This is a genomic window from Roseibium polysiphoniae (genome assembly GCF_014842925.1).
Lineage (GTDB): Bacteria > Pseudomonadota > Alphaproteobacteria > Rhizobiales > Stappiaceae > Roseibium > Roseibium polysiphoniae.
In genome coordinates this window covers 1-56788 of sequence record NZ_JACYXJ010000007.1, presented here as the reverse complement: position 1 = coordinate 56788, position 56788 = coordinate 1, and the positions used below count along the sequence as shown (strand labels likewise).

At 56.9% G+C, this 56788-nt stretch carries 53 protein-coding genes and 1 tRNA gene; 36 read left to right on the top strand and 18 right to left on the bottom strand.

Features of this window, described 5'->3' with window-relative positions; translation table 11 throughout:
• Positions 1–150 precede the first annotated feature (150 nt).
• Genes yidC through rpmH form a run of 3 tightly spaced genes read right to left on the bottom strand, consistent with a single transcriptional unit; the run spans position 151 to position 2579 of the window.
• Positions 151–1968 carry a membrane protein insertase YidC gene (gene yidC, locus IG617_RS18485; protein ID WP_192110731.1) on the bottom strand — a complete coding sequence of 606 codons (1818 nt, stop codon included), beginning with the start codon at positions 1966–1968 and terminating at the stop codon, positions 151–153.
• Between the two features lie 6 nt (positions 1969–1974).
• Positions 1975–2415 carry a ribonuclease P protein component gene (gene rnpA, locus IG617_RS18480; RefSeq protein WP_209008605.1) on the bottom strand — a complete coding sequence of 147 codons (441 nt, stop codon included), beginning with the start codon at positions 2413–2415 and terminating at the stop codon, positions 1975–1977.
• 29 nt (positions 2416–2444) lie between these two features.
• Positions 2445–2579 carry a 50S ribosomal protein L34 gene (gene rpmH, locus IG617_RS18475; protein WP_153770627.1) on the bottom strand — a complete coding sequence of 45 codons (135 nt, stop codon included), beginning with the start codon at positions 2577–2579 and terminating at the stop codon, positions 2445–2447.
• Positions 2580–2970: 391 nt separating this feature from the next.
• Here rpmH and IG617_RS18470 point away from each other — a divergent pair, with 391 nt between their 5' ends.
• The 4 genes from IG617_RS18470 to IG617_RS18455 all read left to right on the top strand — a co-directional run bounded on the left by IG617_RS18470 (position 2971) and on the right by IG617_RS18455 (position 7169).
• The gene (locus IG617_RS18470) at positions 2971–3765 is read left to right on the top strand and encodes a TVP38/TMEM64 family protein (RefSeq protein ID WP_192110730.1); all 795 of its coding nucleotides are present in this window, start codon (positions 2971–2973) and stop codon (positions 3763–3765) included.
• A gap of 54 nt (positions 3766–3819) precedes the next feature.
• Positions 3820–5247 carry a dihydrolipoyl dehydrogenase family protein gene (locus tag IG617_RS18465; protein ID WP_192110729.1) on the top strand — a complete coding sequence of 476 codons (1428 nt, stop codon included), beginning with the start codon at positions 3820–3822 and terminating at the stop codon, positions 5245–5247.
• A 75-nt stretch (positions 5248–5322) separates the two neighbouring features.
• Positions 5323–6804 (top strand): sensor histidine kinase, encoded by a 1482-nt coding sequence (locus IG617_RS18460; RefSeq protein ID WP_192110728.1) that lies wholly within the window; start codon positions 5323–5325, stop codon positions 6802–6804.
• Positions 6805–7092: 288 nt separating this feature from the next.
• Positions 7093–7169: transfer RNA gene (locus IG617_RS18455), tRNA-Arg, on the top strand.
• 106 nt (positions 7170–7275) lie between these two features.
• Here IG617_RS18455 and IG617_RS18450 read toward each other — a convergent pair.
• Positions 7276–8175 (bottom strand): LysR family transcriptional regulator, encoded by a 900-nt coding sequence (locus IG617_RS18450; protein WP_192110727.1) that lies wholly within the window; start codon positions 8173–8175, stop codon positions 7276–7278.
• A 217-nt stretch (positions 8176–8392) separates the two neighbouring features.
• Here IG617_RS18450 and IG617_RS18445 point away from each other — a divergent pair, with 217 nt between their 5' ends.
• The 17 genes from IG617_RS18445 (at position 8393) to IG617_RS18365 (ending at position 26601) form a co-directional block, all read left to right on the top strand.
• On the top strand, positions 8393–9175 hold the full coding sequence (locus tag IG617_RS18445; protein WP_192110726.1) for an HAD-IIA family hydrolase: 783 nt from the start codon (positions 8393–8395) through the stop codon (positions 9173–9175).
• The gene (locus tag IG617_RS18440; RefSeq protein ID WP_192110725.1) at positions 9172–10101 is read left to right on the top strand and encodes an ABC transporter permease; all 930 of its coding nucleotides are present in this window, start codon (positions 9172–9174) and stop codon (positions 10099–10101) included. Before IG617_RS18445 ends, IG617_RS18440 begins: the two co-directional genes overlap by 4 nt.
• The gene (locus IG617_RS18435; RefSeq protein ID WP_192110724.1) at positions 10102–10995 is read left to right on the top strand and encodes an ABC transporter permease; all 894 of its coding nucleotides are present in this window, start codon (positions 10102–10104) and stop codon (positions 10993–10995) included. It begins immediately after the preceding gene.
• 65 nt (positions 10996–11060) lie between these two features.
• The gene (locus IG617_RS18430) at positions 11061–12608 is read left to right on the top strand and encodes an ABC transporter substrate-binding protein (RefSeq protein ID WP_192110723.1); all 1548 of its coding nucleotides are present in this window, start codon (positions 11061–11063) and stop codon (positions 12606–12608) included.
• Positions 12609–12676: 68 nt separating this feature from the next.
• Positions 12677–13549, top strand: coding sequence for a metallophosphoesterase (locus tag IG617_RS18425; RefSeq protein ID WP_192110722.1), 873 nt, complete (start codon positions 12677–12679; stop codon positions 13547–13549).
• Complete coding sequence (locus IG617_RS18420; protein ID WP_192110721.1) at positions 13546–15207, top strand: ABC transporter ATP-binding protein; 1662 nt, start codon at positions 13546–13548, stop codon at positions 15205–15207. Before IG617_RS18425 ends, IG617_RS18420 begins: the two co-directional genes overlap by 4 nt.
• A gap of 205 nt (positions 15208–15412) precedes the next feature.
• Positions 15413–15925 (top strand): permease, encoded by a 513-nt coding sequence (locus IG617_RS18415; protein WP_192110720.1) that lies wholly within the window; start codon positions 15413–15415, stop codon positions 15923–15925.
• Entirely contained in the window at positions 15916–16410 is a 495-nt protein-coding gene (locus IG617_RS18410) for a hypothetical protein (protein ID WP_192110719.1), read from the top strand. The genes IG617_RS18415 and IG617_RS18410 overlap by 10 nt, the downstream gene beginning before the upstream one ends.
• 118 nt (positions 16411–16528) lie before the next feature.
• On the top strand, positions 16529–18094 hold the full coding sequence (locus IG617_RS18405; RefSeq protein WP_192110718.1) for an ABC transporter substrate-binding protein: 1566 nt from the start codon (positions 16529–16531) through the stop codon (positions 18092–18094).
• Between the two features lie 145 nt (positions 18095–18239).
• Entirely contained in the window at positions 18240–19223 is a 984-nt protein-coding gene (locus IG617_RS18400; protein ID WP_192110717.1) for an ABC transporter ATP-binding protein, read from the top strand.
• Entirely contained in the window at positions 19220–20242 is a 1023-nt protein-coding gene (locus IG617_RS18395) for an ABC transporter ATP-binding protein (RefSeq protein WP_192110716.1), read from the top strand. The genes IG617_RS18400 and IG617_RS18395 overlap by 4 nt, the downstream gene beginning before the upstream one ends.
• Positions 20239–21180: an ABC transporter permease gene (locus IG617_RS18390; RefSeq protein ID WP_192110715.1), complete on the top strand. Its 942-nt coding sequence runs from the start codon at positions 20239–20241 to the stop codon at positions 21178–21180. Before IG617_RS18395 ends, IG617_RS18390 begins: the two co-directional genes overlap by 4 nt.
• Before the next feature lie 92 nt (positions 21181–21272).
• The gene (locus IG617_RS18385) at positions 21273–22076 is read left to right on the top strand and encodes an ABC transporter permease (protein WP_254170625.1); all 804 of its coding nucleotides are present in this window, start codon (positions 21273–21275) and stop codon (positions 22074–22076) included.
• Between the two features lie 3 nt (positions 22077–22079).
• Positions 22080–23042 (top strand): sugar phosphate isomerase/epimerase family protein, encoded by a 963-nt coding sequence (locus tag IG617_RS18380; protein ID WP_192110713.1) that lies wholly within the window; start codon positions 22080–22082, stop codon positions 23040–23042.
• Positions 23042–23971, top strand: a complete 930-nt coding sequence (locus IG617_RS18375; protein ID WP_192110712.1) for a sugar phosphate isomerase/epimerase family protein — start codon at positions 23042–23044, stop codon at positions 23969–23971. The genes IG617_RS18380 and IG617_RS18375 overlap by 1 nt, the downstream gene beginning before the upstream one ends.
• A gap of 303 nt (positions 23972–24274) precedes the next feature.
• A complete protein-coding gene (locus tag IG617_RS18370) occupies positions 24275–24682 on the top strand; it encodes a hypothetical protein (RefSeq protein WP_192110711.1) in 408 nt (135 codons plus the stop codon).
• 128 nt (positions 24683–24810) lie between these two features.
• Complete coding sequence (locus IG617_RS18365; protein ID WP_192110710.1) at positions 24811–26601, top strand: vWA domain-containing protein; 1791 nt, start codon at positions 24811–24813, stop codon at positions 26599–26601.
• Between the two features lie 71 nt (positions 26602–26672).
• On the opposite strand, the gene IG617_RS18360 is transcribed toward IG617_RS18365, so the two are convergent.
• The 4 genes from IG617_RS18360 to IG617_RS21905 all read right to left on the bottom strand — a co-directional run bounded on the left by IG617_RS18360 (position 26673) and on the right by IG617_RS21905 (position 29572).
• A complete protein-coding gene (locus tag IG617_RS18360) occupies positions 26673–27197 on the bottom strand; it encodes a hypothetical protein (protein WP_192110709.1) in 525 nt (174 codons plus the stop codon).
• A gap of 101 nt (positions 27198–27298) precedes the next feature.
• A complete protein-coding gene (locus tag IG617_RS18355; protein ID WP_192110708.1) occupies positions 27299–28003 on the bottom strand; it encodes a hypothetical protein in 705 nt (234 codons plus the stop codon).
• Positions 28004–28123: 120 nt separating this feature from the next.
• Positions 28124–28807, bottom strand: coding sequence for an SH3 domain-containing protein (locus IG617_RS18350; RefSeq protein ID WP_192110707.1), 684 nt, complete (start codon positions 28805–28807; stop codon positions 28124–28126).
• Between the two features lie 111 nt (positions 28808–28918).
• A complete protein-coding gene (locus tag IG617_RS21905) occupies positions 28919–29572 on the bottom strand; it encodes a response regulator (protein ID WP_192110706.1) in 654 nt (217 codons plus the stop codon).
• 83 nt (positions 29573–29655) lie between these two features.
• Between IG617_RS21905 and IG617_RS18340 the strand changes: the two genes are divergently transcribed.
• Together IG617_RS18340 and IG617_RS18335 are read left to right on the top strand one after the other, a co-directional pair.
• Positions 29656–31650 carry an ATP-binding protein gene (locus tag IG617_RS18340; protein ID WP_192110705.1) on the top strand — a complete coding sequence of 665 codons (1995 nt, stop codon included), beginning with the start codon at positions 29656–29658 and terminating at the stop codon, positions 31648–31650.
• 103 nt (positions 31651–31753) lie between these two features.
• Complete coding sequence (locus tag IG617_RS18335) at positions 31754–32086, top strand: EF-hand domain-containing protein (RefSeq protein ID WP_192110704.1); 333 nt, start codon at positions 31754–31756, stop codon at positions 32084–32086.
• Between the two features lie 34 nt (positions 32087–32120).
• On the opposite strand, the gene IG617_RS18330 is transcribed toward IG617_RS18335, so the two are convergent.
• From IG617_RS18330 to IG617_RS18315, 4 genes are all read right to left on the bottom strand, one after another.
• The gene (locus IG617_RS18330) at positions 32121–32813 is read right to left on the bottom strand and encodes a hypothetical protein (RefSeq protein ID WP_192110703.1); all 693 of its coding nucleotides are present in this window, start codon (positions 32811–32813) and stop codon (positions 32121–32123) included.
• A 155-nt stretch (positions 32814–32968) separates the two neighbouring features.
• Positions 32969–33442: a hypothetical protein gene (locus IG617_RS18325; RefSeq protein ID WP_192110702.1), complete on the bottom strand. Its 474-nt coding sequence runs from the start codon at positions 33440–33442 to the stop codon at positions 32969–32971.
• Between the two features lie 229 nt (positions 33443–33671).
• Positions 33672–34625 (bottom strand): response regulator, encoded by a 954-nt coding sequence (locus tag IG617_RS18320; protein ID WP_338110033.1) that lies wholly within the window; start codon positions 34623–34625, stop codon positions 33672–33674.
• On the bottom strand, positions 34606–38004 hold the full coding sequence (locus IG617_RS18315; protein ID WP_192110701.1) for an ATP-binding protein: 3399 nt from the start codon (positions 38002–38004) through the stop codon (positions 34606–34608). The genes IG617_RS18320 and IG617_RS18315 overlap by 20 nt, the downstream gene beginning before the upstream one ends.
• 415 nt (positions 38005–38419) lie before the next feature.
• On the opposite strand from IG617_RS18315, the gene urtA reads away from it, so the two are divergent.
• The 7 genes from urtA (at position 38420) to IG617_RS18280 (ending at position 45149) form a co-directional block, all read left to right on the top strand.
• Positions 38420–39682 carry an urea ABC transporter substrate-binding protein gene (gene urtA, locus IG617_RS18310; protein ID WP_153772203.1) on the top strand — a complete coding sequence of 421 codons (1263 nt, stop codon included), beginning with the start codon at positions 38420–38422 and terminating at the stop codon, positions 39680–39682.
• Positions 39683–39847: 165 nt separating this feature from the next.
• Positions 39848–40774, top strand: a complete 927-nt coding sequence (gene urtB / locus IG617_RS18305) for an urea ABC transporter permease subunit UrtB (RefSeq protein WP_192110700.1) — start codon at positions 39848–39850, stop codon at positions 40772–40774.
• Positions 40775–40785: 11 nt separating this feature from the next.
• Positions 40786–41919 (top strand): urea ABC transporter permease subunit UrtC, encoded by a 1134-nt coding sequence (gene urtC, locus IG617_RS18300; RefSeq protein ID WP_192110699.1) that lies wholly within the window; start codon positions 40786–40788, stop codon positions 41917–41919.
• 24 nt (positions 41920–41943) lie between these two features.
• Positions 41944–42699: an urea ABC transporter ATP-binding protein UrtD gene (gene urtD / locus IG617_RS18295; protein ID WP_192110698.1), complete on the top strand. Its 756-nt coding sequence runs from the start codon at positions 41944–41946 to the stop codon at positions 42697–42699.
• A gap of 9 nt (positions 42700–42708) precedes the next feature.
• On the top strand, positions 42709–43398 hold the full coding sequence (gene urtE, locus IG617_RS18290) for an urea ABC transporter ATP-binding subunit UrtE (RefSeq protein ID WP_192110697.1): 690 nt from the start codon (positions 42709–42711) through the stop codon (positions 43396–43398).
• 54 nt (positions 43399–43452) lie between these two features.
• Entirely contained in the window at positions 43453–44682 is a 1230-nt protein-coding gene (gene fmdA, locus IG617_RS18285) for a formamidase (RefSeq protein ID WP_192110696.1), read from the top strand.
• A 92-nt stretch (positions 44683–44774) separates the two neighbouring features.
• On the top strand, positions 44775–45149 hold the full coding sequence (locus IG617_RS18280) for an FmdB family zinc ribbon protein (protein WP_192110695.1): 375 nt from the start codon (positions 44775–44777) through the stop codon (positions 45147–45149).
• 16 nt (positions 45150–45165) lie between these two features.
• Here IG617_RS18280 and IG617_RS18275 read toward each other — a convergent pair whose 3' ends face one another.
• The 6 genes from IG617_RS18275 to IG617_RS18250 all read right to left on the bottom strand — a co-directional run bounded on the left by IG617_RS18275 (position 45166) and on the right by IG617_RS18250 (position 50674).
• Positions 45166–46326 (bottom strand): alpha-D-ribose 1-methylphosphonate 5-triphosphate diphosphatase, encoded by a 1161-nt coding sequence (locus IG617_RS18275; RefSeq protein ID WP_192110694.1) that lies wholly within the window; start codon positions 46324–46326, stop codon positions 45166–45168.
• A complete protein-coding gene (locus IG617_RS18270) occupies positions 46323–47000 on the bottom strand; it encodes a class I SAM-dependent methyltransferase (protein ID WP_192110693.1) in 678 nt (225 codons plus the stop codon). The genes IG617_RS18275 and IG617_RS18270 overlap by 4 nt, the downstream gene beginning before the upstream one ends.
• The gene (gene phnE / locus IG617_RS18265) at positions 46997–47836 is read right to left on the bottom strand and encodes a phosphonate ABC transporter, permease protein PhnE (RefSeq protein ID WP_192110692.1); all 840 of its coding nucleotides are present in this window, start codon (positions 47834–47836) and stop codon (positions 46997–46999) included. The genes IG617_RS18270 and phnE overlap by 4 nt, the downstream gene beginning before the upstream one ends.
• Entirely contained in the window at positions 47829–48641 is an 813-nt protein-coding gene (locus IG617_RS18260) for a phosphonate ABC transporter ATP-binding protein (protein ID WP_192110691.1), read from the bottom strand. Before IG617_RS18260 ends, phnE begins: the two co-directional genes overlap by 8 nt.
• The gene (locus tag IG617_RS18255) at positions 48641–49513 is read right to left on the bottom strand and encodes a phosphate/phosphite/phosphonate ABC transporter substrate-binding protein (protein WP_192110690.1); all 873 of its coding nucleotides are present in this window, start codon (positions 49511–49513) and stop codon (positions 48641–48643) included. The genes IG617_RS18260 and IG617_RS18255 overlap by 1 nt, the downstream gene beginning before the upstream one ends.
• Before the next feature lie 258 nt (positions 49514–49771).
• Positions 49772–50674 (bottom strand): LysR family transcriptional regulator, encoded by a 903-nt coding sequence (locus IG617_RS18250; RefSeq protein WP_192110689.1) that lies wholly within the window; start codon positions 50672–50674, stop codon positions 49772–49774.
• A gap of 58 nt (positions 50675–50732) precedes the next feature.
• Between IG617_RS18250 and IG617_RS18245 the strand changes: the two genes are divergently transcribed.
• The 6 genes from IG617_RS18245 to IG617_RS18220 all read left to right on the top strand — a co-directional run bounded on the left by IG617_RS18245 (position 50733) and on the right by IG617_RS18220 (position 56584).
• Complete coding sequence (locus IG617_RS18245; protein WP_338110032.1) at positions 50733–51623, top strand: putative hydro-lyase; 891 nt, start codon at positions 50733–50735, stop codon at positions 51621–51623.
• 23 nt (positions 51624–51646) lie between these two features.
• Positions 51647–52693, top strand: coding sequence for a TRAP transporter substrate-binding protein (locus IG617_RS18240; protein ID WP_192110688.1), 1047 nt, complete (start codon positions 51647–51649; stop codon positions 52691–52693).
• A gap of 12 nt (positions 52694–52705) precedes the next feature.
• Positions 52706–53239 carry a TRAP transporter small permease subunit gene (locus IG617_RS18235; RefSeq protein ID WP_209008603.1) on the top strand — a complete coding sequence of 178 codons (534 nt, stop codon included), beginning with the start codon at positions 52706–52708 and terminating at the stop codon, positions 53237–53239.
• Positions 53236–54516, top strand: a complete 1281-nt coding sequence (locus tag IG617_RS18230) for a TRAP transporter large permease (RefSeq protein WP_192110687.1) — start codon at positions 53236–53238, stop codon at positions 54514–54516. Before IG617_RS18235 ends, IG617_RS18230 begins: the two co-directional genes overlap by 4 nt.
• Positions 54517–54528: 12 nt before the next feature.
• A complete protein-coding gene (locus IG617_RS18225) occupies positions 54529–55182 on the top strand; it encodes a DUF2848 domain-containing protein (RefSeq protein ID WP_192110686.1) in 654 nt (217 codons plus the stop codon).
• A gap of 112 nt (positions 55183–55294) precedes the next feature.
• Positions 55295–56584: an amidase family protein gene (locus tag IG617_RS18220; RefSeq protein ID WP_192110685.1), complete on the top strand. Its 1290-nt coding sequence runs from the start codon at positions 55295–55297 to the stop codon at positions 56582–56584.
• Positions 56585–56788 lie beyond the last annotated feature (204 nt).

Below are 56788 nucleotides of genomic sequence, written 5' to 3'. Positions count from 1 at the left end.
GACCCGGTGGTCGGTGAAGACCTTGCAGAACGGGTCTGGACCTAGGAGATCATTGGCGCGGTACTCCGGGGCGGCGGGTTCGTATCGAGATCAATAAAAAGGGCCCCGCGATGCGGAGCCCTTGTGCTTTAGCAGGATTTCAAAGAACCGTCAGCTCTTGTCTTCGACTTCTGCTTTCTTCCGTTTGAAGGTCGACTTCAGATTGTCGAACAGCTCCACCTTTACACCCTGCCGGCTCATGATCAGCCACTGCTGCGCCACAGAGAGTGTGTTGTTCCAGGCCCAATAGATCACCAGCCCGGCCGGGAATGAGGCCAGCATGAAGGTAAAGATCACTGGCATCCAGGTGAAGATCATCTGCTGAGTCGGATCGGGCGGAGCCGGGTTCATCTTCATCTGGACGAACATGGTGACGCCCATGATCAACGGCCAAACGCCGAGCATCAGCATCTGCGGGGGATCCCAGGGGATCAGCCCGAAGAGGTTGAAGAGCGTCGTTGGATCAGGAGCTGACAGATCCTGGATCCAGCCGAAGAAGGGAGCATGCCGCATTTCGATCGTGACGAAAAGCACCTTGTAGAGCGAGAAGAAGACTGGGATCTGGATCAGCACGGGCAAACACCCTGCAAGTGGATTGATCTTTTCCTTCTTGTACAGCTCCATCAGCGCCTGTTGCTGCTTGGCCTTGTCATCCGAGTAGCGCTCGCGAATTTCGGTCATTTGCGGCTGCACGAGCTTCATTTTGCTCATGGAGACGTAGGACTTGTTTGCCAGTGGGAAGAACACGAGCTTCACACCCACGGTTACGAGCAGGATCGCCACACCGAAGTTGCCGACCAGATGGAACAGCCAGTCAATGGCAAAGAACATCGGTTTGGTCAGGAAATAGAACCAGCCCCAGTCGATCAGGAGGTTGAATTTTGCAACGCCGATGCTTTCTTCGTAGGCGTCCAGAAGGCGCTTCTGTTTGGCCCCTGCAAAGAGATATGAGCTCGTTCCGTCTTCGCCCCCGGCAGGAACGCTGACGCCCTGGCCAAGAAAGTCTGCCTGGAAGTTCTTAGAGACAGTGGAATAGCTGAAGCTAGGCTGGAAGGTCTCACCTGGCGTTGGAATGAGCGTTGTCGCCCAGTACTTGTCAGTGATGCCAAGCCAGCCTTGATCGACTTCTTCAGGGCGGATCTGGTTCTCTTCCTCAAGATCGGAATAGTCGATCTCGCGCAGGCCTTCCTCGCCGAATACGCCGAGCAGGCCCTCGTGAAGAATATAAAATCCCGCAGTTTCAGGCTGACCATTCCTGGCAATCAAGCCATAGGGGTAGAGGTTCACCGCAGCGTCGGTGTTGTTTTGAACCGACTGTTCGATTGTGAACATGTAGTTTTCATCGAGCGAGTATGTGCGCTTGAAAACCAGGCCGGAACCATTGTCAAAGCTCAGTGTGACAGGCGTCGACGGCGTTAGCTGGTCATTGTCTTCGACCGTCCAAAGGGTATCAGCCTCTGGCAGGGCGACATCTGACCCTGGATCCGCAACCCAGCCATAGTCGGCGTAGTAGGGTGTCGGGCCGCCTTTGGGCGACAGCAGCACGATGGTCGGGCTGCTCTTGTCGACGGTCTCGTGATAATCCTTGAGGCGCAGGTCATCGAGGCGCGCGCCGGTCAGGTTGATCGATCCCGAGAGCTTCGGTGTCTCGATCTTGACGCGCTGTGAGCTGGCGATCGCTTGGTCTCGTGTGAGGCTTATGACTGTGGCGCCGCTGGTCGGAGCACTCGCTTGCCCGGGCACCGCATTCGGTGTCGGCTTGGTCGGGTCGCCGTTAAGTTCGGCCTGCGCTTGTTCTGCTGCTTGCTGTGCCTGCAGCTCCGCCTGCTGCTGCTCCAGTTGCGGCTGGGCGACAAAATATTGCCAACCCAAAAGCACGATCAGGGATAGCACGATTGCTAGAATCGTATTTCTATTTTCGGAGAACAACTGGATTTACCCCTGTTTTCTGCTCGGCACTGTCTCTGGCCCGGGCTTGCCATTTGACGAGCGCGGTTTTCTGCGACGCTGTCCCGACTTTGGGTCGAGTGCAAGCGGCATTCCGGACTTAAGGTCCGATACCAGATTTTGAAAGGGAAGGGAGAGCGCAGATTCGCGTCCGACCAGGACGAAATCGGCATGCTGTGGAATATCATTCGCATCCAAGGCTGCGACAGCTGCGCGCAGACGGCGTTTGATCCGGCTTCTTGCTGCCGAGTTCCCGGTCTTCTTGGTCACTGTATACCCGATGCGGGGGGCATCATCACAGTCGCGCTTGAGGCCTTGAAGCACAAAAGCGCGCCGACCCACCCGTCCGCCTTTGGCGACAGCTAGGAATTCGGAGCGCTTTTTAAGTGTTTTCATCGGCGGCGCAGGCTGTGTGTCTGGTACAGTCATCACCGGCAACGCCGCGTGCGTGAGGCCGATCAGGCGCTCAGACGCTTGCGGCCTTTTGCCCGGCGGCGCGCGAGAACCTGACGGCCATTTGCCGTAGCCATGCGCGAACGGAAGCCGTGACGGCGCTTGCGGACAAGACGGCTCGGTTGATACGTACGCTTCATTGTTCTTATCCGCGCAGATGAGCGCGGCCCTTGTTTTTCGAAATTCTTGGAGGAAGCACTCGAAGCGCCTTATCGGCGCGCCCATACCAAAGGCTGTGATCCGAGTGCATGTCCCGGTCGAGCGCGCTTATACGGGGGACGAGGCCTCAAGTCAACGCGTCAGACACCAAATATCTTGCACAGAACCAGCGAAAAAGGATCCGCATTTGTTGCGGGGCAAAGAACGCAATTGAGTGAATTAAGAGCGGATTGGTTCAACCATCTCTCAATTGTCGGTGAAGTACAGTTCTCATTTGCACTTTTCGACTACACCTGTCTGCAAGCAGGCGCGTCGAACAGATTGAGGATGAACTTGACGGTGCCAAGATCCAATTTCAGTGGGGCAAGAAATATGTCGAAACAGGCGGCAGAAGACAGTGAGGATGCACAAGTGCCTGCGGGTGCTAGCAATGTGATCCGTCGCTGGCTCCCGGTGTTGTGCATCTTGGTAGCAATGGCGGTTGCCTGGTTCATGGGATTGCATGAACACCTCACGCTTTCAGAACTGATCCGCAATCGCCAGGACCTGGCAAGCTATGTCAGCGAGAATTTGGTTGCCGCTGTTCTGGCATATATTCTTCTTTACGCAGTCGCAGTTGCGCTCTCCTTTCCTGGTGCATCGCTCCTTACCATTGCTGGCGGCTTTCTCTTCGGTTGGTTGATCAGCGGAACGGCGACAGTTGCCGCCGCGACACTGGGTGCGACGGTCATCTACCTGGCAGCGCGCTCGTCGCTTGGTTCGGTCTTTACGCGGCGGGCCGGTCCCTTCGTCGAAAGACTGGCCTCAGGCTTCCGCGAGAACGCTTTCAGCTACCTCCTTTTTCTCCGCCTGACACCGGTTTTCCCATTTTGGCTGGTCAATATCGCACCCGCGATCTTCCATGTGCCGCTGGCAACCTATGTTGGTGCCACATTGATCGGGATCGTTCCCGGGACATATGCATTTGCCTTCATAGGAGCGGGGCTCGACAGCGTGATTGCAGCTCAGGAAGCCGCCAATCCGGGTTGTGCGGCAGCCGGGACCTGTCATGTCGATCTTGGAGCTTTGGTGACGCCGGAACTATTGGCGGCGTTTTTCGCCTTGGGAATCGCCTCCCTGGTCCCGGTCGCGCTGAAGAAAATCCGCAATCGCGGAGCGGGAAGCTAGACGTCTACCAATGACAGATGCCTCGAACGAATAACAACGCGAAAGCGAGAACAAATGCCTGATATTTTGACTCCCGATATTTGCGTGATTGGTGCCGGGTCTGGCGGCCTGACCGTCGCCGCGGCAGCTGCTGCCTTTGGCGTCGATGTAGTGCTTGTAGAAAAGGGTCTAATGGGCGGTGACTGTCTCAACTATGGCTGCGTTCCATCGAAAGCACTCCTGTCCGCGGCGAAATCGGCCAAGGCTCATGGCCCGGATCCCAAGATTGGCGTAGAGGCGGGATTTTCAGGGGCCAACTTTGCCAGCGCGAATGATCATGTGCGGTCTGTAATAGCTGCCATAGCACCGCACGACTCGGTCGAGCGTTTCGAAGGGCTGGGTGTCAATGTCATTAAGGCGGCAGCCAGGTTCGCATCCCCTGATACGGTTATGGCGGGAGAAACCGAAATTCGAGCCAGGCGCTTTGTGGTCGCCACCGGGTCATCCCCGGCGGTGCCGCCGATCCCCGGTCTGTCGGATGTTGATTATCTGACAAATGAGAGCCTGTTCGAGCTTCGCCAGGCTCCCGAACACCTCATCATCATCGGGGGTGGGCCGATCGGGCTGGAAATGGCGCAGGCGCACATACGATTGGGATCAAGGGTCACAGTTGTCGAGGCTCAAAAGGCTCTGGGCAAGGACGATCCGGAACTCGCGGCCATCGTCTTGAGTGCCGTGAAGAAGGACGGCGTCGAAATTCTGGAAGGCACGGCCGTCAAGTCGGTCTCAGCCGTGGACGGCCTGATCCAGGTGGATGCCGAAAGCTCTCATGGCGCTGTTTCCGTCAAAGGCAGCCATCTCTTGGTCGCGACGGGCCGCAAGCCCAACCTCGACGGGCTTGGCCTCGAGGCCGCTGGAGTTGACGTCGAACGCGGCGGCATAAAGGTGGACAAGGGTCTGCGGACTTCGAACCGGAAGATCTACGCGATTGGCGACGTGATCGGCGGCCTGCAGTTCACTCACGCGGCGGGCTATCATGGCGGCTTGGCCATTCGCTCTATCCTCTTCCGCCTTCCTGTCCGCGAAGATCGGGTCAACATGCCTTGGGTCACCTATACGTCCCCTGAGCTTGGCCATGTTGGAATGAACGAAGCGCAGGCAAGGAAGCAGCATGGCGACAAGGTCAAGATCCTGACTGCAGACTATGCTGCGAATGACCGGGCCCAGGCGGAAGGCGCCACAATCGGGCGCTTGAAACTTATTGCAGGTCCGAGAGGCAAACTTTTGGGCGCAGACATCGTCGGCGCCCAAGCTGGCGAGGTGATCAACCTTCTGTCCCTGGCGATCTCCAAGAAAATGACCATGAAGGACCTGACGGGCTTCGTTGCGCCTTACCCGACATTGGGAGAGTTGGTACGCCGCGCGGCGACCTCCTATTATGCCGACGCCCCTTCTAATCCCTGGGTGCGTCGTCTTGTGCGATTTCTGACACAGTTTGGGTGAGACGATGGCAAGGGTGCCTTGATCTCGCCCTTATGATTTGCTGCCTTGCATGAAACAGCGGTGAAAGTGACCTGAATGAAGCACGAAGGTCTTCCCAAGGGCGAAATCGCGCCTTCCGTGGGGAACGACGCATCCGACCTTGCGGCGGCAGGGGATCAGCTCGCAAGATCCCGCTATCAACTCGGCGGGCTCTCCGGCAAGCTTCTGGTGCTGACGATTGTCTTCGTGATGTTGGCGGAGATTTTCATCTATGTGCCTTCGGTCGCGAATTTTCGCAATACATGGCTGACGGATCGTCTGACGACCGCTGGTGTGGCAGCCGCGGTTCTGAGTGAAACCAACACGATTGCACCACGCCTTCAGGAAGAGCTTTTGCGAACCACTGGCGCTGTTGCCATTTCGTTGGACTTGGGCAGCAGTCGCAGCCTGATCGCAATGAGCAACGCACCATTTGAGGTCGAGTTTGTCGTCGATCTTGCACAGATGACGCCCCTGCGGGCGATTGTGGAGAGTTTCCGAACCCTTTTTTATAGCGGCGACGGGCTGATGCGCGTCGTCGGGGCAGGGCAGATGGGCCTGGTCGAGCACGTTGATATCGTCTTGCCCATCAGTCTCCTTCAGCAGGACATGCTGGCGTTTTCAGGCCGCATTCTGGCGCTGTCGCTTGTGATATCCATCATCACGGCAGCACTGGTTTATGTCAGCCTGCGTGCACTTTTCGTGAGGCCATTGCTACGGCTTACCCGGTCGATGGACTTCTTCGCCGAAGCGCCCGAAGACGCTTCGCGCATCACGGCGCCATCCGGTCGGAACGATGAGCTCGGGGACGCTGAAGTCCGCCTGGCTGCAATGCAGCAGGCGCTCTCCCGTGCCTTGCAACAAAAGCAGAGACTTGCGGATCTGGGACTGGCGGTTTCAAAGATCAATCATGATTTGCGCAACTTGCTTGCTTCGGCCCAATTGTTCCTGGAGCGGCTGGAACATGTACCTGACCCGACTGTGAACCGCCTCGCGCCGAAGATCCTGGCAACCCTCGACCGTGCGGTTTCTTACACTCAGGCGGTCATGTCTTATGGCAAGGCCCAGGAAGAAGCGCCTAAGCGTCGGCTGATTGCCTTGACGCGTGTGTGTGATGATGTTGCCGAGGTGCTCGGCCTGCCAGACCATGCGACGATTGCATTTGAAAACCGGGTCGACGGCAGCGTGGAGGTCGACGCAGATCCTGAGCAGATCTTTCGTGTCCTTTTGAACCTGTGTCGAAACGCTGTTCAAGCCTTGGAGGCTGAGCGTGATGAGACGCTTGTCAGACGGATCGTGCTCGAGGCGGAGCGCCGCGGCGATTGTGTCCATATCCTTGTCTCTGATACCGGCCCGGGCATCCCTGCAAATATCAAGAAGGCCCTGTTCAAGGCCTTCCACAGCGGGTCCAAGGCGGGCGGGGTCGGGCTGGGGCTTGCCATCGCCGCAGAGCTTCTCAAGGCACACGGCGGGGAAATCTCTCTGGACGATGCGAGGCAGGGCACATGCTTCAGGATCCAGATGCCCGATCGGCGCTGAGAGCACTGCGCGCGCCATCATGACGTGGAAAAGTGATAGAGCAAAAACGAGACTTGGAAATTTGCCGTGGAAGTTTTTCACAGGCGAAAACGGCAGGTTTGCTCGTTTTAATCACCGGCTGCCAGGTGGTTCAAAAAAAACAAAAACGGCGCTTGCAAAGCGTCGGCGGGCAAAGTAGAAGTCCCTCCAGTCCGGGGGCGACGCCATCGTCGCACCAATACGGACAATGCGCTGGATCCGGCTTGAAGCTCGAAAACGACGAAGCCTCACAACGGATCATACGCCTACGCACCGGTAGCTCAGCTGGATAGAGCACCAGACTACGAATCTGGGGGTCGGGGGTTCGAATCCTCCCCGGTGCACCATCACCTAGAATGATTTTCCCCTAAACCGTTTTTAAAAGACTGTTTCGAGAGCGTTCTCAAACCTTGTGATTGCATTGCCCCCTGCGATGCGCGCTACAGCAGTGGGTTACACTTGAGTGATCGGGTTCGCTAACTTTCCATTCCGGAAGTTCTTCACGGCCATGAAAAACGCTTCAAGAAGCAGGCTTTTTTCACTTGTGAGTGCGAAGGCGACCTCTTCATAGGCTCGTTGCATTTCCTGCACGGGAACACGCTGAACAATGTCGTTCCGACCGGTGCCATTGCGCCACATGAAGCCGATACCCATGCCATTGACCACCGCTTCGTAAACCGCGTCGCGCGTGTCCAGGGTCAGGAGGGGCGTCGGCATAAGGTCCGAGGATCGAAAGGCCCGGTCCACCACCCGTTGGGTCGAGGAACCCTTTGTCCGGAAGATGAGGGGCGCCTGCATCAGACTTCTGCACGTGAGGTGGCCGATCTCTGTTGCCGGATGATCCGGATGGACGATCGCCACCACGCTCTGACGGATCAGGAGCTCCCGGCGGAAACGTCCGTCGCCCGGGACATCCGGAAGCACGCCGACATCGACTTCCCGGGTGATGACTGCACTGATGATGTTCTCGAACGAGCCGGTTTCGACGGAAATCTCGACGCCGGGGTGCTTCTTGTGAAAGGCGGCGATCAGCGCCATGCCTGGCATAGAGTTCCCCAAGCCGATCGATAGCCTCCCGTTGACCAACGTATTGTTCCGGCTAAGAAGTCGCTCAGCGTTCCGCTCGGCTTCGGCCATGCGCTCAGCGATGTCGCACAGTTCGGTGCACAGGGGCGTGGGTTTGAGTTGGCCATTCTTCCTGTCGAACAAGCGGACCGCGTATTCGGTTTCCAGATCGCGGACCTGTCGTGAAACGGCCGGTTGGCTGACACGCAATTGTCTGGCAGCGGCAGCATAGGAGCCCGCTTCGGCAACGGCGTTGAGGGCCCGGATTTTCGACAAGGTGACTGACATCCAAACGCTCCAGAGGAGAGAAGCACACTGATAAGACGTCTTGTTTGCTTTGATGAAACCATAGCTTTGGTCTGTAACGCGGGCGTCACAGCGAAACGAAACTTTGGTGTCGGAACGAGTGGAGTGGATCGCCATCCGGCTCCCTTGGGCTCTTGCAATTCGATAGAAATCAGCGGTTCCGGGATCTCCGGAACTGTCCAAGGCTGGACGGAGTTTTATGGCTGGGCATCGGATTTGTTCCGGATTGGAAGTCGACAAGGTCGTCGGCTATGCAGCGGTTCTATGCGACCTGGATGGCTGCCTGATCGTGGGCGGTGCAGCCTTGCCGGGTGCCCGGGAATTTACCGCGGTGGTAGGTGAAAGGCTCTGGATTGTCTCCAACAATTCTTCTGATACTGCCCGCTCGCTCTCGAACAGGTTGTCTGACCTCGGGATTTCCGTCTCCGAAGACCGCATCCTGCGGGCTGGAGAACAGGCGGTAGTCCATTTGAACGAGGTGAGCCCAAAAGTTGGCCTTCGTTGTCTGACAGATGCGCCCGTGCGCCAGATGGCGGAGCTCCTGGGTTTCAACCTTTCGCCCAAACGAGCCAAATATGTGCTGCTCGACCGGATGGCGTCGTTCAATCTCCACTGCCTTGAACAGGTCATTGCTGATCTCAACGAAGGCGCGCGCCTGTTGGTCGCCAACATCGACAAGACGCATCCGGACCAAGACGGCAATCCGGTTCCGGAAACCGGCGCTTGGCTCGCCGCTCTGGAAGCCTGTTTGCCGGGGCTCACCTATGAGTGTTTCGGAAAACCGTCAACGCACCTCCTGAGCGCCGCAATTCAAAGGTCGGGCACACTTCCCGAACGCAGCGTTTTCGTCGGTGACAATCCCGAGACGGATGGCGAGGCCGCACGGTTGATGGGGAAGGATTTTACGGAAATCAACCGCACGTCTGCGCCGCCATTCTTGGTTGCCGCGGGCAACAAGCCGCTGGCAATGAGGACGATATGATCGGATACACCCTCAGGACGTTGATCAAGATGGCGGTCACGCTTTTCGTGATTGTCAGTCTGGTGTTTTTCGCGACCCGTCTTTCCGGCAATCCGGTTGATTTTGTCCTCGGCGTAGGAATCACGGAAGACGACAAGCAGCTCCTCATCAAATACTACGGCCTGGACGGGTCCATTTGGACGCAATACTGGCACTATCTGGGGTCCATTCTGTCCGGCGAGTTTGGCCTTTCCTTTTTGGAGCGGCGACCGGTATCAGCCATTGTCGCCGAGCGGATCGGCCCATCGCTGAAGCTGATTTTCGGCACGATGGTGTTCACTTTTTGTGTGTCGATACCTCTCGGAATAGCAGCAGCAATCTATCGCGACCGACTGGCCGGAAGCGCAATCATGATTATTGCCTTTCTCGGCTATGCGGTTCCAGCGTTCGTGCTGGCCATCGTCATGATCATGGTCTTCTCCTACTGGCTCAACTGGCTGCCTGTGGTCGGAAACAGCACATTTTCCCACTACATCATGCCAACCATCGCCATGTCGGGGATGTGGGTGGCCGCGCTGACCCGATTTACGCGCAATGCCATGCTGGACGTTCTCAGCCAGGACTATATGCGCACAGCGCGGGCCAAAGGCATGCCTGAGCGTGTGGTCATCCTGAAACACGGTCTGCGCAACGCATCCATCACGCTTTTGTCGGTAATGGGGCTCCAAATTGCCGGATGGATCGCCGCCGGGTCCGTGGTCGTTGAGTCGATCTTTTCCTGGCCGGGCATCGGCGAAATGCTCGTGCGCTCGGCGATCCAGCGCGACTACCCGGTGCTGCAGTTCGGTGTCCTGTCGGTTGCGGTCGCAGTGATCTTGATCAACGCGGCTGTCGACATTGCCTATGCCTACGCCGATCCACGCATTCGCCTGGCAAAGGGGACCTGAATGACCGACATTTCCCATTCGTTCACGCTGAAGGCCATCCGGCTCCCGGGCATCGGTTTGTGGAAACAAGCGAACTGGATCGTTCGGATTGCGACGCTCGTTGGCCTGGCCCTCGTTGTTCTTTCTGTCGCAGCCCCGCTGGTCGCACCGTTTGATCCAAACGACCAGAGCCTGATTTCGCGGCTTCGGCCGCCATTGGGTTTTGATCGCTACAAAGACGGCTTTTTTCTCGGCACCGATGAACTGGGCCGGGATATCCTGTCTCGCTGCACCTTCGGCCTGCGACTGACGTTTGCACTTGCCCTCGCCGGAGCTTGCATAAGCCTTTTGATCGGCGGAACGCTTGGCCTCGTTGCGGGCCTTGCCGGTGGGCATCTGGATGATCTCATCATGGGCCTGGTGGATGCGCAGATCGCCATTCCGATGACGTTGATTGCGCTTCTGACCCTGTCGGTTTTTGGCTCTTCCATCGACATTATGATCCTGGTGCTCGGGATCTATGGCTGGGAGCAATTTGCCCGGATCATTCGGGCGGAAGTCAAAAAACTAAGGCAGATGCCATTCGTCGAAGCGGCACAGGCGGCCGGTGCGCCGCCGCTCCGCATCGCGTTTGTCCACGTTCTTCCCAATGTGGTGTCACCGATTGTCGTTCAATTCACATTGAATTTTTCCAACATTGTCATCTGGGAATCGACACTTTCCTTCCTTGGTTTGGGCGTCCAGCCGCCCACGGCAACACTGGGTTCCATGGTTGGGACCGGACGCGATTACCTGCCGACCGCACCCTGGATCGTCCTTGCACCTGCGCTGACAATTCTCCTTCTCACCTTTGCCGTCCAGATCCTCGGCGACTGGCTCCGCGACCACGCTGATGTGCGGTTGAGATCGAGATGATCCTTTCAAAAACCAGAAGCCCAAACGGCCAAGTGACAAACCCTGCTGCCTTGGAGGCTGTTGAAATGATGAAACTACTTGGAACGACCGCGCTTGCTTCGCTATTGGCAACTGGCGCAATTGCCGCTGAAGTCACCGTTGGTGCCGCCAACGTTTCCGATTATCTCGATCCGGGCCGTGACCACTCCAACGTTGGTTCGCAGTTTTACTACAACGCTTTTGACACTCTGGTCGGAAAGAACCACGACCGATTGGAGATGGAATGGGTGCCGGCGCTCGCGAGCGAGTGGAAACTCATCGAGCCGACCCTGATGGAACTGAAATTGCGCGAAGGCGTGAAGTTCCACAACGGCGAAGACCTGACCGCTGACGATGTTGTCTTCTCCCTGAACCGCATGTACCAGGCGACTTTCCCTCCATACGTTGTCCGGTCCAAGGATCGCCTCAGCAACTTCGCCGAAGCCATCAAGATTGACGACTACACTGTTCAGGTCCGCGTCGAGCGGGAAGAGCCGCTCTGGGAAACGCTCTTGAACCTGCAGCAGGTCATGATCATTCCTGAAGAGTACACCAAGGGCCTGACCGGCGACCCGAAAGTTGCCGAAGACAGCGACTTTGAGGCTTTCTCCCTGACACCGGTCGGCACCGGCCCCTACAAGGTAGCGGAATTCCAGCCGGGTCAGAAAGTGGTCTATGAGCGGTTCGACGGCTTCTGGGGCGAACAGGCTCCTCTCGAAAAGGCAACCGTCATCCGCATGCCGGAAACCGCGTCGCGCATCACGGCTCTGAAGACTGGCGAAGCGGACATTGTCACCAACATTGCTCCGGACCAGCTTGAGCTGATCAACGCCGATCCGAACCTGAAAACCGAAGGCTCCGCAACGGCCCTATTCCACGTCATGATCATGAACGTGAACCACCCGCATCTGAAGGATCCGAAAATCCGCCAGGCCATGTCCCTGTCGATCGATCGTGATCTTCTCAACGAAGCGCTTTGGCTCGGCAAGGCGGTTGTCCCATCCTCCCACACCATGGAAGAAATGGGCCAGCTGCACCAACCGGATCTGGTTACTTTCGAATACGACATGGAGAAGGCCAAGTCCCTTCTGGCCGAAAGCTCCTACAACGGCGAGGAAATCGTCTTTGATGCCTTCCCGGTCTACTACACCAATGGTGTTCTGGCCGCGCAGGCGATTATGGAAATGTGGGCGGAAGCCGGCATCAACGGCAAGCTGAACGTCACTGAAAAGTGGACCGGTAACGATCCGGAAATGATGGCGCGCAGCTGGTCCAACCCGATGTATTTCGCCGATCCGTTCGGTTCCTTCGGCGTGATGTGGGCTCCGGACGGTCCGTCGGAAGGTGCTGGCCGGTTCAACACCGACGAAGAATATGCCGAGATGTGGGAGCGTTTCCGCTTCAACGGTGACGTTGAGCTGCGCAATGCGGCATATGCAGAGCTGATGGACCGTATCAAGCAGGACCCGCCTGTTCTGCCGCTCTACCGTCCGTTTGAAAGCTGGGCCATGAAGTCCAACGTCAACTGGGCGCCGAAAAAAGGTCACATCCCTTACGTGCTGGATTTCCGCGCAGGCTCTATCTCTTTCAACTAACATCCAGAAGCGCCGCCGGAACTCCGGCGGCGCTTCCTCTTGTGTATTATTGATTGAGGAACATCGCAGTGCCTGTTCGAATTGCAGTTGTCGCCGACATTCACCATGGAAAGCCGTCCGCTACAAAAAGAGGCGATACCGCTCTCGACCTGATGGACAAATTTGCACGCTTCTCCAATGACGCCCGGCCCGATTTTGTCATCGACCTTGGCGACCGGATTTCAGATGAAAACCGCGAGACGGATCTGGTTCTGGAGCAGGAGGTGGCGGAGGCCTTCAAGAAGGTCGAAGCGCCGGTCCATCACCTCAACGGCAATCACGACCGGGACCATCTGGATGTTTCCGACAATGAGGAAATCCTCGGCCAATCTCTGCAGCATATGGCGTTTGATGCAGGAGATTGGCGAATTGCCTTGTGGCGGGCCGATAGCAAGATCCTGCGCGGACCCGAGCACAGCGGCTTCGTCCTCCAGGAGGCGGATCTTCTATGGTTGCTCAGGACGGTTCAAAATGCTGACAGGCCGCTTCTTGTGGTCAGTCATGTGCCGGTCTCCGGCCATTCCCAGGTCGGCAATTACTATTTTCAGAATAATCCGGGCGCTTCGACCTATCCGATGGCTGAGCGCGCGCGTGCTGCGCTCGCCCAGGCTAGCGTCCCTGTTGTTTGTCTGGCCGGACATGTTCACTGGAACACCATCACGACCATCGACGGCATCACGCATCTGACCCAGCAGTCGCTGACCGAGAGTTTCACGACCCAAGGCGACCCGGCCGGTGCTTTCGGCATCCTGGAACTCGATGACACCGTCAATTGGACGGTGGAGGGCCGCGATCCCGTAACGTACTCCTTCCGCCCGGCTGTTGCGCGCTGGTCGCCGCCGCTGCCGGTTTTTTCCGAACATCCTGAGTTTGCCGCGCGCCGGGAAGGACGGCTGAAATGATCGGTCCGGTGCTAAAGGTCGAAGACCTCAGGGTTTCGTTTGGCGGCTTTGAAGCCGTCAAGGGAGTGTCGTTCGAGTTGGGTGCACGCGAAACGCTGGCGCTTGTCGGAGAATCCGGCTCGGGAAAGTCGGCAACGGCCCTATCCATTTTACGGTTGATTGAACGGGAAGGCGGGAGGATCACTAGCGGAGCGGTCTTGCTGGAGAATGACGGCGGGAAGACAGACCTGAGGCACCTGCGTGAGGACGCGCTGACCGGTGTTCGCGGCAACCAGATCTCCATGGTGTTCCAGGAGCCCATGACGTCACTCAATCCGGTTTTGAAGATCGGTGATCAGGTGTCCGAGGTCTTCATCCGGCACCGGGGCATGAGCAAGCGGGATGCCCTTGCAGCCGCGAAACAGGGTCTAGACGAGGTTCGGATTCCCGAGCCGGCTAGGCGGTTGTCCCAGTATCCGCATGAGCTTTCCGGCGGTTTGCGCCAACGGGTCATGATTGCCATGGCCCTTGCCTGCCGTCCCAAGGTGCTGATCGCCGATGAACCGACCACCGCGCTCGATGTGACGACCCAGGCGGAGATCCTGCGGCTGATCAAATCGCTGCAAGATGAAATCGGAATGGGGGTGCTGTTCATCACCCATGATATGGGGGTGGTGGCGGAGATCGCCGACCGGGTGGTGGTGCTGCGGCACGGCGAAAAGGTTGAAGAAGCCCCGGTCGAAGATCTGTTTGCAAGGCCGCAAGCGCCCTATACACAGCGATTGATGGCTGCCACGCCCAAGTTGGGTGAAGGGTCGACGACACGCGAGGCAGGTCTCGAAACGGTGCTGTCCGTCGACAATCTGTCCACCCGTTTCGCGAAGAGCAAATCATTGTTTCGCAAGGCAGATGCCGGAACGCTGGCCGTTGATGGTGTTTCGCTGACAGTTCGCAAAGGCGAAACGCTCGGGCTTGTTGGAGAAAGCGGTTGCGGCAAGTCGACCTTGGCCCGGTCGATATTGCGGTTGATCGAACCTGAGAGCGGCCGTGTCGAGGTTTCTGGGCAGCTGCTGACGGGTCTGCCGCCAAGGCAATTGAGAGCCTCGCGCAAGAATGTCCAGATGGTGTTTCAGGACCCTTACGCAAGTCTGAATCCGCGGCTGTCGATCAAGGCCCTTATCACCGAGCCAGCGCGCATTCATGGCATGGTGCAGGCCAGAGAAATTAGGGATCTGGCTGCGTCATTGGTCAGCCGTGTCGGATTGGAGGAAGACGCGATTGATCGTTTTCCGCATCAGTTTTCTGGCGGCCAGCGGCAACGTCTATGTATTGCCAGGGCACTATCGGTTTCTCCAAAGCTGATCATTGCGGATGAGGCGGTCTCCGCACTGGATGTCTCCATTGCCTGTCAGATCACGGACCTGATGCTCGACCTGCAACAACGCGACGGCCTGTCATTCCTGTTCATTTCGCATGATATTGCAGTGGTTGAACGGGTTAGCCACCGGATAGCGGTCATGTACAAGGGCAAGATCGTGGAGACCGGGTCATGGGAGGATGTCTTACGTCATCCCAAGCACGCCTATACACAAAAGCTTCTGGCTGCGGTGCCAAGCCCTGATCCGGCAAGGCGGCGGCTGTTGGATGATCGTCTTGAACACCAGGATATCGCCGTATAAATCCTAACCTGACCCTATCCAAGTTTGTCCTGCTCGAATTCGGTGACACCAGTTGCGGATGGTGTAATAGAGTACCTGAAACACGAGCGGCCTCATGACGTCCCCACAGCATCGTCCATCACCCCAAGGGCAATTGATCCCCGATATGGGAACAGCGCGCCGTCCGAGCGCGCCTAAGAGACGTTTTTTCGATGTTGGATTTTTCTTGGTTTTGGGTGTGACGTTTGCCTCCGGTCTCGCAGTATTTCATCGCGATGGGGCAGGGCGCGTTCTCGAAATTCTGGGCTCTGGCGTCGATTTGATCACCAGTATTGGTCCCAAGGTGCTGGCCGCCGTACTTCTAGCCGCTTGGCTGCGGCTCCTGCTGCCCAAGGACAAGATCAGCAAACATTTTGGCGGACATCAAGGCTTGAAGGGCATGTCGCTGGCCGTGCTGGTCGGGGTCATATTGCCGGGTGGGCCAATGACCGCCTTTCCGCTGGCTGTTGCCTTCTACGAGGCTGGAGCGGGTTTCGGAGTCCTGGTCGCATTCGTATCGAGCTGGCTGCTGCTGGGGGCCAATCGCACCATCGTCTGGAAAATGGCATTTTTCGACTATTCCCTGGTTGGTCTCAGATATGGCCTGTGTCTGCCGGTGCCGTTTTTGTTCGGATGGGGAGCGCAGGTTTTCGAGCGTCGTTGCCCGGGTCTGTTGGCCAGGATAACCAGATGGCCCTAGTTCTATTCACAATCTTGCTCTGGACCGCGACAGCCACGCTTGGTGCTATTGCCTTTCGACGGAGCGACGGCACATTTGCCCGCGGCCTGCGGGACGCTGCGCGCGAAGCTGTTTTTATCGCGCCGCGCCTGTGTATCGGCATTCTGGGCGCTGGTTTTGTTGCCGCACTCTTGCCTGCCGACCTTGTCAGCGCCTATCTGGGAGCGGGGTCAGGTATCGTCGGACTGGCTGGGGCCTCCGTTGCTGGAATGATCCTGCCGGGAGGGCCGGTCGTTGCATTTGCGGTCGGCGCGGCAGCGCTGGAGGCAGGTGCCGGACATGGACAGGTGGTATCTTTTATACTTGGCTGGTTGTTACTGTCATCAAATCGGACTTTGGTCTGGGAAATCCCCATAATGGGCACCCGCTTTGTGCTGTTTCGCATGGTGCTGGCAACGCCGATACCTTTGGCAATAGGGTATTTTATTTCTTTGTTGGCAAATTGAATCTATACGTATGCTTTGAGAATTAAGTAAATTCATCGAATATTCACAGCTCATTCAAAATAGAAATAAAGCATGATGTTAGAAGTTTATTGTTCTTCATACTGAACAGGGGCTTCTCATGCGCATTTTTAAAAAGGCGCTTGCGGCTGCAGTTTTGGCATTTGGCTTTACTGCGCCAGCAATCGCTGATGATCGACCTGAATTAGTTGTCGCCGTAAACAATCTTCCAGGCAGCCTGGAATCCATCGAGGAAATGGGGAATGTGGCTGTCCGCATTACCTATTCCATGTTCGACAGTTTGATCCGCCGCGATTTCCTGGCCGATGACACGGGTGCATCGTCCAAATTGGTTCCAGGTCTGGCCGAAAGCTGGACGCAGATCGACAACCGCACAATGGAACTCAAGTTGCGTGAAGGCGTGAAGTTTCACAATGGCGATGAGCTAACATCTGACGATGTTGTGTTCTCGCTGTCAGCGGGCCGGGGGCATGGTTACAACCCTTTGGTTGGTGCTGCGCGTCGGTTCATGCTGACCTTGTCCCACGTCGAGCCAGTCGACAAATACACAGTACGGATCGTCTCCAAAGAGCCGGACGTGCTTCTTGATCAGCGCCTTGCTGGCTATGCGATGTGGATCGTCAACGCCCGCGAATACATGCTGAAAGGCAAGGACGCCTTTGCGCGCAACCCGGTCGGAACGGGTCCCTACAAGATGGATGAATGGGTTGAGGGCGAATACATCCGTCTGGCGGCCCATGACAATTATTTTGGCGGTATGCCGACAGCCAAGTCGATCACCTTCAAAGTCGTGCCCGAAGTTTCCGCGCGGATCGCCGGTCTGGTGTCTGGTGAATACGACATCATCGTCAATGTTCCACCAGATCAGGTTCCGGTTCTGAATGGCTACGACGACGTCAAAGTTGAGTCAGTGGTGCTCGACAACACTCACATGCTGGTGTTTTTCAACGAAGGTCCGCTTGAGAGCAAACTGGTTCGCCAGGCGCTTTCAAAGTCCATCGATCGCGCCTTGCTGCGTGAAGCCCTTTGGGAAGACAAGAACTACACGCCGAATGGCCATCAGTTGCCCTCGTATGTGATGCACATCAAGGACTTCCCGGAGTTTGAATACAGTCCGGAAAAGGCCCGTGAGCTGCTGAGTGAAGCTGGCTATGACGGTGAGGAAATCGTCTACAAACTGCCACTCAACTACTATCTGCTTTCGCTTGAAGCTGCTCAGGCAATGCAACAGATGTGGAAAGATGTGGGTCTGAACGTCAAGCTGGAGCCAGTTGAAAACTGGACACAGGTGAATGACAAGGATTCCACGGTGCATATACGCCCTTGGTCAAACACTCACCGTATGCCGGATCCGCTCGGCTCTTTTGTGCCGCAATGGGGTAAGGACTCCTCGGTTCAGAACAACAAGCAATTGGCATCCCGTTCGTGGAAAGCTCCAGAAAAATTCAACGAACTTCATGATGTCATCGTTGCAGGCACGGATATGGAAGTGCGGCAGCAGGCCTATCGCGAAGCTCTGGAAATCTGGAACGACGAAGCACCGGGCACCATGCTCTACAACCCGCTGGAAACATATGCCTTGAAAAAGGATATCCAGTGGCGGCCGGTGTCGCTCTATTACATGGACTTCCGTCCCGACAACTTGAAATTCGGCGCTGCTGAATAATCCGATCGTGAGTGCCGCGACCGGTCTCCGGTCGCGGTTTTTCCAGGGTTGCGATCTGATCTCTCTCTTTCACTCGATATGACCCAGCCGACGCCCTTGCCGGAAACCTCGGGAGGTGCGGGCAGGTTTTGACCTGAGAGTCTCCATGTCCACATCCTCATTGTTAGCTGTCGACAGCCTGGTCGTGTCTATCAAGGCGCGTGGAGGCGACGTCGTTTACCCGGTGCGCAGCGCGAGCTTTGCACTGGAACGGGGCCAGACGCTTGCGCTTGTAGGTGAGTCTGGTTGCGGAAAGTCGATGACCTGCCTTGCCATTTCGGGGCTCTTACCCAAACGTGGTGCGATCAGTCACGGTCGTGTTGTGCTGGATGGCCTGGATCTGGCGGATCAGAATCCAAAAGCCATGCGCAACATTCGGCGTAAGCAGATTGCTTTCGTATTCCAGGATGCCGTCAATGGCCTCAACCCCGTTAAAACCATCGGCTGGCAAATTGCCGAAGCTGTTGCATTGCGGGAAGACGTTTCCTGGCATAGAGCCAAATCGCGCGCACTGGATCTACTAGACCGTGTTGGCATGCCAGATCCCAAGACCCGGGTGCGTGAGTTTCCACACCAGTTGTCTGGTGGCATGAACCAGCGGGCAATGATCGCCTTGGCTGTTGCGGGACAGCCAAAGCTGCTGATTGCCGACGAGGCGACTACCGCACTCGACGTGACCATCCAGGCGCAAATTCTGGCCCTTATCGCTGATCTGCAGCGTGAATTTGGGATGGCCGTGATTTTCGTCACCCATGATCTCGGACTAGTCGCCGAGATGGCAGACGCCGTTGCGGTGATGTACGCTGGCCGGGTTGTCGAGCGAGCGCCGGTAGCGGAGCTTTATGCGGCGCCAAAGCACCCCTATACCGCCGGGCTTTTGAACTCCTTGCCGCGTGTGGACCGTCGGCGTGAGACCATTCAGGTCATTGAGGGCCAGGTTCCGCCGATCAATGCCATGCCATCTGGCTGTGCTTTTGGCCCCAGATGTGGACTTGCGACAGACGAGTGCCGGACGACCTCACCAAACTTGGTACTCGCATCAGGAGGCGCGCTGGCCTGTCATCATCCACTCACGGGGACCCCGTTATGAGTGTGAGCCTGGGCCAACAATCCGCTGCCAATCAGGCATCTGAGAGCAGCGATCCGATTGCGCGGGTGCTTTCCGTCTCCCGGTCCTTTGTCTATCGCAAAGCGACCCTGATGCGTCAGGCCTTGAGCTTTAAAGCGGTCGATACTGTCTCCCTAGACCTTCAGCGCGGCGAAACGCTGGCAGTGGTGGGTGAATCGGGCTGCGGCAAGTCGACACTTGGCCGCCTCGTCGCCGGCTTGATGGACCCGAGCGAGGGGCGCGCGGTTTTTAACGGAACAGATTTTGCCAGCCTCAGCCACACTGACTGGCGCAGCAGCCGGAAGCGCGTTCAGGTTATCTTCCAGGATGCTGCGGGGTCGTTGGATCCGCGTCTCCCGGTTGAAATCCAGGTTCGCGAACCGCTGGATCTGCATGGTGTCGGGTCTCCCTCAGAACGAAGCCTTCGGGCCGCAGCCATGCTGGAGGCGGTACAGCTTGGCCGCCATTTGTGGGCCGCGGTTCCAAGTGAACTCTCCGGTGGTCAGCAGCAGCGGGTCGTCATCGCCAGAGCGTTGATCCTGGAACCTGATTTGCTGATTTGCGATGAACCGGTGTCCGCCCTAGATGTGTCGATCCAGGCGCAAATCATCGCGCTTTTGATGGATATTCGCACGCAGATGGGGCTGACGCTTTTGTTCATATCCCACGATCTTGCGGTGGTCCGTCAGATCGCGGACCGCGTTGCGGTTATGTATCTTGGTCAGATCGTTGAATGTGGCCCGTTGGATCAGGTGTTTTCCGCCCCTCGCCATCCCTACGCCAAGGCTTTGCTGTCTGCGGTTCCGGTTCCCGATCCGGCGGCCAAGCGTGAAAAACATCTTCTCGCAGGTGACCCGCCAAGCCCGCAAACACCGCCATCCGGATGCCGGTTCCGGACCCGCTGCCTGAAGGTCCAGCCGCTCTGTGCCCAACGGGAGCCGCAGTTGGTTGCCAACGGCGACCATGAGGTTCGCTGCCATTTTTCAGAGGAACCGCGATGACCCTGACTTATCTTGGCTGGAAGCTTCTGCGCGCGGTTGTCACCATGTGGCTGGTCGTGACGTTTGTGTTTTTCATCTTGCGCCTAACTGGCGATCCCGTTGCACAGCTTTTGCCAGATGATGTTGACCAGGTAACGATCGATTACTACCGCAAGCTTTGGGGGCTCGATCAGACGATTTTTGTCCAGTATTGGAACTACTTTCTGGCGTTGTTCCAGGGCGATTTCGGGGTTTCGTTTCGTGACAATCAAGATGCCTTGCAATTGGTCCTTGCCCGGTTGCCGAAGACTGCGCTTTTGGGCCTGACTGCGTTGGGGTTTGCGCTGTTGTTCGGCATTCCTTTTGGCGTCCTGGCAGCTTTGAAAAAGAACACGGCCTTTGACCGGTTTGTCATGGGCTTGGCGGTGTTCGGCTTTTCGATGCCGAATTTCTTTCTCGGGATTTTGCTGATCCTCGGGTTCTCGTTGCAATTGAGGATGTTGCCATCGTCGGGCTCGGAAACCTGGCTGCACATGATCATGCCTGTCTTTACGCTGGGGACCTCGTTTGGAGCGCAGGTCGCTCGTTACACGCGCTCGTCCATGATTGATGTTTTGAACCGGCCCTACATGCGCACGGCCGATGCGAAAGGGGCAGAGACCAGTCGGCGCCTCTATCTGCATGCACTTCCCAACGCTGCCATTCCGGTGGTGACGATTGTGGGCTTGAAGGTTGGCGAGTTGATCGGCTCAGCTGTGATTACCGAAAACGTCTTTGCCTGGCCCGGCATCGGTCGTCTCTTGACTTCTGCCGTGGCCATGCGGGATCTGGCCGTCGTGCAGTGCATTTTGATGATGATCGCCCTGACCATGGTGTTGTCCAATCTTGCGGTGGACCTTCTTTATGGCTGGATGGACCCGCGGGTTCGGGTCGGAAATCGAGAGGGGGCAAACCGATGAGCTTTGTCCCCGAGGCCGGCGCTACACCCGCGGCACGTGGACTGGTCACGCGCTTGGTGAAAGCTTTTCGAGCAATGCCGTGGAGCGTCTTGATGGCGGTAGCCGTTCTGTTGACGGTTGCCTTTGTGACGATCTTTGCGCGTTTCATCCTGCCGTTCGAGTTTGACCAGATGGATTTGCGTGCTCGGTTGGCGCCGCCACTGCCGCTTGAGGGCTCGACATGGATCCACCCGCTCGGCACGGACAAGCTCGGTCGTGATGTGTTTTCGAGGCTGTTGATTGCCACGCAAACATCGATGCTATTGGCATTGCTCGGAACCTTGTTCGGGGCGGTGTTGGGCACGGTGTTGGGCTTTGTTGCCGCGCACTTCGGCAAGTGGGTCGATGAGGCTATTTCGACCCTGGTCGATTTTCAGGCGGCCATGCCCTGGTTTATCATCGCGCTGGCGGTGCTCGCGTTCATGGGTAACTCCATGATCGTCTTCTTGTTCCTGATGGGCCTCTACGGATGGGAGCGCTATGCCAGGATCACGCGGGGGCTGGTGTTGGCTGCCCGTGAGGAAGGCTATGCCCGTGCGGTTCACGCCCTTGGTGGTAAACCGGCAACGATCTATCTGCGCCATGTTCTCCCGAACATTCTCTCACCGCTGATTGTGCAGCTAACGATCAATTTCCCCGAGACCATACTGTTTGAAACCTCCCTGTCCTTTCTCGGTCTCGGTATCCGTCCGCCGATGACCTCGCTCGGCCAGATGCTAGGCGACGGTCGGGATTACATGATTACCGCCTGGTGGCTGGCGGTCGTGCCGGGCACCGTCATTTTCTTGACCACACTGTCCATGTCGATTTTCGGCGATTGGCTGCGCACCCGTTTTGATCCCTCACTTCAGGACTGACGAATGACCGACAAGATTTGCATCGGCTCCGGCCTCAACACCAATTTCCTAGCCGCCGGTGATGCGGCCGGCCTGGATGCTCTCCTGGGCCAGTACAAGACCTATGATCAAAGCCATGTCGAAATCACGGCGCGCAGGTTGGACGTGATCGTCGGCGGCCGGATCATAGAAGAGCGTGCCGGCGTGATGCAGGTCGTTTTGGAGGCCCATGCGCTGAAGTATGTTCTCCATGCCGACCACGCGATCAACTTCATGGACCTGCCGAATTTTGATGTGCATTGGGCTCTTGCAGAGGCCTCAGTCGAATTGTGCCGGCGTTATGGCATGACATCGATGGTGATGCATTCTGGCAATGTACCGGTGAGCGTTTGGTTGGATTCACGCGATCAACTTCTCGAGTTTGAGCGAGAATCATTGAAGCGCCTGGGAGATCTGGCGGCAGAAGCAGGCGTGCAGATTGCGGTTGAGAATCTGATCGCCGATCCGCTGGGCAACAAGGTTGTTTCGGGCGCGGACCCACGACGATTGGCGGAGCAGCTTGCCAAGGCCGATCACCCGGCGATCGGTGGCTGTCTGGATTTCGGTCATGCCTTTCTGTCCGCGCCGGTCGAGAACTTTGATTTCCTGGAAGCGATTAAAACGTTCTCCGAACAGGTTTGGCATCTTCACCTGCATGACAATTTTGGTCGCCCGGACTTGAAGGGGTACGCCGATGAAGGCTCGCGGGTATCGCTGGGTATTGGCGATTTACACTTGCCTATGGGGTGGGGTTCGATCGACTGGACCAGCGTCTTGCCGGCGATGAAATTCCGAAAGAACACCTATGCCATGATCGAGCTGCGCGGCCGCTATCGGGCGGTTGAAGACCAAGTCGCTGCGACGGCCAAGGCTTTCATGGATTATTGGAATGATGACCTGCCGCTGGCGGGTGCGCTCACGGCCGTTAGATCGCCGGAGAAGAAATGATGGACCAGCATCATACCTATACCGGCTTTAATGCGGGCCATTTTGGACCGCAGGGTGATTTGAGCGCCCTTGATCGGAGAATTGCCGAGCTGACGGAGTTGGGCGCAGAAGTTTGCGAGCTAGCGGCTGTCCGCCTGGACGTTGTTGCCGCCTGCCAGCTCTTGCCGGAGCGCATGGGCAGGCTGAAGACCGTCCTTTCCAGCCACCAGATCCGCTACACGCTGCATGCGCCCATCGCAGTGAATTTGATGGATGAAGCGCATCTTGCTCTTCAGATCCGTGCGGCGGAAGCGAGCCTTGAGCTTGCGGCAGAGTGTTCCGCAGATGTTGTCGTATTCCATCCCGGCCGTGTTCATCCCGTACAATGGGCAGACAAATTTCGCGGTCTGCTCAAACGCGAACAAGAAACGTTGTCGCGCCTTGCCGACCGGGCTGACACCCTTGGTGTCCGCATTGCCTATGAAAATATGAGCCCAAACCGTCGCATCATCGCGGGTACCGAGACTTCATACGCGCTTGATCTGATTGCTTTGGCCGATCAGATCGCAGCCGTCGACCATCCGGCTTTGGTTGCCTGCCTCGATGTCAACCATGCCCAACAGGGCAGGGTGCTCCAAGGCTATGACCTCTATGATCAGATCGCGAAGCTGGCACCCTATGTCGGTCATATCCACTTTTCAGATTCAACCGGTCTGCCCTCAACAATACAATGGGACAACGACGGCGAACGTCTGTTTTTCGGGATCGGGGATATGCATGCCCCACCGGGTTTCGGTGTGATCGACTTTGCAGAAATGGCGCGTCAACTCACAGTTTTACCCGGAACGGCGATCGTCATTGAGCTGAAAGAAAATCATTTCCGCCATAGCGCGAGGATGACCATCGAGGCAGCCAGGAATTTTGCGGCTGCCATTGGAAACGAGTGCTGACAGCTAGTGGTAGGATCTCAGAATTCAGACATTGCGTAGCGCAAGTTTGCGTGGCGTCCGATTTAAACGGTCTCTAACGCCTTCGTCGAACCAACTGACACGCACGACCCGTCAGACAGGCGAAGCTGTTCTAAGATTTCCCATTCGTTTCATGTCTTCAACTCATTCGCGCGGTTCGGCTGGCAGCATGATTGGGGTGTTGACCCCATACAGTCAAAGCGCGCCGTCGGGCACCTTTCCTTCATCGACAAACCGATGACATCCGCTCTGAACGAGCAGACATATCAGGAAAGGAATAGACCCATGAAACTCTTCGCAACCGCCGCTGCCGCCGCCGTGTTCGCCATTGCAGGCATTGCCTCCGTTGCTCCGATGAACCAGGCCGCCGCCGCCTTCGATCGCTGCAAGAACGTCAATATCTCAGTCCAGAACAATACCGGTGCCCCGATCCAGGTCTACGATCTCGACTACCGCGACTTGGGGTCCAATCGCTGGCGTTCGGAAAACATCTCCAACCGGGTGATAAGCCACGGCGGCAGCTACAAGTGGAAGCGCAACCTCGAAGGCGTGAACAATGCGAAGACTTACATTCGGGTTCAGTTTCGCAAGCTGACGTCCAACGGCAAGTGGGATCGCCTGAAAACCTGGTACGCCAATTCCAATACGGTCACCTGTACCAAGGGCAAGACATTCCGGATCAGTTTCCGCTGATCCATTCACCCAGCCGAGCCACCGCCTGACACCAGGACGGTGGCTCCCTCGTCACATCCCTGAAACCCAATTTCGTCGTCAACGCTTGCGTATAAGCGCTCGTGTGTCGCGTCGGGAAAGGATCCCCCATGATCGGCAATCACATACCGAGAGCCATCCTCATCAGCTCAGCCTCCATCCTCACGCTTGCCTTTGTGGCCATCGCCGTCCAGTCTATCAACTGGCCGACCAAGGAGGAAAACCCGCCCCAACAACCAGTCGCCGTGCAGCTCGCTCAAGATGAACACGCCGCGGCAAAAGACGCGCAAACCGCCCCTTCGCCTATGTCCAACTTCACCAAGACCCTTCGTGCGCCGACGCCGGAGACTAGCACCCCAAGCGCGAGCGGCGGTGGCGTCCTCAACCTCTCTTCACCGCAAGGAAGAGGGACCGCTCTGAAAGGCCCAGAACACGGAGGCGCGATCCGTCGCGCAGATGTGCCTCCTCCGCAATTTCTTTCCCCTGAAGGCGATCAATTTGCCTCGGTGGAAGCAAACCCTTTGAAAAACGTCAGTGATGATCCGGTTTCGACGTTTTCCATTGATGTTGACACGGCATCCTACTCCTATGTACGCCGATCCCTTACCAATGGGCGCCTTCCAAAATCGGACGCGGTTCGCGTCGAGGAGATGCTCAACTATTTCGACTACGACTACCAGGTCCCTGAGGCAGGGGGGGCACCCTTCTCGACCAATGTGTCCGTGGTGCAAACGCCTTGGAACAAGCACACGAAACTGATGCAAGTCGGCATCCAAGGACACAAAATTCCCCTGGCCGAGCTGCCGCCGCAAAACCTTGTGTTTCTGATCGATACTTCCGGGTCGATGAAGCACGAGACAAAGTTGCCCCTATTGCAACAATCCTTCAGGCTCCTTCTCACCTCCCTGCGCGACGAGGATGAGGTTGCGATTGTCACCTATGCCGGAGAGGCGGGTGTTCTGCTCGAACCCACCCGAGTGACAGACAGGGACAAGATACTCGACAAGATCAACGCGCTGACGTCCGGTGGGTCGACCGCGGGTCATGACGGCTTAAAGGGGGCTTATGCGCTTGCAGAAAAAATGACGGGCGAAGGTGAACAAACCCGCGTCATTCTGGCGACTGATGGTGACTTCAATGTTGGGATTTCCGATCCTGACAGCCTGAAACGCTTCGTCTCGGGCAAAAGGGAACAGGGCACCGGGCTCTCTGTCTTGGGCTTCGGGCACGGCAACTACAACGACGAACTCATGCAGACGCTTGCGCAAAACGGTCAGGGTGTTGCCGCCTATATCGATACGGTTTCCGAGGCTCGGAAAGTGCTCGTAGATCAGGTTGTCAGCTCAATCTCTATGATCGCGCAGGATGTGAAGATCCAGGTCGAGTTTAATCCACAGACCGTCACGGAATACCGGCTGATCGGCTATGAGACACGTGCCTTGAAGACGGAGGACTTCAAGAACGACAAGGTGGACGCCGGTGACATCGGTGCCGGCCACAATGTCACCGCGCTCTACGAAATCACGCCCGTTGGTTCTCCTGCAATCAAGTTCCCCGACGGCCGCTACAGCCCTTCAGAAGAAACACCAACAAGTGTCGACGACGCATACTCCAGTGAATTGGCTTTCGTGAAACTTCGCTACAAGGCGCCCGGCGAAGACGAAAGCAAGTTGATCGAAACGCCGGTAAGAGAGACAGATCAGAATATCCCCGTTTCCGAAACCCTCTTCGCCGCCTCCGTCGCCAGCTTCGGCCAGTTGCTTAAAGGCACGGACTACCTGGGTAACTGGAGTTACGAAGACAGCGAAAAGCTCGCCAGGGAAAACAAGGGCGTCGACCGCTTCGGATACCGCTCGGAGTTTCTGACAATCTTGCGGCTCGCACAGACCGCAAAACAGTAGCCTTATCCACGAAACACAAGAAAACCGGCGGGCAGCCCACCCGCCGGTTTCATCGTGTCCGTTCGGACAGCTCAAACGGGATCATGGAATTTAGGATTCCCAAGCATCAAGCGTGTTTCAGGCTCATCGCCGACCTGCAATGTGTAGGCTCCATAGTCCAGATCCCGAAAGACCCGTTCATAGGTTTGTGTCCGCATACAATCCCGCGTCTGTTTCTTTGAGGAAACTTGGTACCAGAAGGCCCCGGTCACTACGATGCGTCGATTTTCACGGTCGAGCGAGACCTTCACGAGGTCCCCCGGGTCTCCTGCGCTGGATTGCAGGCACCCCGATGAGATGATCAATATCAGGGTTTGTTTTTCAGGAGACCACCGGGAAGACACCTTCGGCTTTCGTTTAAACCAACGGCCTTTCTGCTGCTCGTTCTTGGCGACGATACCGGGGGTCAAAGAAGGATCGGAGTCCAATGTCAGAAAGGTATAACCCTCGAATTTTACGAATGCGTCTCTGAGCCCAAAAGCAGTGGCGGCGCCGGAGCTCATGACAAGAGCGGCCAACGACAGTGCGGCTGTGGTAGATTTTGCGGAGATTTTCATGGTTTTGTCCTTTGCTCAGGTTCGATGAGCAAAGGTATCGGTCCCACAGACATATCGGCATGGGGCCAAGACCCCATTCGGACGGCACCTTCAGGTATGATTTAGTGATCTCGCAACCATTCGAGCGTGACCAGCGTGCCGTCAGAGTCATTAAGGTCCAAACGGCTGGAGAGCGTAGGGGTCAGCTCACCTGATCCGTCAGCCTTCCAGAAATAGAGCATCTGACGGGTCGGCTCGAACCGAGCACAAGCCATCTCACCGACTTCTGCGACGTAGCGGGGCAGGCCGTCACGGCGAATGTCAAAGCCCTTTGCGCCCTGCGCGTGTTTCGGATTGGTCAGACATATGGTGACGAGGCGCAGATCGATATCCTCCTCAAGAGGGGCCTGCTGCGCCTCCGGGCTAGCTGCAGAAGGCAGACTGCGGACCCCGACCCTGGCTCGCTGCTTCTTCTGCACCATCTCCGCCTGCGGTGCTGCCGAAGAGGCGACGGCAGCGTCAGAGGACGCCTCAGGCAACTCGGGCGGTGCAGACTGCAGGAGCCCTGCACCCGGCGTCGGATTGTCAGAACGTGCAATGCCCAGGCTTCTAGTGTTTGGGCTTTTTTGCACCCGCGCTGCGTTGGTCATCTGCTTTGCCTCTCGTGCAGCAGACGATTGGGCCAACGCCGTGATCTCTGGCGTTGGAACGCCGCCTTTTTGAAACTGGATTAGATCATTACTGCCGCTTTCCAAATAGGTCGGCCTTGGGCCGTCACCAGCCAGAGCAGCCTCTGACAACGCCCAGACGGTCAAGGCTGTCGCCATACCCAAACAGAACCTGCCACAAACTGACCCTTGCATTTGGAAATTGAGCATTCGGTCTTTCACAATCTTCCTTGGATGCAAAACATCCATTTCCTCTCCTGGGCAGCACTCTCGCTGTACCTAGTTTGCAGCATAAAGATAGCCGGTGTGTGCCCAGCCAGAAAGATCGCCGGAGCGAACTTTGCACCATTTGCCTTCACACGCATTTGATACGGCAACATTACAGTTGTCGTGCGCCAGAGCGCCAACAGTTGCAAATCTCGAGCCCGGCCCTTCGCGCACATTCAGCACGTCCTCGGCAGCAACATCTACGCAATGGAGCGCACCTGCCGAATTGGCACCGGGCATAATGAACATTGCAGGGGGAGCCGGCTTTGCGATGGTTTTGCAATAGCCGTCGACGTTTTGGCCCCGGGCGCAGATCGGCCTGAGATGCATGTTAAGCAGTTCCCACTGCCCATTGCTCGTGCGGATAACGCCGCCGCGGAAGTGGTGGCCTGAAACGGAGTCATCCAGGAAACCTGTCTGGATGATATCGACCTGAAAGCCGTAGTCAGCCTTTCGAAGTTTCACCTCAAGACCGGGTTTGCCTTCCTCGCTTTCGGGGTGGCCACGCAGAAATGGCATCAACACGTCGATGACGTCGTCGCCAACGGCAAGTCCGGGAGCAACCTTCAGCTCGCGGAAGCCCTCAAGGGACGTTTCGCTGGTTTGGGCCTGCGCGTCGAAAGTGATGACGGCAGCCACTAAGACAGCAGTGATGCAAAATGCGAGTTTGCCGATGAACTTAAGGCTCTTGAGCATGACGTTCCCTTTCCATGTCTAGGCGTCCAATTTACGCCTGCCGAAGTTCAATGGCATGGGGTGGATCCCCCATTTTCCGACGTTTTCGCGCCCTCCCTTTAGGTGAAACGGCTACAACTCCTTGGAAGGATCGATCATTCCTTCCTTCAATGCGCGCGCCATCAGCTGCGGCACAGAGCGCACATTCAATTTTTGCATCAAGCTGGTGCGGTGTTTGTCGACCGTCTTGATACTGATCCCCAGCCCTTCGGCGATTTCCTTGTTGGATCGACCGGCGAGGATCATGTTGAGTGTCTGGCGCTCCCTGTCAGTCAGCATAGGCAACTTCGGCGTTTCCTCGAGAATGCTCAGGAAGTGCTCCGAGATATGCCTTTGGCCGCGAAGGATGCCCGGAAGCTTTTGGTAGAATTCGGTATTGTCCGACGCCTTGGAGAAAAGCCCGTCCACCCCGGCCTCGATCAGGTCAGAGACAAGCCCAACGGCGGAGACGCCGGTCAACACGACCACCTTTGTTTCCCGGGACCATCGGCGGGCTTCGACAAGAACTTCCACACCGCCGGCCATCGGCATGGACACATCCAGCAGGAGAAGGTGTGGCCGATGTTTCCGGATTTCTGCAATCGCCGTCAGCCCATCTCCTGCTTCGGCTACTACCTTGATGCCATCCGGCTCGATCAATCCGGGTTTTTCCAAAGCGTCTTTCAGCCCTGCCCGTACAATTGCGTGATCGTCTGCAATAATTGCATTGTATTTTTGCTCGTTCACGGCTCACTATCCATCCGGTGACATCCGCGCGAAACTGACATGCCCTAGAGGAAATGACCAGAACCCTGAGATTTTTGGCATGGATGTTTTTCGTTCTTCAGTTCGCGGGAACGGCCTGGGCAGGCAGCGTGGAGCTGCAGCCCGGCAGAGGTATTGCGGACCTCAAGCACAGTCTGACCTATCTCTCGGACCCATCCTCTTCCCTCGGGCAAATCCTGAAAAGCTTCCGCGCCGGTGAGTTCCAGGCAGTGCTTGAGGCCTCCGCGCTCGATACGAACTACGCGCCCGAAGCCTGGGCCGCAGTCCGCATTTTGAATGCCACACTGGATGACGGCCGCGCACCCGATCCCTTTGTTCTGGTGCTTGATCTTCCGCTTGTAAGCGAGGTCGATGCCTATGTGGTGCGGGACAGCGGCTTCACTGAAAGCCTGTTGAATTATTCGATCTTCGAGCCCTTCATACCCGAAGATCACTCGGTTACCCGGCTAAGGACGCCCGTTTTCGAGATCGCACCGCAAGAAGAGATCACTCTCCTGGTGAACTTCAAGTTTGGTCCCTTTCAATCCTTCGATATGGCGTTGGAAACACCCGTTGAACTGGAAGCCTCAGCCTTTTCATCCGGAATTTCCCACACAGCTTTTTATGCCTTCGCCATTTCCTGTCTTGTGTTCTTCTTCGGCTTTCACGTGGCGATGAAGAACTGGATCGGCATCCTTTACGCAGCACAGTTTAGTGTCGGACTGGGTTTTATCGCCTATATCGACGGACTGTGGTTTCGGTTCTTTTTCCCCGACACTCCGGATTTGCAGTCTCCTGTCGGGTTCTTCTTTCTCTATGCACTGTCGGGCACCGGCTTTCTAATTTCCGGTCGCTCGACCACGATCGACGGGCGGGAAACGTTCTTTTCCCTGGCGCTCACGTCGCTCGCTGGGCTCTCGGTCATAGGCTTCATTGTCTCACTTCTTTCGCCAGGCACCTATGCAGCCTTTGTCGGCTACGTACTGCTTGCGCTGATGTTTGCCTCTGTTTTCCTGGCGGGAAGTCGTTGGCGACGCGATCAGGGCGAGATCCATCTGACAAGCATGATCATTTCAGGCCTTGGTGTCCTGATGGTCGTTGTTTTGATAGCCGTGATGGTGATTGGCAGTCAGGCCGAAATCATTCCTGTGTCCACCTCGGTCAAAGGCATCTTCACTGTTCTACTGATCACCACAATGACCGGCCTGACTGGCCACATCATCAATCTACGCAAGAAACATGCATCGGCCGTTCAGGCAGAATTGGCAGCTCTCGATGCGGAAGCCAAAAGAAGCCGGGAACTGCTGGAGACAGAGCGCAACTACACCAGAGCCAGGGAACTGGCGAGCCTGCGCCAAAGGCAACTGGCGACGGCCTCTCATGACCTGAAGCAGCCCATCACCTCCCTCAGAATGAACGTCGACAGCCTGTCGGAGCATCTCGATCCGCAGGTCAAACAACGCCTAACCGAAGCCTTCGACTACATGGAGGCCCTGTCCAACGACTATCTGAAGGAGACAACGCCCAACCGGGCCCACGATGACGACGCCGGGTCGAACGTTCGGGAAGCCCTGCCGCCGACGGGTGAGCCCAGGAACAATGCGACCTCAAGCGAAGATGAGCAGGAGCCCTATGAAATCTCGCTCGTGATCGACACCGTACAGCAGATGTTTAATGAAGAAGCCATCTCCAAGGGCTTGCGCTTGCGACGAGTGTCGTCCTCGCAAAAAATTGCGGTTCCGCCGCTTATCCTCATGCGCATTGTCAGCAACCTTGTATCCAATGCAGTGAAATACACCCAAACCGGTGCGGTGCTCTTGGGTGTAAGGCGCGCCGGAGACGAGATTGAGCTGAACGTCCTGGACACAGGACCGGGCATGGACGACAGCGAAATCGCGGCCTTCTCGCAAGCCTACAATAAAGGCGAGAATTCAGAGGGCCATGGACTTGGGCTTTCAGTCTGCTTTGAGCTTTCCAAAGGCAACGGCATGGATCTGGAGTGCAGGTCAGAACAAGGCCGCGGGACGCAGTTTGTCCTGAAAATCCCGCTTGCGGCTTGAACGCGACTGGCTAGGCCTCAGAATTCTCCAGTATTGGCCGCATTTGGCTTTTTGCAATTCCCTCAGCCTGAGATAAATTCCGTAGGGTGAGGGAGTGGAGCTCATGAGAAATCGGATCATCTTGATCGCATCGCTGGCACTTGGTCTCAGTGGCTGGACACCGCAATCGTCGCTCGCGACCGCTAACTTGAAACCGAAGAAATCCGAAATCGCCGCTTTCCTGAAGGCTGACGTGAACAAGGATCGGGTTCTCACGCGCAAGGAATTCAGGACGTTTGTTCGCGCGATGGCCGATTTCGGGCAATCGACCGCGCGCAAAATCAGGTTCTTCGGAGCCTATGGGTATGCCTTCAATGTCATCGACAAGAACAAGGACGGCATTGTAACTCCGCTTGAAATGCGCAACGCCGATGAGGATTTCAGGAAGAGCAAGTAGCAACACCGCCGCCCACGATATCCTCTCATGTCTGTCAGTTACCGCCAATGCTCCTTGGCATGCAGTAGCAAAAGCGCCATGGCCGGTTTTCCGTTTTACCCGGTCCCATCGAAGAGTGTGTCTGTCTCTTCTCAGAGACCAGAGTTCCTTTGGAAACCCGCACCGAGCCTGTTGCCCTGAGCGCGCCTCTTGATGCATTGACACCCTCGTGTCTCATCCACGCCTTCGATGACGGTTTGAACGTTTTGCGCTTGATCAGTTGACCTGCCTTCGCCTCGTCCAGGCCCAAGGTCATCTCGAGAGGCTTGTCAGCCAGCTCAACGTTCCAAAGCAATTTGCCATTCCTGAGCACTTCATAGTTGCCACCTGTCAAATGCGGAATTTCGACTGTTTTCACTCTTGAACCCATACAATCCGCCGAGCCAATCATTCTCGGGTTCTCCGGAGGTTGTTGGAGATAACTCCCGTTGATTTCAAGACGGCCAGTTTCACGATCCAGTTCAACCGACAGATCCTCCGCGACCATGTGTCCGGTTTGCGTCGATAGGCAACCGGTTGAAAATCGAAGGACGGCCATCGACTTTTCGGGCGTCCAATCAAGATGGATGGCTGTCGGTATTGGCTTGTAACCGGACAAATCGAGGCCCTCTCCGGCCATAGCGCCCGATGCGAACCCTGGTCCCATTGAGGCGAGCAATGCGCCGGCTGCAAAAATGAATTTCCTCATCGGTCTGTCCTTTCCTGTTTCCATGGTGAAAAGATACCGGGGCTTTCCTTGCCCCCCCATGGGGTGGATCCCCCATCTGCACGGTGAATGCTCTTCGACAAAAGAAAATCGGCCGGATTCTCATCCGGCCGATTTTGGGTGATCACCCTTGTTCCTTACATCGGGGCGAACAACCGGACCCCTTCACGTGCGCCTTTGCAGAACCGGCCGCCGCAGTTGCCGAAGGCCCGGTTGATGGTCTGATCCTGACGCTGCTTCACATTACGCCAACCTTTCTTGAGGCCGCGACCAACCTTGGATTTGCCGAGGAACTTGTTCGTGCCACGGGAGACTTTGCCCATGCCCTTGTTGACGCCCTTGCTGGTCTTCTTGAAGCCCTTGCCGGTGTTCTTCAAAATGCCGCCGACATGTTTGCCGATGCCGCGTTTTGCCTGGGCCTTGCGGCCCGCTTTTTCCAGGAAGCCGCCGACCTTGCCGATCCCCTTGGACACGAACTGGACCTTCTTCTTCGCGCCCGCCTCCGCGATGGACGGATCAAAGGTTTCAACGGCGCCGTAGGACATTGCGGCGGCGACCATGACCATGGTGATCGTCTTGGCGGCTTTCTTCAAAATGGACAGTGCAAGCATCTCAAATTCCCCTCATCTGTGAGCGGTGTGTCACCGCGTTTCCGATGTGAGGAGAATGCCGCTCAGCCAGCTTTCATCCCATGGGGTCGATCCCCCATAAGGCTGCATTCGCTCCGATTTGCCGAAGGGCCGGGAGATCGGAGCGATACAGTTTGGCTTTCGTTCTGCGGATCTTTGAAAGAGGCGGGCGAGGGTGATGCCAAAGATGTGGTCGACGAAAAGTGGAAATCTAGTCCTGCAGCTTCTTGAGCGACAGGACGGCTGCGGCGGTTCGGTTTTCGACGCCCAGTTTTCCGAAAATGCGATCAAGGTGCTTGTTGACGGTTCGTGGACTCATGTCCAGGATCGCGGCGATTTCCTTGTTGGATTTGCCGTTTGTGATCCACGTCAGAACCTCAGCTTCCCGTTCGGTCAGATTGAACTCCGCCCGAAGGGCTTCGTTGCCGTCCTTGCTGCCCCCTTCCGTGACGCGCAGCAGATGCTCGCCGGAATTGATGGCGCCGACGTAGGCAAAGCGCATTTCACCGGCCTCCAGCGAGAGAAACAGATCCTCTCGTGCGGAGGGGGAGGGCTGCCCGGACATTCCGGTCATTTGACGCAGCCAGTCGACGACGGCTGTTGGAAGCGCATTTGTCATTACCTGGGCTTCGACTTTCTCCGCAGCGTCAGAACTGTCGAGGCCGAGAAGCATTCTGGCCTGGGGCGTCGCCCAGCAGACCCTGCCGGCAAGATCGATGGAAAGCAGGAAGCGCCCCGAGACGTCGAGGGCAAGATGTGCGCTCTTGCTGCTGCGCGCATTGGCGATGTGGACTTTGAGCCGCGCCAGCAACTCCGCCGGGTTCACCGGTTTTGTGATGTAGTCCACCCCGCCGACTTCCAGACCCTTGACGATGTTTTCAGTGTCGCTGAGCCCGGTCATGAAGAGCACGGGAACATCCTCAAGACCGCACATTTTCTTCAGTCTCTTGCTGGTCTCGAAGCCATCGAGATTTGGCATCACGGCATCCATGAGGATGGCGTTGGGTGTAAACCGTGAGGCAATGTCTAACGCTTTTTGACCGTCCGGAGCGACCAGCACCGTGTAGCCGGATTCTTCCAGGGCACTGGTCAGCATGCCCAGGGAAGAGGGGGTGTCATCAACCACGAGGATTGTGTCACCAGGGCTAGGAACGACCATCATCATGCTCAACTGCCTCCAATAGCTGTTCGTAGCGTTTGATATCGAAATCTGTCACGAGCTCTCGCATGTGGGTTACAAATGCGGTGGCTTGCGGCTCCTGTAACTCGATATCGTCGAGTTTGGCCCTTATGCCGCGCACATAGCCCATTTGACTGAGCTGGCGCAGCATCTGCAGGCTTTCCGTTGAGGGAATGGCGGCTTTGTCGAAAGAGGGATGAACCGAAGCGCTTTGATCGATCGGCGCACTTTCCTCGGTGCGCCAGACAAGCTTCAAGTGCCTCTCGAGCCGCTCCAGCAACTCTGAAAGCCGGAACGGTTTGACAAGGTAGTCGTCATGATAGATCCGATGGACCGGGTCGCGTCCGCGCTCATCTGCGTTTGCCGAAATCATGATCATGACCGCCGCTCCATGGCCGGACTGACGCAAAACCCTGGCGAGCTCCCAGCCATTCATCCCGGGCATGCTGATATCAAGCAGAAAGGCATCAGGCTGATTTGTGTCGACGACTTCAAGACAGGCATTCGCATTGGGAACTGCGATGACCCTGAAGCCAAGCGGCACGAGGAAATCACTCATCAGGCTACGCTGGGCTGCGTCGTCGTCAACGACAATGATCGTCTGCGTTGGGCCTTCGTAACCGAGGATCTGCTTTTCGACAGCGGTTTTGCTTGAGGGAGCCTGGGCAGAGGACAAAAGCAGGCGGACGTTGAATGTGCTTCCCCGTCCAAGTGTGCTTTCCACCTGGATGTCGCCGCCCATGATCTCGCTGAGGAGCTTTGTGATGGTGAGACCCAATCCCGTCCCGGGTGTCGAGGCGGCGTCTCCCTCAAGTCTTTCAAAAGGTATGAAAATACGTTCCAGATCTTTCTGGTCGATACCTGTTCCCGTATCCGAAACGAAGAACTCGGCCACTTGGCTGTGGTATTCTACCTTCAAAGTGATTTCCCCGCAGCGGGTCGCTTTGATCGCGTTGGAGAGGAGATTGATCAGGATCTGCCGGAGGCGCTTTTCGTCACCAAAGACGTAGACAGGCAGATTGTCGGCAGGGGCAAAGACGAAGCGAAGGGCTTTCGCATCAGCTTGAAGCCGGAACATATCAACTATCTGGGTCAGGAACTCATGAAGGTTGAAACGTTCCCGGTAGATTGTCAGATGGCCGGCTTCGATCTTGGAGATGTCGAGCAACCCCTCGATCAAGCCAGAGAGATGGTCGGCCGAGTTCTGGATGACCTTGACCGCGTCGCGCCTGTGAACAGGAATGGCTGGGTCGCGCTGCATCAACTGGGCATATCCGGCAATGGCGTTCAGCGGCGAGCGGAGTTCATGGCTGATGCCGATAACATAGCGGCTCTTGGCCTCATTGGCGGATTCCGCAACTTCCTTGGCCTTTTGCAGCTTCTTGTCTGTCCTGCTGTGCGCGCGGATCTCCTGCATCAGGAGGCTGGTTTGGCGCCGGGTTTCTTCCTTCGCGAACTTGCGGCTTTCATGCACAAGCACGTAAAGCCATGCCATCACCCCTGAGATCATCAGCAGGATCACAAAAACCTGGGTCAGCGCCTGTTCAATGCCTGCCTTTGCGCCGATCTCTGCTGCCACATCCAGGTGAAAATAGACAAACGACAAGATCCCGCCCAGCGATAGGCTGACCACGAGCATGACGCCGATATAAAGCCCGAGCCGAGCGCCGATCTTGCCGACAACCTGCTCTGGAAGGATCGAATGAAGAAATGAACTGATCTGATCCCCGATCCGTGCCTCTTCCTTGCAATCATCCTCGCATCTTGCATCGAGAGAGCAGCAGAGTGAGCAGATTGGGCCCGAGTAGACAGGACAGCGCGCCATGTCCTCGATCTCGAAGTTATGTTCGCAGATACAGCAGTCCATGCTTGCAGGCTTCGTGCCGTCGTCGGCGACAAAGCTGTCCGCCTTACGAGCAATGTAATAGCGCCCCTTTGTCAGGTAGGCGATAACAGGAGCCAGGATCACCGCGGTGAAGAGGGCGATATAGCTGGCCAGGGCTCTGCCCGTTTCGCCAAACACGCCGGAGTAGGCGGCAAGGGCCAAAAGGCTGGCAAGCCCCATGGAGCCGAGGCCGACCGGGTTCACGTCGTAAAGGTGAGCGCGTTTGAACTCGATGTGTTTCGGACTAAGTCCGAGCGGCTTGTTGATCACCAGATCTGCAAACAAGGCGCCGATCCAAGCCACGGCGACGATCGAGTAGAGTCCAAGGGTTCGCTCCAGCGCCTTGTAGACGCCCAGTTCCATCAGCGCGAGAGCGATGGCAACGTTGAAGACCAGCCAGACGACCCGGCCTGGATGGCTGTGGGTCAGACGCGAAAAGAAATTCGACCAGGCGATCGAGCCGGCATAGGAATTCGTCACATTGATCTTGATCTGACAGACGATGACAAAAATGCCGGTCAAGGCGATTGCCACTTCCGGGCTGGCCACATGTTGAAATGCCATCAGGTACAGGTGGGTCGGTTCGACCGCGAATTCAGGCGCCATTCCGTTTCCGATGGCAAGAACCACTAGAAACGACCCCATCAACAGCTTGATCGCTCCGATGATGATCCAGCCCGGCCCTGCGGCTAGAAGGGATAGCCACCATTGGGTACGCCGGCCTCGCCGTTCACGCGGCAGGAAGCGCAGGAAATCCACCTGCTCGCCGATCTGGGCGATGAGGGAAAAGACGACGGCACTGGCAGCACCGAAAAGCAATAGGTCGAATTGGCCGTTTTCGGCGCCCAGGCGACCGGAAAAGGAACGCCACTCGTCGAACGGGGCGACGCCTTGCCAGGCGATGAACACAAACGGGAGGATCTGCAGGAAGATCCAGAGTGGCTGGGTGTAGACTTGCAGGCGGCTGATCAGAGTGATGCCGTAGATCACCATCGGAATTATCACGAGCGTGCAAAGCAGGTAGCCAATATTGAGTGGAATGCCGAGGAAAAGTTCCAGAGCGGTCGCCATGATGGCCGCTTCAAGGGCGAAAAAGATGAAGGTGAAGCTCGCGTAGATCAGTGAGGTGACCGTCGAGCCAATGTAGCCAAAGCCCGCGCCGCGGGTCAGCAAGTCAATGTCGACACCATATTTGACGGCGTAGAAAGAGATCGGAAGGCCGGTGATGAAGATAAGAAGACCCACGACCATGATCGCCGTGACCGAATTCGTGAAGCCGTAATTGAGCGTGATCGCTGCTCCGATGGCTTCCAGAGCAAGGAAGGAGATGGCGCCAAGCGCGGTGTTGGCGACCCGAGCAGCCGACCAGCGTCTTGCGCCTTTCGCGGTGAAACGGAGCGCGTAGTCTTCCAGGGTCTGGTTCGCCACCCACTGGTTGTATGTTCGGCGCAGGCGCACAACCCGCTGATGACCCGCCATCTGTTCCCAGCCTTGCCTTTTCTCTCGCAGGCGCACCTTTATTGTGCGGTGCAGAGAAAAATGATGCCAATTTGCGCATCTGAAATGCGAAACGATGATATTTTTGAAAAATCACCATTGTGGCAAATTGATCAGCAATATTCGTGCCGTTTTGATTTGGTGAATATTATTTGTTGTTTCTATTTTTTCTCCTTCGGGAGCGGAGGAGATCTGATGTTTTTAGTAAAGTTAATTGAGTACTCGTAATTTGGAAGAAAATCTAAATCATCTCAGAAATCGAATTTATGTGAAATAAGTCAATTAACCCACAGCAACTGACGCATTGCGGCATCGCACAATTTCCAGCGAGCCTCCTGTCATGCGGAGCGCCAAACAGGCCCCGCACCTGCACCACAGACAGGAGGTGGCAATAGTCATGAACAACAAGAGCGAACTAAAGGGCCCGACCGCATCGCGGCGCGGCCTGATCCTTGGAACGGCAACAGCGTTTGCGCTGTCTGCCTTCTCCCAGATCGGCTTTCCGTCAGCAGCCCATGCGGATGACGTCAATACGACCGGGTTGGCAGTCACCGAAGATACCGTGAAGGTCGGTATCCTTCACTCGGTAACCGGCACGATGGCGATCTCCGAAACCGGTTCGGTGCAGGCTGAAAAGCTCGCCATCGAGCAGATCAACGCGATGGGCGGGGTCCTTGGGCGTCAGATCGAATACACGCAGGAAGATGGGGCTTCTGATTGGCCCACCTTCGCGGAAAAAGCCAAGAAGCTCCTCGTCAACGACAAGGTTGCCGCCGTTTTTGGTTGCTGGACATCTGCATCGCGTAAAGCGGTTCTGCCGGTCTTCGAACAGTACAATGGCATGCTCTACTATCCGACCTTCTATGAAGGCCTGGAGCAGTCCCCGAACGTGATCTACACCGGCCAGGAAGCCACGCAGCAGATCATCGCGGGAATCGACTGGGTCGCAAAGGAAAAAGGGGCGAAGAGCTTCTATCTCCTCGGCTCTGACTACATCTGGCCACGTACGTCCAACAAGATCGCGCGTAAGCACATCGAAAAGCTTGGCCTTAAGGTTGTCGGCGAAGAGTACTATCCGCTTGGCCACACTCAGTTCAACTCGGTGATCAACAAGATCAAGCTGAAGAAGCCTGATGTGATCTACGCAATCGTCGTGGGCGGCTCAAACGTCGCATTCTACAAGCAGCTCAAAGCTGCTGGTATCGACATGACCAAGGAGAAGCCGGTTCTTCTCACAATTTCTGTGACCGAGGACGAAATCCGCGGCATCGGCGGCGAGAACATCACGGGCGCTTACGCTGCGATGAAGTACTTCCAGTCCCTCGACAACCCGAACAACGAAGCCTTCGTGAAGGCATTCAAAGAGCGTTGGGGCGATGATATTGTCATCGGCGATGTGACACAGGCCGCCTATCTTGGCCCTTGGTTGTGGAAGGCCGCTGTCGAAAAGGCTGGTAGCTTTGACATCGACAAGGTTCGTCTCGCCTCTCCTGGCATCGAGCTGACGACGGCGCCTGAAGGCTACGTCCGGGTTCACGAAAACCATCACCTTTGGTCCAAGACCCGTGTCGGTCTTGCCAAGCCGGATGGCCAGTATGAGTTGGTCTATGAGACCGCTGACTTGATGGAGCCGGATCCCTTCCCGGAAGGTTACCAATAAGCCTTTGACGACTTTCGGTCTCTTGGCTGATTGCTTGGGACCGGAAGCCAGCTAGGCAAAAAAATGGGCGCTGCGCCAATGCAGCCGGTGTGGCGCCCAAAATCAATCTCCCAAACTTCGCTTTTTCCCCGGGGCTTGTACTGCCCCCCGCATGGAGACGCGCGCATGTTCGCCGACTACACCTGGACGGAACTTGGTTCCATCTTTGCCATGCAAGGCTTCGCCGGACTGATCCTCTTCTCGGTCTTCGTCCTTATGGCACTTGGCCTTGCCATCATTTTTGGTCAGATGGGCGTCATTAACATGGCCCACGGCGAATTCATGATCCTGGGCGCCTACGTCACCTATCTCTGTTCCAATTTCTTTCAGGCCTTTTTGCCAGGGCTTTTCAGCATCTACTTCTTTATTGCAATGGCCTTGGCCTTCGTTGCTGCCGGCGCTCTTGGCGCTTTCGTCGAATGGGCTCTGATACGTCATCTCTACAAGCGACCGCTCGATACGCTTCTGGCGACCTGGGGCCTCAGCCTTATTATGCAGCAGGCCTACCGCTCCATTTTCGGGGCGCGCGAAGTTGGCGTTACGCTTCCGGATTGGCTGCTGGGGTCGATCGCGCTCACAGACATCATCGAGATCCCGATCAACGGCCTTTTCGTCATGGCGCTCACTCTGGTGATCGCTGTCGGCGTCTATTTCCTCATGTTCAAGTCGCGCATGGGTATGCAGACCCGCGCCGTCGTTCAGAACCGTGTCATGGCGGGAGCTGTTGGCATCAACACTGAATGGGTCGATCGTAAGACCTATGCACTTGGATGCGGCATAGCCGGCATTGCCGGCAGTGCCTTCACAATGATCGGCTCGACAGGTCCGACCGCTGGTCAGCTTTATATTGTCGACACCTTCCTGATCGTCGTTTTCGGCGGCGCCGCCAGTCTGCTCGGAACAATCGCCTCTTCCTTTGCCATCAGCCAGGCACAGTCGACCATGGAGTTCTTTCTCTCCGGGTCGATGGCGAAGGTTCTCACACTTCTGACCGTTGTCGGCATCCTGATGCTGCGACCCGAAGGTCTTTTCTCACACAAGATCCGCCGCTGAGGGAGCGCACCATGACAAATGGAAAATTCTTTCTCGGACGACAGGAGCTTTTAGGTCTCGCGATCCTGGCGGCCCTGATCTTCATCGTCCTGCCTGCCTCAATTGATATCTTTCGCCTGAATCTGATCGGCAAATATCTGACCTATGCGTTTGTCGCGATCGGCCTGGTTCTCTGCTGGGGCATGGGTGGCATTCTCAGCCTAGGTCAGGGCGTTTTCTTCGGCATCGGCGGCTACTGCATGGCGATGTTCCTGAAGCTTGAATCTTCAACGCCCGAGGCAACAAAGATACAGTCGACGCCAGGCATTCCTGACTTCATGGACTGGAACCAGATCACGGAGTTGCCTTGGTTTTGGGTGCCCTTCAACAGCCTTGCGTTCACATTGATCGCGATCTTTGTGTTGCCGGCTTTCTTCGCCTTCATCATCGGCGCAGCCATGTTCAAGCGGCGGGTAGGCGGTGTGTACTTTGCGATCATTACCCAGGCGATTGCCGCCATTCTGACAATCCTGATCATCGGTCAGCAGGGATATACCGGCGGCGTCAACGGCATCACGGATCTGAGAACTCTCCTGGGATGGGACATCCGGACTGACAGTGCAAAGTACGTCCTTTATTTCCTCAATGGCGCTTTGCTGATTGGCGTGTTGATCGCTTGCCAGTTCGTGCTGAAGAGCAAGCTCGGCCGACTTCTCGTCGCCGTGCGGGACAAAGAGGATCGCGTGCGGTTCTCGGGCTATGACGTTGCCAACTTCAAGATATTCGTCTTCTGCTTTGCCGCTGTTCTGTCTGCCATCGGCGGTGCGATGTTCACCCTGCAGGTGGGGTTCATGTCGCCCTCCTTCGTCGGCATCGTGCCCTCCATCGAGATGGTGATCTACTGCGCGGTTGGCGGCCGGCTGTCCATCTTCGGTGCGGTCTACGGAACGCTTCTGGTCAATTGGGCGAAGACAACGTTCTCCGAGACTTTCCCGGAGCTTTGGCTCTTTGGTCTGGGCGCCCTGTTCATCGCGGTTGTTCTGGTATTCCCCAACGGACTTTCCGGTCTCTATCGCACCAATGTTGCACCAGCTGTCGATCGCTGGCTCGGACGTTCCAGCACCTCGGCGAAACCGCCTCTCGAAGACCCTCAGGCCGCCGAATAGCCGCTGCAACTGGAGTTCGGACACATGAACACTCTCGGTAACAACACCGATTTCCTTCTGTCGATCGAGAACCTCTCGGTTTCCTTCGACGGCTTCAAGGCGGTCAATGATCTCAATCTCTATGTCGATGAAAACGAGATCCACGTGATCATCGGCCCCAACGGGGCGGGCAAGACCACTGTGCTCGATCTGATTTGCGGCCGCACCAGGACAACTGACGGCTCCATAAAGTTCCGGAACAAGGAGCTGACAGAGATGAAGGAGCATGAAATCGTCCGCGAGGGCGTGGGACGCAAGTTTCAGAACCCATCGATCTACGAGGATCTGTCGGTTTTCGAGAACCTGGAGATCTCCTTTCCCCGCGGACGCAATGTGTTTGGTGCGCTGACGTTCAAACGGGACGATGAGGTTATCGCGCGCGTCAACGAGATCGCCGAAATGGTGTTTCTCGATGAACTTCTCGATACGCAGGCAGCCCTCTTGAGCCATGGCCAAAAGCAGTGGCTCGAGATCGGCATGCTGCTGATTCAGGATCCTGAGCTTCTGATGCTCGACGAGCCCGTAGCTGGCATGAGCGTTTCAGAACGCAAGCAAACCGCGAAACTCCTCAACGAGATCACCAAGGGCCGGTCGGTTCTGGTGGTCGAGCACGACATGAAATTTGTCGAGGACATCGCCCACCGGGTCACGGTCCTGCATCAGGGGAAAATCCTGTCAGAGGGCTCTATGGCCAAGGTTCAGGCCGATCCCAAAGTCATCGACGTCTATCTGGGTCACTAGGGGGCAACCATGCTGCAAATCGATCATTATCACGTTGCCTATGGTCAGAGCGAAGTGCTTCACGGCCTGGATTTCACAGTCGCGCCGGGAGAAATCGTCGCGATTATGGGCCGTAACGGCATGGGCAAGACAACCCTGATGAAGTCTCTGATGGGCATCGTCCCGACAAGTCAGGGCTCCGCGCAGGTTGACGGCATTGACGTCACGGCGTTGAAGAGTTTCGAGCGTGTGTCACGAGGCATCGCCTATGTGCCGCAGGGACGCATGATCTTCCCAACAATGACGGTTCAGGAAAACATCGAGACCGGCCTGACCACTTCTGGAAGCACCAAGGTGCCAGACGGGATTTACGAGCTGTTTCCGGTGCTCTTGGACATGAAGAGCAGGCGAGGCGGCAATTTGTCTGGCGGGCAGCAGCAACAGCTCGCCATTGCACGTGCCTTGGCCACCAATCCGAAAGTGCTTCTGCTGGATGAGCCGACCGAGGGCATCCAGCCATCGATCATTAGAGAAATGGCGCGAGTTCTGAAGCGCATCAGGGATGAACGGGGACTGTCGATCATCGTTTCGGAACAGGTGCTGTCTTTCGCCCTCGATGTCGCTGATCGGATCCTGGTCCTTGAAAACGGCCGCCTGGTTCATGACGAACCCCGTTCCAGCGTCGACGAGGCAAAGGTCGCCGGATTCCTCTCCGTCTGATTTCCAATCCATTCATAGCGTCCGAAAGAGGCACGCCCAACCGAGGAGAAAACCATGGCTGATACACTGATTTCGGTGGACTTGAGCGAGTCCCCTCATACCAACGAAAAGGTTCACAATCGCTGGCATCCCGACATTCCCATGGCGGTTTGGGTGGAGCCCGGCGACGACTTCAGGATCGAGACCTATGACTGGACCGGCGGTCAGATCAAGAACGACGATGACGCGGCCGACGTGCGCGATGTCGAGCTGGAACAGGTGCATTACCTTTCTGGTCCGATCGGCGTGAAGGGCGCCGAACCTGGCGATCTCCTGGTGGTCGACATTCTTGATATTGGCGCTAAGGAAGAAATGCTCTGGGGCTTCAACGGCTTCTTCTCCAAGCAGAATGGCGGCGGCTTCCTGACCGAGCATTTCCCGGAAGCTCAGAAGTCGATCTGGGACATCGAGGGAATGTTCACCAAGTCGCGGCATGTTCCCGGTGTGCGATATGCAGGTATGATTCACCCCGGATTGATCGGCTGTCTCCCGAGCCGAGATATGCTGGACATGTGGAACACCCGCGAAAAGGCACTCTTCGACACTGAGCCGGATCGCGTGCCGCAGTTGGCTGCTTTGCCGACGACCCAGTCAGCGCATATGGGGCAGATGAAGGGCGAGGCGCGCGATGCCGCGGCTGCCGAAGGGGCTCGCACGGTTCCGCCACGCGAACATGGCGGCAACTGCGACATCAAGGATTTGTCTCGCGGTTCTAAGGTCTATTTCCCGGTCTATGTGGACGGCGCAGGCCTTTCGATGGGCGACCTTCATTTCAGCCAAGGTGATGGTGAAATCACCTTCTGTGGCGCCATCGAGATGGCGGGTTGGCTTCATATCAAGGTCAGCCTGATCAAAGGCGGAATGGAAAAATACGGCGTCAAAAACCCGATCTTCCGTCCCTCGCCAATCCAGCCGAAATATGACGACTTCCTCATTTTCGAGGGCATTTCAGTCGATGAAGCCGGCACCCAGCACTATCTCGACGTGCACATCGCCTACCGCCAGGCCTGTCTCAACGCCATCGAATACCTGAAGAAGTTTGGCTACACCGGCGCGCAGGCTTACGCGATTCTCGGAACCGCGCCTGTTCAGGGGCATATCTCGGGTGTCGTCGACATTCCAAATGCCTGCGCAACGCTCTGGTTGCCGACGGACGTGTTCGAGTTCGACATGATGCCGGGCGCAGATGGGCCGACGAAGTACCTCGACGGCTCCATTGACGTTCCGCTCGCACCGGACCTCTAAGTCTCGAGACCGCAGCAAGGCCAGTCGCCACGCTCCAGCAATTGCGTTGCGGCTGGCCGCCACACTCTTTCGATCGTCCAATCGGAGTTCCCATGCCAGTCTATGATTACATCTGCGAAAGCTGCGGCCCAATCACCGCTCTTCGGCCCATGTCAGCCCATGCCGATCCGATTTGTTGCCCGGCCTGCAAGCAGGAAGCTCCACGTGCTTTCCTTCAAGCACCGCATATGTCGGGCCTGAGCTCAGACCGACGCTCGGCGTTCGAACGCAATGAAAAGTCCCAACACGCTCCGCAAGTCTCCACAAGAGACAGCCGCGAATCCGATGCTCTGGACAGCCGCAAGAGGAGGCACCCGATAGGGTGCGCCTGTTGCTCTGGCGGATCGACAGCGCGCTCCAGTGCTGTTTTCACGGCAGATGGCGCCAAGGTGTTTCCGTCGAAACGCCCCTGGATGATCAGTCACTGACTGACCTAAGCGGCTCTCAGCAGAGGAGGGCTCCGTTTGCCAGAAAGGCGATCGTGCCCTTTGAAAGTGTGGCCTCTATCCTGGCGTTGTCTTGCGCCAGGTCCTGGGCAATGACGATATCACCGCGAAGACCTGGCTCGATCCTGCCACGGTCGGAAAGCCTCATGGCTTGCGCTGGATTGGTCGAAACCTGTGCCCATGCCTTTTCAAGCGGCATCAAATGGTCTCTGATCAGTCTTTGCGCAGCCGAGAACATGGCTGGATAGTAGTAGTCCGAGGCGAGGATCGTTCCCAGATCACGGGTGATCATGTCGGCAGCGGTAGGCGCATTTGTATGGCTGCCGCCCCGCACGACATTGGGCGCGCCAAAGACGCAATGCTCGCCATGTGCCCGGGCGTTGGCAGCAATTTCTTCAGCCAGTGGAAACTCGGCAATGTGTGATCCAAGGCTGCGAAATGCGGTCCGGTCTGACAGCGTGAGATCGTCATGCGAGAGCATCGGCACGCCAGATGCTCTCGTCATCGTCGCGACGCGGTCAATCGCATCGCCAACTGCGGCACGCCGATCCCACACCTGTCCAAAGAGGGCCAGATAGTCCTCATTCGAAAGGCCTGCACGGCTTGCCCAATCGGACAGCTTGCTGTGATTTCCAGCTTCGATTTTTCGATGCGTCGAGCTCGTGTGATCGTTGAAGGCGATGGCAAGGTCGAGAGGGCGCTTCAGCCAGTCTGAAATCAGGTCGATGGCCTCAAACGCAAAGGTTTCCCAGCGGATCTGCACGCGGTGATCGACGGAGAAGTCCTTTCTCACGCGATCCAGTGTTTCCAGAAAGGCGCTTCCTGCTTCGATCGAGCGCAGGCTCGGTTCCCAGGAGAGGGTCAGCCCATGATACGCCGTGGTGATCCCATTGGCGGCGAGCTGCCGGTCGGTTTCGGCGAGTGCTAGCGGAAGGTCGAAGGAGACCTTCGGACGGGGCATGATCTGGCGTTCAAAGGCATCGCCATGAACATCGACGATGCCGGGCAATACCAGCCGGTCGCGGGCATCCAGCTGGAGAGCGTCGGCCGGTACCGCCGTTCCAAACGGCTGGATGATGCCATCCTGAACCAACAGGTCGGCATCTTCCAATGTATCGGCAATGAGCACACGCCCATTGCGTATTAGGATGGGTCTCATTTGGCAGTCAGGTCCGCGATCAGGTGCCAATGCCACGAGCCCGGTTTCTTGTGCAACTTGTCTTCCAGAGACCGAAGCTCAAAACCATCGTAGAGTGCGACCAGCTCTTTGGCGTTACAGTAGAAGTGCGGGTGCGCCTTGTCGTCATCGCCATCGTTGACCCACGTATCGGGGGCAATCTCCCGGCCCTTGCCGCAATTGACGTTGCGCTTGGACAGCATGGTGCCCTGGTAAACGCCGCCGGGCTTCAGGATCCGCATGATTTCGGAGATGCACTGACGCACGATGTCGGGATCACCGTGATAGATCACGTTGAATGATAGAACGTAGTCGAAGCTGTTATCGTCAAACGGCAGCGCGTTCATCGGCCCAAGATGCGTCTCAACATCGAGGCCTTCGGCCTTCGCGCTGGCGCTCAGTTCTGCCAAACCTGCATCGGCGAGATCAAGAGCTTGCGTCTTGAAACCAGCGCGGGCAAAGGCGAGAGCATGACGACCGACGCCACAGCCGAGATCCAGTGCCGTCTTCGGGCCATCTTTGGCCATCTCTTCTACGAGCGCGGCGACATCGGGTTCTGCGACCAGCCAGTCGGCGCGACCGTCTTCTGTCTGCCAGCGTTTTTGCCATTCAAGATGGGCTGTATCGGTTTGTTCGAGAGAGTTTAGTTCACTCATTGCGAGTTTCCTTCCAGAATGTTGCGGCGCGCGATCGAGCCCAGGCGCTCAACAACAAGCACGAGTGCGAAAATCATGAGGATGATGGTCATCGCGAGCTGGTAGTCGAAAAAGTCCATGGCGACCTTGAGCTCGATGCCGATGCCTCCGGCGCCGACAAGGCCCAAAACCACGGACGAGCGCGTCGCCTTTTCAAGCGCGAAAAGAGACGTGGTGATGAAGGACGGCATGGCAGCGGGAATGACTGCGCAAAAGATCGTGTCCAATCGGCTTGCGCCGGCGGCTGTCAATGCCTCGCCAGGCCCCTTTTCAACGTCTTCCATGGACTCGGCAAAGAAGCGGCCGCAAAAGCCGATGGTATCGACCGCGATGGCGAGCGTTCCTGCGAATGGACCAAGACCAACCGAGATAACGAAGACCAGAGCCCAGACAAGGTCCGGAACTGTTCGGAAAAACGCGATCAGAAGCCGGGCGCTTGCGCCAAATGCCCGGCCAAGAACGGTTGGCCGTGTCAGACCCCTGGTTGCCATCATGGCAAGCGGAACACTCAAGATGACGCCGATCACTGTGCCGGCCAGCGCCATTTGAAAGGTTTCGAGCAGGGCGGTCGACAGCTGCGGCAGGCGCTCTGTTGTCGGAGGCCATGCCCGGGACAGGAAATCCACCATCGACGGACCACCCGAGACAAGAGCCGAAAACGACCAGCCTGCACCCTGAAATGACCAAAGAACAAAAGCGAGCAACGCGACGTAGGCGACGAAGGTCAGCGGATTTTGCCGCTCGAGTCGTGTTGGTATCGACCGGCGCTCCGACCGGGTTTGTGAGGTCTCAACCATAGAATTCGTTCAGGTCGGAGGAGGAAAGGACGGCGCTGGTCTGATCGAGTTCCACCTTGCCGCCGCGAAGAGCGACAACACGATCCGAATAGGCAAGCGCATGAGCGACATTGTGCGTCGTGAAGAGCAGGGTGATACCCTCTTCCTTTGCCAGATGATGAAACAGATCCATGACTTCCTGGCCGGCGACCGGGTCCAGGCTGGCGACCGGCTCATCAGCGACGATCATTTTGGGTTGCTGCATCAGGGCGCGGGCAATGGCGACGCGCTGTGATTGACCACCCGAAAGTTGGTCCGCCCGTTTCATCGCCTGTTCGGACAGCCCGACCCTTTCGAGGCAGGCATAGGCGCGTTCTCTGATCTGGCGTCCTGAGAAAGCCTGGCTCCAGCCGCGTACTCCGCTCGCTCGGCCCAGATTGCCATGTACGACGTTGGTCAGTGCCGAGACGCGCGGGACGAGATTGTGTTTCTGAAAGACGAAACCGACGTCGCTGCGGATTTTCCGCAATTGACGAGCCTTGGCCGAACGCAGCTCCGTGCCAAAGAGCACCGCTTCACCGCTGTCGGGTTCGATCAGACGCATGGCACATCTCAAGGCCGTCGACTTGCCGGCGCCATTTGATCCGATCAGGGCGACCGCTTCCTTGTTGGCAATGGAAAAGGAAACATCAGTCAGGATCGCGCGATTGGCCTCGAATGACTTGCACAGCCCGCGGATTGCCAAATCCGGTTTGGCGGGAGACGTCGGCGACGGGGGAGGGACCGCCGGCGCTTGCGCGCCGGTGGTCAAAGCTGCGGTCTGCATTATTCGCCGATGAAGTTGTCGTACTGCGGGAAGCCAGCGGTCGTGTACATCGAACGGACGATGTCGTAAGCGCCGTCTTCGATCGCGACCAGGTCCATGCCGGAGTACTTGTCGTTCTCTTCATGAGCGAGGATGCCGCTGATGATGCTTTCCTTGTTGTCGAGGATCGCCTGGCGAACAGCCTGGGCAGTCTCGGGGTCAACATGTGCGGCGGCCATCAGCATGTCGTTCGGCAGGTCGCCGGAACGTGCGATGATGCGGAAGAAACCGTTCGGAACGCTGTCGTCCTTGTTGCGAACGCTGATCCAAGAGTTGTGGTTGGTTCCGATGGCTGCAACGTCGCCCTTCTTCAGAGCTTCATGAGCAATGTTGCGGGAAGTGTGCAGACGATCGACGTCCTTGGCAGGATCGATGCCGTAGTCAGCCATCAGCTGCATTGGGCAGAGCATGTTCGATGTCGAGCCAATGTCGCCGAAAGCAACCTTCTGGCCCTCAAGTTCAGCCGGGCGAACGATGCCGCTGTCGGCGCGAACAACGATTGCGCAGAAATAGTCAGGGCGGCCGAGACCGATCAGAGGCGTGGCTTCCGTCAGCTTGTTGATGACGATGTATTCAGCCGGGCCGGTGACAACGAAGTCGACGCGCTTGGCGCGCAGCGCTTCAGCAGCTGCTGTGCGGCTGGTGACCGGGAAAAACTCAAAAGTATGGCCAGTCGCGGTCTCAAGCGCGCCCTTGAACGGACCCCACTCGAGCTGAAGGCGCTCAAGGCCTTCAACATCGGTCACAGCCAGTTTGAAATTGTCTGCAAAAGACGTCGTAACGGACAGCGCAAGGGTAGCAGCCGCGAGGGCTGCGGTTTTCAAAAACTTCATTTCAGGATCTCCCTGGTGGACGCGAGCTGCGTAAGCTGGCGGGGATATGCAAAACCCGACCTCAAATACCATCCCTACTTAACCTGGTAGTGATGGAAATATGTCGTTTTGGTAAAATGAAGGCTGGAAACAGTAAGTATTGACCTTGATATCAGCAGTTTTATTGGTGATTTTAGTTCTTGTATGATTAAATATTATTAGTAGGCGTAGAAAATATATTGTAATTATTCAGTGATTTGCTGGTGTTGTTGTCATTATCTAGCCCTGCGAGGTCTGCCAATCGATATCCGCGATGCGGCGATGATAGTCGACAGCGACCTCCTGAAGGATCCGGGCGGCTTCGGCAACCAGTTCGTCGCGTGGTTCCCCGATATAGGTGGCTGTGAACTGGAGTGGATTGGGCAACCAGCCTGGATCAAATGTGGCGATCTTGTTTTCGCCGACAAATCTGCGTCCGAGGGCATGGGGCAGGATGCCAACGCCCAGTCCGGATGCGACCATTTCAAAGCCGGTGGACAGCGAATTGGTGGGAAAGATCTGTGCTGTGCTTCCATAGCGTTCGCGAAGCTCGCGGGTCAGTTCACGGTGAGGCCTGGAGTTCCGGTTATAGGTAATCACGGGCGTCACCCTGAGGTCTGGCTCCTCCATGTTCAGTGGGCGATACCAGTTCAGCTGGAACGGCGGCAGATCGACATTGTCGACCGTATATTCCGAGATAGGTCCCATCAGGATCGCCAGATCCAGGGATCGTTCAAGCAGCATTTCGCGCAAGTTGAGTGAGATATCGACCGAGACTTCGATCTTCAATTTCGGGAAGGTTTGGTGGAGCCGTGTCAGGAAATCTGGCAGGCATGTCTGGGCCACCGTTTCAGCAACGCCAAGCCTGAGAAGACTGCTCACGCTGTCGGCCGGCATGATGTCTGCCTTGATCCGCTCGACAAGCGCGGCGATCTGTTCCGCGTGGGCACGCAGCAGGACACCCTGTTTCGTCAGAAACACGCCGGTCGAACTACGCGTAAACAGCTCTGCGCCAAGAAAGGCTTCCAGGCTTGCGATGCGCGAGGAGACCGCAGGTTGGGAAATGTTCATCTGCTCGGCGGCACGGCGGACGCCACCAAGGCGTGCAACCCAAAGGAAAGTTCTCAACTGCTCAAGCGTCATGTCGTGGGTCCTATCTGGTGATCAGGAAATTGGATCACTTTGAACAAGAAATAGCAATTTGACTTTATACGCCGTCAGCTTCAGCCTTTTCCAGAGTGAAGGGGTGCGTATGGTCCAGACCGTCAATTATTCAGAACTTGTCGAGCGCGATTTCGCTGCGGTCCGCAGTGCAATCCGGTCCGGTCTGTACACGGGCCACACGGCAGGTCTCGCCAAGGGGCACCTGCAATGTAATCTCGCAATTGTCTCCGGTGATCTGGCGGATGACTTTCACCAATTCTGTCGACTAAACCCGAAGTCCTGTCCGCTTGCTGGCGTGTCCGAGCCTGGCAATCCGCAGGTGGAGCGGCTCGGTGAAACCGTAGACATCCGCACCGACGCAGCACGATACAACATCTACCGCGATGGCGTATTGGCCGAGCAGGTGCCGGATTTGATCGATGTGTGGCAGCCCGATTTTGTGGCTTTTGCCATCGGTTGCTCATTCACCTTCGAAAACGCTCTGCTGCGTGCAGGCATTTCCATGCGCCACATTGAGATGGACGTAACGGTTCCAATGTACCGCTCGTCCATCAAGACTGTTCCGTGCGGACCTTTTGGCGGCGATACGGTTGTGTCCATGCGCCCGATCCATGAAGACCGGATCGACGAAGTCTTTGAAATCTGCAGATCTTATCCTCTTGCCCATGGCGCGCCGCTCCACATCGGATCGCCAGAGGAAATTGGCATTGCGGATGTCGGCAAACCGGATTGGGGCAATGCGGTCGAAATAGCGGAGGGCGAAGTTCCTCTCTTTTGGGCCTGCGGTGTCACTCCGCAGGTTGCGATCATGCAAGCCAAGTCCGCTCTTTCGATCACACACGCCCCTGGTGCCATGCTCATCGCTGATGTCAGCGAACAATGCGCGCCGATCTACCCCTGCAACGATAATAAAAAACCGACTTTCTGAACCTTCCCGGAATGGAGAACAACATGAAAAAACTTCTCGCACTATCCACGCTCTCTCTTGCCGCGCTCACCGCAGCAAGTGCTGTTCAGGCGGAAGAGCTGTCCGTCGTCGGCAGCTGGAGCAGCCTGCCACTTTACAAGCAGTATGAAATGCCGTTCTGGACCGAGACCCTTTCGGAAGTCTCCGGAGGCGACCTGACGGCCACAATGACTACGCACGACCAGATGGGCATTGCTGGCGGAGATGTGTTCCGGATGCTGTCCCAGGGCGTCTTTGACGTGGGAATGACCGTGGGCGACTATGCGGTCGCCGACAGCGCGGCGCTCGAAGGTCTGGATGTGCCCCTGATCGCCACGGATGCTGCCACTGCTCAGAAGGCCGTTGAAGCGGCACGCCCGATGGTCGACGACATCTACAAGGACGTCTTCAACGCCAAGGTCTTGGCGATTGCGCCCTATCCGCCGCAGGTCGTTTTCTGCAACGGGGAAGTCAGCAATTTGGAAGGCCTGAAAGGCAAGAAAGTGCGTGCTTCGGGCCGCATGACCGCGAAGTTCCTGGAAGCCCTGGGTGCAGAAGGCGTCAATATCGGCTTTGGCGAAGTGCCAGGCGCCCTGCAGCGCGGCGTTGTCGATTGCGCCGTCACCGGAGCAGGCTCGGGCTACAACGCGGGTTGGTGGGAAGTTTCGAGCCATTTGATCACGCTGCCGCTCGGTGGCTGGGATCCCGTTGTCACCGCGATTAACCTCGACAAGTGGAACTCGCTCAGCGATGCTCAAAAGAGCACTCTCGAAAGCGCGATCAAGGAAAAGTTCGAGGCTCCCGCTTGGCAGTCGGCTCAGGGTGCACTTGCAAACGATATTGCCTGCCTGACCGGAACCGGCGAATGCACCTACGGTGATGCACATGACATGACCCTTGTCGCCGCAAACGACGAAGACCTAGCCAAGGCGAAGGAGGTCCTGATCTCCGAGGTTCTGCCCGAATGGGCTGAACGCGCCGGGCCTGAGTGGGCCAAGCGTTGGAACGACAGCGTCGGCAAGGTCACCGGCGTTGAACTGACCCTGAACTAAGGCTGGAAACTCGTGACTCCGCTCATCTATCTCTTGAAGAAAATCAACGACCGGGTGGCAATTGCCGTCGGCGCAATGCTGATGGTCTGTGTCCTTTATACACTCGTTGAAATTCTGACCCGCCAACTTGGCGGATCCTTGGGCGGAGTCGACGAGATTTCCGGCTACGTAATGGCAATCACATCAAGTTGGGGCGTGAGCTACGCCCTGACCGAGAGAGCGCATGTGCGTATCGACCTCGTACGCGAGCGCCTTGTGTCGAAAGGTCGGGCGCTCCTCGACGCGATTGCCATCATGAGCCTTGCAGCGACTGCACTGGTTGTCGCCTGGCGCGGCTGGTCGGTCGTCGCCAAGACGCTTTCGACAGGTGCAAGGGCCAACACGCCGCTGGAAACACCCTTGTGGATTCCGCAATTGCTGTGGTGGTCCGGCTGGCTCTGGTTTGCGATCTCGGCCGTTCTTTTGGTTGTCTATGTCATGCTAAAGCTGTTCGTCAGCGACGAGGACGCTATTGAAGAAGCCGTTGGTATGGGGGGAAGCGAATGATCCCCTTTACAGCCTTCGGTCTTCTCGGCCTTCTTGCCCTTTCCATCCCGGTCGGGATTGTTCTGTTTCTGCTCGCCTTCGGGATCGACTTTTTCTTCAGTCCGTTCCCGTTGATGCGCGGCCTTGGCCAGGTGGTCTGGTCGTCCTCCAACAGTGCAACCTTGATCGCCATTCCGTTGTTCGTGCTGCTGGGAGAAATTCTGGTCCGCAGCGGTGTGGCAAGCAGGACTTACACCGCGCTCGACAAATGGGTGTCCTGGCTGCCCGGTGGTCTGATCCATGCGAATATCGCCACATCGACCATGTTCTCTGCAACGTCCGGCTCGTCGGTCGCGACTGCCGCGACAGTCGCAACGGTTGCGATGCCTCAGGCGCGGGCGCTGGGCTATAACGAGAAGCTGTTTTCCGGCGCAATCGCCGCTGGCGGTACACTCGGTATTATCATTCCGCCTTCAATCAACCTAATTGTCTATGGGTTCCTGACCGAAAGCTCGATCCCGCAGCTGTTTCTGGCCGGGCTGTTGCCGGGTCTATTGATGGCGCTGCTCTTCATGATCTTCACGGTGATCCTTTGCGTGCTGTGGCCGTCTCTCGGCGGTCCTCGGCGCCCAAGCGCCTGGCGCGAGAGGTTCGTCGGGCTCCTTGACCTGATCCCGATCTTCGGTCTTTTCGCCGCGATCGTCGGCTCGATTTATGCTGGCTGGGCGACGCCCACTGAAGCTGCGGCCATCGGGGTTGGCATTGCGCTGGCAATCGCTGTTCAACAAAGGGCGTTCAGCCTTGATATGCTGTCCAAGGCGTTGCGTGGCGCAGTCCGCACGTCGGCCATGATCATGCTGGTGGTCATTGGTGCCTATGTGTTGAATTTCGTCCTGACGGCTGCCGGCGTCAGCCGTGCGTTGCAAGACTTGCTTAATGGGCTCGGTCTGGGGCCGCTCGCGACCCTCCTCGTGATTGTGCTGATGTACATCGTCCTCGGCTTTTTCATCGAGACCTTGTCTCTCATGGTGGCGACGATCCCCATTGTTGTGCCGATCATTGTGCACCTGGGTTACGACAAGATCTGGTTCGGGATCTTGATGATCATTCTGGTCGAAATGGCTTTGATCACACCGCCGGTTGGATTGAACCTCTACGTGGTTCAGTCCGCCCGGGGCAGGGCGCCATTCAAAGATGTCATGCTGGGCTGCATTCCCTATGCCTTCGCAATGCTGCTGATGGTCGGTCTTCTTATCCTGGCGCCGCAGCTTGCTCTCTTCCTCCCATCCAGCTTGTAAAAGGCTCCTATTATGGAATTTCAGACACCGGCTGGTGTGCTCGAATGCACGCCGCACACTTTGATCGTCGCCGGATGGACCGGACGAGACAGGGCTGCGGTCGATCATCATATTGAAGAGCTGGCGGCCATTGGTGTTCCGGCCCCGTCAACCGTGCCTCTTTACTATCAATGCGCTCCCGCACTTTTGACGCAAGATAGTGTGGTTCAGGTTCTGGGCACGGAGAGTTCTGGTGAGGCCGAGCCATTTCTGCTGAAATCAGGCGGTACGCTCTGGCTGGGGCTTGCGTCAGACCATACGGACCGGGCACTCGAAACCTATTCCGTTGCGCACTCCAAGCAAATCTGCGCCAAGCCGGTCGCTCCCGATCTCTGGAAGCTTGACGACGTTTCAGATCGTCTTGATCAGCTCGAGCTGCGATCCTGGATTTTGGAAGGCGGCTCTTGGAAGCCCTATCAGGACGGAACTCTGGCATCGATTTTACCTCTGGCCAGTCTGATGGATGGGATCGAGATGTCGGAAGGGACCGCCATGCTTTGCGGAACCTTGCCCGCCATTGGCGGCGTAAGGGCGGCTGATGATTTCAAGATGTCTTTGAGCGATCCGGTTTCCGGCGCGAAGATCGAGTGGCAGTACCGAACCCGTTGTCTCTCCGCTGTTTCATAGGGAAACGGGCACCTCAGGCGTACCGTCTGGGGCGGACAGCGGCTTGTAATATTGCTGGAACTTCGAGAAACATCGGGCCATTGACCGCGGAAACTTTGGAAAGAAGATGACGATGAGTGCCAGGACCGACCTTGCTTGGAGTGCTGAGATCGCTTCGGAACGGACAGAACGCGCATTGACGGGACTGGCCGAGGACCCCGCGGCTGCGTCGGTCTTTACCAGGGATCTGGGTCCCCTCGCACGCGAGCAGGCAGCGCTGGCGCCGTCCATTGCCTCGCCACTTGCCGGCGCGATCACCAGCATCAAGGCCTTGTTTGATGTTGCCGGTGAAACGACAACAGCCGGTACCAAGGTTTTGCAGGGCGAACCGCCTGCGGAACGGGACGCACCTGCGATCGCAAGGCTCCGCGAGGCCGGTGCGGTCTTCCTGGGTCTGACCAACATGTCCGAGTTTGCCTATTCCGGTATTGGTCTTAACCCTCACTACGGGACGCCGGACAACCCGGCCTATCCAGGCTGTGCGCCCGGCGGCTCGACCAGTGGCGGCGCTGTTTCGGTTGCCCTTGGATTGTGTGACATCGCGATCGGTAGCGACACGGGCGGCTCACTTCGCATTCCAGCCGCGTTCACCGGCATCACCGGCTTCAAGCCGACGCAGGCGACTGTTCCTCTCGCAGGGGGCAAGCCACTCTCGGATACGCTCGACAGCTTTGGTCCGATGGCGCGCTCCGTTGCCGACTGCGAACTTGCCTGGCAGGTCATGGCTGGTCTGCCGGCCGTGCCCGAAGCTCCCGAAGTGGGGCGCCTTGTCGTCGCTCGAAATTTCGGGTTCGACGAGTTGGATCCCGTGATCGCGGAGGGGTTCGAAGCAATCCTTTCCGCCTTGGGTGACGCGGGCTTCAAAATTCTCGAGAGAGATCTCGGCTGTATCGATCTGTATGGGAAATTTGCCCCCTGGCAGATGACCTCGGTTGAATCGCGCGCTCATTATGAGGACCTCTTTCAAGGTCGTGCCGAAGATTTCGATCCTCGCGTTCATTCCAGAATGTCCCGCGCAGATGAACTCGATGCGGTCAGCTACCGTCAGGCCCTGAACAACAGGAATGCCTTTGCCGAGGCTTTTGCAGCTGAGCTTGGCGGGGACTTTCTGTTGCTGCCGACGACACCTTTGTTGCCACCAAAAGTGTCGGACCTTTCGGACGACGCGGAATTTGGACGTGCCAATCTGCTCGCGCTGCGCAATCCATCTCTCGCCAACTGCGCGGATGGCTGCAGCCTCGCCATGCCTTTCGGGCACAATGACCTGACCCTCAGCGCAATGCTGATCGGGGCCAGGAACAATGACGCCGCGCTACTAGCCTGTGGCAAAGCCGTAGAGGCTGTTCTGACCCGCCTCGGATGAACGTGTAGCTCTATGAGGTGAGGACGTAGCTTCTGCGTAAGTTATTGAAATAATTAGGTTTTCCTCTCCTTTCCTTCCTCTTTGTCCACAGTTGTAGTTTTGTATTTTTATTTAGTTTGTTTTTTTTGGAGTTTGTCGTTGACGGTTTTGGGGTGTGGTCCTATAACCACGTTCATCGACGGCGGCAACGTCGCTGGCGGACGG

What these genes read in the sequence shown, in the direction of transcription:
- rnpA (WP_209008605.1), bottom strand. Translation starts at nt 2,415, where the DNA reads ATGACTGTACCAGACACACAGCCTGCGCCGCCGATGAAAACACTTAAA.
- rpmH (WP_153770627.1), bottom strand. Translation starts at nt 2,579, where the DNA reads ATGAAGCGTACGTATCAACCGAGCCGTCTTGTCCGCAAGCGCCGTCAC.
- IG617_RS18470 (WP_192110730.1), top strand. Translation starts at nt 2,971, where the DNA reads ATGTCGAAACAGGCGGCAGAAGACAGTGAGGATGCACAAGTGCCTGCG.
- IG617_RS18465 (WP_192110729.1), top strand. Translation starts at nt 3,820, where the DNA reads ATGCCTGATATTTTGACTCCCGATATTTGCGTGATTGGTGCCGGGTCT.
- IG617_RS18460 (WP_192110728.1), top strand. Translation starts at nt 5,323, where the DNA reads ATGAAGCACGAAGGTCTTCCCAAGGGCGAAATCGCGCCTTCCGTGGGG.
- IG617_RS18450 (WP_192110727.1), bottom strand. Translation starts at nt 8,175, where the DNA reads ATGTCAGTCACCTTGTCGAAAATCCGGGCCCTCAACGCCGTTGCCGAA.
- IG617_RS18445 (WP_192110726.1), top strand. Translation starts at nt 8,393, where the DNA reads ATGGCTGGGCATCGGATTTGTTCCGGATTGGAAGTCGACAAGGTCGTC.
- IG617_RS18440 (WP_192110725.1), top strand. Translation starts at nt 9,172, where the DNA reads ATGATCGGATACACCCTCAGGACGTTGATCAAGATGGCGGTCACGCTT.
- IG617_RS18435 (WP_192110724.1), top strand. Translation starts at nt 10,102, where the DNA reads ATGACCGACATTTCCCATTCGTTCACGCTGAAGGCCATCCGGCTCCCG.
- IG617_RS18430 (WP_192110723.1), top strand. Translation starts at nt 11,061, where the DNA reads ATGATGAAACTACTTGGAACGACCGCGCTTGCTTCGCTATTGGCAACT.
- IG617_RS18420 (WP_192110721.1), top strand. Translation starts at nt 13,546, where the DNA reads ATGATCGGTCCGGTGCTAAAGGTCGAAGACCTCAGGGTTTCGTTTGGC.
- IG617_RS18410 (WP_192110719.1), top strand. Translation starts at nt 15,916, where the DNA reads ATGGCCCTAGTTCTATTCACAATCTTGCTCTGGACCGCGACAGCCACG.
- IG617_RS18405 (WP_192110718.1), top strand. Translation starts at nt 16,529, where the DNA reads ATGCGCATTTTTAAAAAGGCGCTTGCGGCTGCAGTTTTGGCATTTGGC.
- IG617_RS18400 (WP_192110717.1), top strand. Translation starts at nt 18,240, where the DNA reads ATGTCCACATCCTCATTGTTAGCTGTCGACAGCCTGGTCGTGTCTATC.
- IG617_RS18395 (WP_192110716.1), top strand. Translation starts at nt 19,220, where the DNA reads ATGAGTGTGAGCCTGGGCCAACAATCCGCTGCCAATCAGGCATCTGAG.
- IG617_RS18390 (WP_192110715.1), top strand. Translation starts at nt 20,239, where the DNA reads ATGACCCTGACTTATCTTGGCTGGAAGCTTCTGCGCGCGGTTGTCACC.
- IG617_RS18385 (WP_254170625.1), top strand. Translation starts at nt 21,273, where the DNA reads ATGGCGGTAGCCGTTCTGTTGACGGTTGCCTTTGTGACGATCTTTGCG.
- IG617_RS18380 (WP_192110713.1), top strand. Translation starts at nt 22,080, where the DNA reads ATGACCGACAAGATTTGCATCGGCTCCGGCCTCAACACCAATTTCCTA.
- IG617_RS18375 (WP_192110712.1), top strand. Translation starts at nt 23,042, where the DNA reads ATGGACCAGCATCATACCTATACCGGCTTTAATGCGGGCCATTTTGGA.
- IG617_RS18370 (WP_192110711.1), top strand. Translation starts at nt 24,275, where the DNA reads ATGAAACTCTTCGCAACCGCCGCTGCCGCCGCCGTGTTCGCCATTGCA.
- IG617_RS18365 (WP_192110710.1), top strand. Translation starts at nt 24,811, where the DNA reads ATGATCGGCAATCACATACCGAGAGCCATCCTCATCAGCTCAGCCTCC.
- IG617_RS18360 (WP_192110709.1), bottom strand. Translation starts at nt 27,197, where the DNA reads ATGAAAATCTCCGCAAAATCTACCACAGCCGCACTGTCGTTGGCCGCT.
- IG617_RS18355 (WP_192110708.1), bottom strand. Translation starts at nt 28,003, where the DNA reads ATGGCGACAGCCTTGACCGTCTGGGCGTTGTCAGAGGCTGCTCTGGCT.
- IG617_RS18350 (WP_192110707.1), bottom strand. Translation starts at nt 28,807, where the DNA reads ATGCTCAAGAGCCTTAAGTTCATCGGCAAACTCGCATTTTGCATCACT.
- IG617_RS18340 (WP_192110705.1), top strand. Translation starts at nt 29,656, where the DNA reads ATGTTTTTCGTTCTTCAGTTCGCGGGAACGGCCTGGGCAGGCAGCGTG.
- IG617_RS18335 (WP_192110704.1), top strand. Translation starts at nt 31,754, where the DNA reads ATGAGAAATCGGATCATCTTGATCGCATCGCTGGCACTTGGTCTCAGT.
- IG617_RS18330 (WP_192110703.1), bottom strand. Translation starts at nt 32,813, where the DNA reads ATGAGGAAATTCATTTTTGCAGCCGGCGCATTGCTCGCCTCAATGGGA.
- IG617_RS18325 (WP_192110702.1), bottom strand. Translation starts at nt 33,442, where the DNA reads ATGCTTGCACTGTCCATTTTGAAGAAAGCCGCCAAGACGATCACCATG.
- IG617_RS18320 (WP_338110033.1), bottom strand. Translation starts at nt 34,625, where the DNA reads ATGATGATGGTCGTTCCTAGCCCTGGTGACACAATCCTCGTGGTTGAT.
- IG617_RS18315 (WP_192110701.1), bottom strand. Translation starts at nt 38,004, where the DNA reads ATGGCGGGTCATCAGCGGGTTGTGCGCCTGCGCCGAACATACAACCAG.
- urtA (WP_153772203.1), top strand. Translation starts at nt 38,420, where the DNA reads ATGAACAACAAGAGCGAACTAAAGGGCCCGACCGCATCGCGGCGCGGC.
- urtB (WP_192110700.1), top strand. Translation starts at nt 39,848, where the DNA reads ATGTTCGCCGACTACACCTGGACGGAACTTGGTTCCATCTTTGCCATG.
- urtC (WP_192110699.1), top strand. Translation starts at nt 40,786, where the DNA reads ATGACAAATGGAAAATTCTTTCTCGGACGACAGGAGCTTTTAGGTCTC.
- urtD (WP_192110698.1), top strand. Translation starts at nt 41,944, where the DNA reads ATGAACACTCTCGGTAACAACACCGATTTCCTTCTGTCGATCGAGAAC.
- urtE (WP_192110697.1), top strand. Translation starts at nt 42,709, where the DNA reads ATGCTGCAAATCGATCATTATCACGTTGCCTATGGTCAGAGCGAAGTG.
- fmdA (WP_192110696.1), top strand. Translation starts at nt 43,453, where the DNA reads ATGGCTGATACACTGATTTCGGTGGACTTGAGCGAGTCCCCTCATACC.
- IG617_RS18280 (WP_192110695.1), top strand. Translation starts at nt 44,775, where the DNA reads ATGCCAGTCTATGATTACATCTGCGAAAGCTGCGGCCCAATCACCGCT.
- IG617_RS18275 (WP_192110694.1), bottom strand. Translation starts at nt 46,326, where the DNA reads ATGAGACCCATCCTAATACGCAATGGGCGTGTGCTCATTGCCGATACA.
- IG617_RS18270 (WP_192110693.1), bottom strand. Translation starts at nt 47,000, where the DNA reads ATGAGTGAACTAAACTCTCTCGAACAAACCGATACAGCCCATCTTGAA.
- phnE (WP_192110692.1), bottom strand. Translation starts at nt 47,836, where the DNA reads ATGGTTGAGACCTCACAAACCCGGTCGGAGCGCCGGTCGATACCAACA.
- IG617_RS18260 (WP_192110691.1), bottom strand. Translation starts at nt 48,641, where the DNA reads ATGCAGACCGCAGCTTTGACCACCGGCGCGCAAGCGCCGGCGGTCCCT.
- IG617_RS18255 (WP_192110690.1), bottom strand. Translation starts at nt 49,513, where the DNA reads ATGAAGTTTTTGAAAACCGCAGCCCTCGCGGCTGCTACCCTTGCGCTG.
- IG617_RS18250 (WP_192110689.1), bottom strand. Translation starts at nt 50,674, where the DNA reads ATGACGCTTGAGCAGTTGAGAACTTTCCTTTGGGTTGCACGCCTTGGT.
- IG617_RS18240 (WP_192110688.1), top strand. Translation starts at nt 51,647, where the DNA reads ATGAAAAAACTTCTCGCACTATCCACGCTCTCTCTTGCCGCGCTCACC.
- IG617_RS18230 (WP_192110687.1), top strand. Translation starts at nt 53,236, where the DNA reads ATGATCCCCTTTACAGCCTTCGGTCTTCTCGGCCTTCTTGCCCTTTCC.
- IG617_RS18225 (WP_192110686.1), top strand. Translation starts at nt 54,529, where the DNA reads ATGGAATTTCAGACACCGGCTGGTGTGCTCGAATGCACGCCGCACACT.
- IG617_RS18220 (WP_192110685.1), top strand. Translation starts at nt 55,295, where the DNA reads ATGAGTGCCAGGACCGACCTTGCTTGGAGTGCTGAGATCGCTTCGGAA.